At 62.4% G+C, this 57,671-nt stretch carries 51 protein-coding genes and 1 pseudogene (2 of these 52 cut by a window edge); 28 read left to right on the top strand and 24 right to left on the bottom strand.

Features of this window, described 5'->3' with window-relative positions; all coding sequences use genetic code 11:
* Positions 1–597: the start of an amino acid aminotransferase gene (locus tag C0Z19_RS19060; RefSeq protein WP_102611395.1), read on the bottom strand. It extends 597 nt beyond the left edge of the window; 597 of the gene's 1,194 nt are visible here — the first part of the coding sequence; its start codon is at positions 595–597; its stop codon lies beyond the left edge, outside the window.
* Between the two features lie 331 nt (positions 598–928).
* Between C0Z19_RS19060 and C0Z19_RS19065 the strand changes: the two genes are divergently transcribed.
* Positions 929–1,168: a hypothetical protein gene (locus C0Z19_RS19065; RefSeq protein WP_102611396.1), complete on the top strand. Its 240-nt coding sequence runs from the start codon at positions 929–931 to the stop codon at positions 1,166–1,168.
* 24 nt (positions 1,169–1,192) lie between these two features.
* Here C0Z19_RS19065 and C0Z19_RS19070 read toward each other — a convergent pair whose 3' ends face one another.
* The 4 genes from C0Z19_RS19070 to C0Z19_RS19085 all read right to left on the bottom strand — a co-directional run bounded on the left by C0Z19_RS19070 (position 1,193) and on the right by C0Z19_RS19085 (position 4,823).
* Positions 1,193–1,831, bottom strand: coding sequence for a cyclic nucleotide-binding domain-containing protein (locus tag C0Z19_RS19070; protein WP_233196203.1), 639 nt, complete (start codon positions 1,829–1,831; stop codon positions 1,193–1,195).
* Between the two features lie 319 nt (positions 1,832–2,150).
* A complete protein-coding gene (locus C0Z19_RS19075; RefSeq protein ID WP_321186858.1) occupies positions 2,151–3,497 on the bottom strand; it encodes a sensor histidine kinase in 1,347 nt (448 codons plus the stop codon).
* Entirely contained in the window at positions 3,494–4,234 is a 741-nt protein-coding gene (locus tag C0Z19_RS19080; protein WP_102611398.1) for a response regulator, read from the bottom strand. Before C0Z19_RS19080 ends, C0Z19_RS19075 begins: the two co-directional genes overlap by 4 nt.
* Positions 4,235–4,241: 7 nt before the next feature.
* Complete coding sequence (locus C0Z19_RS19085; protein WP_102611399.1) at positions 4,242–4,823, bottom strand: redoxin family protein; 582 nt, start codon at positions 4,821–4,823, stop codon at positions 4,242–4,244.
* A gap of 319 nt (positions 4,824–5,142) precedes the next feature.
* Here C0Z19_RS19085 and C0Z19_RS19090 point away from each other — a divergent pair, with 319 nt between their 5' ends.
* Both C0Z19_RS19090 and C0Z19_RS19095 read left to right on the top strand, forming a co-directional pair.
* Positions 5,143–5,550, top strand: coding sequence for an organic hydroperoxide resistance protein (locus tag C0Z19_RS19090; protein WP_102611400.1), 408 nt, complete (start codon positions 5,143–5,145; stop codon positions 5,548–5,550).
* Positions 5,551–5,612: 62 nt separating this feature from the next.
* Positions 5,613–6,633: pseudogene (locus C0Z19_RS19095) on the top strand (alpha/beta fold hydrolase).
* A 70-nt stretch (positions 6,634–6,703) separates the two neighbouring features.
* Here the strand turns inward: C0Z19_RS19095 and C0Z19_RS19100 are convergent.
* Positions 6,704–7,225, bottom strand: a complete 522-nt coding sequence (locus C0Z19_RS19100) for a metal-dependent hydrolase (protein ID WP_102611401.1) — start codon at positions 7,223–7,225, stop codon at positions 6,704–6,706.
* A gap of 409 nt (positions 7,226–7,634) precedes the next feature.
* Between C0Z19_RS19100 and C0Z19_RS19105 the strand changes: the two genes are divergently transcribed.
* Both C0Z19_RS19105 and C0Z19_RS19110 read left to right on the top strand, forming a co-directional pair.
* Positions 7,635–8,843: a cytochrome C gene (locus tag C0Z19_RS19105; protein WP_102611462.1), complete on the top strand. Its 1,209-nt coding sequence runs from the start codon at positions 7,635–7,637 to the stop codon at positions 8,841–8,843.
* Positions 8,844–8,869: 26 nt separating this feature from the next.
* The gene (locus C0Z19_RS19110) at positions 8,870–9,511 is read left to right on the top strand and encodes a c-type cytochrome (protein ID WP_102611402.1); all 642 of its coding nucleotides are present in this window, start codon (positions 8,870–8,872) and stop codon (positions 9,509–9,511) included.
* A 29-nt stretch (positions 9,512–9,540) separates the two neighbouring features.
* On the opposite strand, the gene C0Z19_RS19115 is transcribed toward C0Z19_RS19110, so the two are convergent.
* From C0Z19_RS19115 to C0Z19_RS19130, 4 genes are read right to left on the bottom strand one after another with little or no spacing between them, the layout of a single operon-like run.
* Entirely contained in the window at positions 9,541–9,837 is a 297-nt protein-coding gene (locus tag C0Z19_RS19115; RefSeq protein WP_102611403.1) for an ArsR/SmtB family transcription factor, read from the bottom strand.
* Positions 9,838–9,863: 26 nt separating this feature from the next.
* Entirely contained in the window at positions 9,864–11,729 is a 1,866-nt protein-coding gene (gene ilvB / locus C0Z19_RS19120) for a biosynthetic-type acetolactate synthase large subunit (RefSeq protein WP_175083976.1), read from the bottom strand.
* 43 nt (positions 11,730–11,772) lie between these two features.
* Positions 11,773–12,342, bottom strand: coding sequence for an AraC family transcriptional regulator (locus C0Z19_RS19125; RefSeq protein WP_233196205.1), 570 nt, complete (start codon positions 12,340–12,342; stop codon positions 11,773–11,775).
* An 18-nt stretch (positions 12,343–12,360) separates the two neighbouring features.
* Positions 12,361–15,192, bottom strand: coding sequence for a 2-oxoglutarate dehydrogenase E1 component (locus C0Z19_RS19130; RefSeq protein WP_102611405.1), 2,832 nt, complete (start codon positions 15,190–15,192; stop codon positions 12,361–12,363).
* A gap of 474 nt (positions 15,193–15,666) precedes the next feature.
* On the opposite strand from C0Z19_RS19130, the gene C0Z19_RS19135 reads away from it, so the two are divergent.
* The gene (locus tag C0Z19_RS19135) at positions 15,667–16,692 is read left to right on the top strand and encodes a GlxA family transcriptional regulator (protein ID WP_102611406.1); all 1,026 of its coding nucleotides are present in this window, start codon (positions 15,667–15,669) and stop codon (positions 16,690–16,692) included.
* 18 nt (positions 16,693–16,710) lie between these two features.
* On the opposite strand, the gene C0Z19_RS19140 is transcribed toward C0Z19_RS19135, so the two are convergent.
* Positions 16,711–17,643 carry a LysR family transcriptional regulator gene (locus C0Z19_RS19140; RefSeq protein WP_102611407.1) on the bottom strand — a complete coding sequence of 311 codons (933 nt, stop codon included), beginning with the start codon at positions 17,641–17,643 and terminating at the stop codon, positions 16,711–16,713.
* 424 nt (positions 17,644–18,067) lie between these two features.
* Between C0Z19_RS19140 and C0Z19_RS19145 the strand changes: the two genes are divergently transcribed.
* From C0Z19_RS19145 to C0Z19_RS19165, 5 genes are all read left to right on the top strand, one after another.
* The gene (locus tag C0Z19_RS19145; RefSeq protein WP_102611408.1) at positions 18,068–18,751 is read left to right on the top strand and encodes an antibiotic biosynthesis monooxygenase family protein; all 684 of its coding nucleotides are present in this window, start codon (positions 18,068–18,070) and stop codon (positions 18,749–18,751) included.
* 65 nt (positions 18,752–18,816) lie between these two features.
* Positions 18,817–20,370, top strand: coding sequence for an MFS transporter (locus C0Z19_RS19150; RefSeq protein ID WP_233196210.1), 1,554 nt, complete (start codon positions 18,817–18,819; stop codon positions 20,368–20,370).
* 11 nt (positions 20,371–20,381) lie between these two features.
* The gene (locus C0Z19_RS19155) at positions 20,382–21,458 is read left to right on the top strand and encodes an HlyD family secretion protein (RefSeq protein ID WP_102611410.1); all 1,077 of its coding nucleotides are present in this window, start codon (positions 20,382–20,384) and stop codon (positions 21,456–21,458) included.
* A complete protein-coding gene (locus tag C0Z19_RS19160) occupies positions 21,455–22,987 on the top strand; it encodes an efflux transporter outer membrane subunit (RefSeq protein ID WP_102611411.1) in 1,533 nt (510 codons plus the stop codon). The genes C0Z19_RS19155 and C0Z19_RS19160 overlap by 4 nt, the downstream gene beginning before the upstream one ends.
* A 191-nt stretch (positions 22,988–23,178) precedes the next feature.
* Positions 23,179–23,733, top strand: coding sequence for an outer membrane lipoprotein (locus C0Z19_RS19165; RefSeq protein WP_102611412.1), 555 nt, complete (start codon positions 23,179–23,181; stop codon positions 23,731–23,733).
* Between the two features lie 56 nt (positions 23,734–23,789).
* On the opposite strand, the gene C0Z19_RS19170 is transcribed toward C0Z19_RS19165, so the two are convergent.
* From C0Z19_RS19170 to C0Z19_RS19180, 3 genes are all read right to left on the bottom strand, one after another.
* A complete protein-coding gene (locus C0Z19_RS19170; RefSeq protein WP_102611413.1) occupies positions 23,790–24,989 on the bottom strand; it encodes a porin in 1,200 nt (399 codons plus the stop codon).
* A 117-nt stretch (positions 24,990–25,106) separates the two neighbouring features.
* A complete protein-coding gene (locus tag C0Z19_RS19175) occupies positions 25,107–26,429 on the bottom strand; it encodes an MFS transporter (RefSeq protein WP_102611414.1) in 1,323 nt (440 codons plus the stop codon).
* A gap of 11 nt (positions 26,430–26,440) precedes the next feature.
* On the bottom strand, positions 26,441–27,079 hold the full coding sequence (locus tag C0Z19_RS19180; RefSeq protein ID WP_102611415.1) for a gluconokinase: 639 nt from the start codon (positions 27,077–27,079) through the stop codon (positions 26,441–26,443).
* A gap of 149 nt (positions 27,080–27,228) precedes the next feature.
* On the opposite strand from C0Z19_RS19180, the gene gntR reads away from it, so the two are divergent.
* Positions 27,229–28,257, top strand: coding sequence for an HTH-type transcriptional regulator GntR (gene gntR / locus C0Z19_RS19185; RefSeq protein WP_102611416.1), 1,029 nt, complete (start codon positions 27,229–27,231; stop codon positions 28,255–28,257).
* A gap of 69 nt (positions 28,258–28,326) precedes the next feature.
* On the opposite strand, the gene aptA is transcribed toward gntR, so the two are convergent.
* Complete coding sequence (aptA, locus tag C0Z19_RS19190) at positions 28,327–29,655, bottom strand: omega-aminotransferase AptA (protein ID WP_102611417.1); 1,329 nt, start codon at positions 29,653–29,655, stop codon at positions 28,327–28,329.
* A 116-nt stretch (positions 29,656–29,771) separates the two neighbouring features.
* Between aptA and C0Z19_RS19195 the strand changes: the two genes are divergently transcribed.
* From C0Z19_RS19195 to C0Z19_RS19240, 10 genes are all read left to right on the top strand, one after another.
* Positions 29,772–31,187, top strand: coding sequence for an aminotransferase-like domain-containing protein (locus C0Z19_RS19195; protein ID WP_102611418.1), 1,416 nt, complete (start codon positions 29,772–29,774; stop codon positions 31,185–31,187).
* A gap of 232 nt (positions 31,188–31,419) precedes the next feature.
* Positions 31,420–31,623: a cold-shock protein gene (locus tag C0Z19_RS19200; RefSeq protein WP_102611419.1), complete on the top strand. Its 204-nt coding sequence runs from the start codon at positions 31,420–31,422 to the stop codon at positions 31,621–31,623.
* 210 nt (positions 31,624–31,833) lie between these two features.
* Entirely contained in the window at positions 31,834–32,100 is a 267-nt protein-coding gene (gene infA, locus C0Z19_RS19205; RefSeq protein WP_102611420.1) for a translation initiation factor IF-1, read from the top strand.
* Positions 32,101–32,512: 412 nt separating this feature from the next.
* Positions 32,513–35,245 carry a putative bifunctional diguanylate cyclase/phosphodiesterase gene (locus tag C0Z19_RS19210; protein WP_233196206.1) on the top strand — a complete coding sequence of 911 codons (2,733 nt, stop codon included), beginning with the start codon at positions 32,513–32,515 and terminating at the stop codon, positions 35,243–35,245.
* A gap of 181 nt (positions 35,246–35,426) precedes the next feature.
* On the top strand, positions 35,427–36,161 hold the full coding sequence (locus C0Z19_RS19215) for a DUF3348 domain-containing protein (protein WP_102611422.1): 735 nt from the start codon (positions 35,427–35,429) through the stop codon (positions 36,159–36,161).
* Positions 36,162–36,171: 10 nt separating this feature from the next.
* Positions 36,172–38,268, top strand: coding sequence for a DUF802 domain-containing protein (locus tag C0Z19_RS19220; protein ID WP_102611423.1), 2,097 nt, complete (start codon positions 36,172–36,174; stop codon positions 38,266–38,268).
* Complete coding sequence (locus tag C0Z19_RS19225) at positions 38,268–38,912, top strand: OmpA family protein (protein ID WP_102611464.1); 645 nt, start codon at positions 38,268–38,270, stop codon at positions 38,910–38,912. The genes C0Z19_RS19220 and C0Z19_RS19225 overlap by 1 nt, the downstream gene beginning before the upstream one ends.
* Positions 38,905–39,633 carry a DUF2894 domain-containing protein gene (locus C0Z19_RS19230; RefSeq protein ID WP_102611424.1) on the top strand — a complete coding sequence of 243 codons (729 nt, stop codon included), beginning with the start codon at positions 38,905–38,907 and terminating at the stop codon, positions 39,631–39,633. The genes C0Z19_RS19225 and C0Z19_RS19230 overlap by 8 nt, the downstream gene beginning before the upstream one ends.
* Positions 39,634–39,856: 223 nt before the next feature.
* Entirely contained in the window at positions 39,857–41,089 is a 1,233-nt protein-coding gene (locus tag C0Z19_RS19235) for a molybdopterin-dependent oxidoreductase (RefSeq protein WP_102611425.1), read from the top strand.
* A 10-nt stretch (positions 41,090–41,099) separates the two neighbouring features.
* Entirely contained in the window at positions 41,100–41,471 is a 372-nt protein-coding gene (locus C0Z19_RS19240) for a c-type cytochrome (protein ID WP_233196207.1), read from the top strand.
* Here C0Z19_RS19240 and C0Z19_RS19245 read toward each other — a convergent pair.
* Positions 41,455–43,557, bottom strand: a complete 2,103-nt coding sequence (locus tag C0Z19_RS19245) for an ATP-binding protein (protein ID WP_102611426.1) — start codon at positions 43,555–43,557, stop codon at positions 41,455–41,457. The genes C0Z19_RS19240 and C0Z19_RS19245 overlap by 17 nt on opposite strands.
* Positions 43,554–44,696: a substrate-binding domain-containing protein gene (locus C0Z19_RS19250; protein WP_102611466.1), complete on the bottom strand. Its 1,143-nt coding sequence runs from the start codon at positions 44,694–44,696 to the stop codon at positions 43,554–43,556. The genes C0Z19_RS19245 and C0Z19_RS19250 overlap by 4 nt, the downstream gene beginning before the upstream one ends.
* Before the next feature lie 346 nt (positions 44,697–45,042).
* Here C0Z19_RS19250 and C0Z19_RS19255 point away from each other — a divergent pair, with 346 nt between their 5' ends.
* On the top strand, positions 45,043–45,741 hold the full coding sequence (locus tag C0Z19_RS19255; protein WP_102611427.1) for a response regulator transcription factor: 699 nt from the start codon (positions 45,043–45,045) through the stop codon (positions 45,739–45,741).
* On the opposite strand, the gene C0Z19_RS19260 is transcribed toward C0Z19_RS19255, so the two are convergent.
* A complete protein-coding gene (locus C0Z19_RS19260; protein ID WP_102611467.1) occupies positions 45,716–46,087 on the bottom strand; it encodes a response regulator transcription factor in 372 nt (123 codons plus the stop codon). The two genes, C0Z19_RS19255 and C0Z19_RS19260, sit on opposite strands and share 26 nt — an antisense overlap.
* An 842-nt stretch (positions 46,088–46,929) precedes the next feature.
* A complete protein-coding gene (locus C0Z19_RS19270; protein WP_102611429.1) occupies positions 46,930–49,047 on the bottom strand; it encodes a serine/threonine protein kinase in 2,118 nt (705 codons plus the stop codon).
* A gap of 408 nt (positions 49,048–49,455) precedes the next feature.
* Between C0Z19_RS19270 and C0Z19_RS19280 the strand changes: the two genes are divergently transcribed.
* From C0Z19_RS19280 to C0Z19_RS19290, 3 genes are all read left to right on the top strand, one after another.
* Positions 49,456–49,725 carry a hypothetical protein gene (locus C0Z19_RS19280; protein WP_102611431.1) on the top strand — a complete coding sequence of 90 codons (270 nt, stop codon included), beginning with the start codon at positions 49,456–49,458 and terminating at the stop codon, positions 49,723–49,725.
* A 76-nt stretch (positions 49,726–49,801) separates the two neighbouring features.
* Complete coding sequence (locus tag C0Z19_RS19285) at positions 49,802–50,074, top strand: hypothetical protein (RefSeq protein ID WP_102611432.1); 273 nt, start codon at positions 49,802–49,804, stop codon at positions 50,072–50,074.
* A gap of 256 nt (positions 50,075–50,330) precedes the next feature.
* Positions 50,331–50,549, top strand: a complete 219-nt coding sequence (locus C0Z19_RS19290) for a hypothetical protein (RefSeq protein ID WP_146012105.1) — start codon at positions 50,331–50,333, stop codon at positions 50,547–50,549.
* 20 nt (positions 50,550–50,569) lie between these two features.
* On the opposite strand, the gene C0Z19_RS19295 is transcribed toward C0Z19_RS19290, so the two are convergent.
* Positions 50,570–50,824, bottom strand: a complete 255-nt coding sequence (locus C0Z19_RS19295) for a hypothetical protein (protein ID WP_102611434.1) — start codon at positions 50,822–50,824, stop codon at positions 50,570–50,572.
* A gap of 42 nt (positions 50,825–50,866) precedes the next feature.
* The gene (locus C0Z19_RS19300) at positions 50,867–51,373 is read right to left on the bottom strand and encodes a lecithin retinol acyltransferase family protein (RefSeq protein WP_233196208.1); all 507 of its coding nucleotides are present in this window, start codon (positions 51,371–51,373) and stop codon (positions 50,867–50,869) included.
* 401 nt (positions 51,374–51,774) lie between these two features.
* Here C0Z19_RS19300 and C0Z19_RS19305 point away from each other — a divergent pair, with 401 nt between their 5' ends.
* Together C0Z19_RS19305 and C0Z19_RS19310 are read left to right on the top strand one after the other, a co-directional pair.
* On the top strand, positions 51,775–52,059 hold the full coding sequence (locus C0Z19_RS19305; RefSeq protein WP_102611436.1) for a hypothetical protein: 285 nt from the start codon (positions 51,775–51,777) through the stop codon (positions 52,057–52,059).
* Between the two features lie 22 nt (positions 52,060–52,081).
* The gene (locus tag C0Z19_RS19310; RefSeq protein WP_102611437.1) at positions 52,082–52,858 is read left to right on the top strand and encodes a PP2C family protein-serine/threonine phosphatase; all 777 of its coding nucleotides are present in this window, start codon (positions 52,082–52,084) and stop codon (positions 52,856–52,858) included.
* Positions 52,859–52,909: 51 nt separating this feature from the next.
* Here the strand turns inward: C0Z19_RS19310 and C0Z19_RS19315 are convergent, their stop codons facing one another.
* The 3 genes in view from C0Z19_RS19315 to C0Z19_RS19325 are tightly spaced (at most 23 nt apart) and all read right to left on the bottom strand, a layout consistent with a single transcriptional unit that may run on beyond the window.
* Positions 52,910–54,229 carry a sigma-54 interaction domain-containing protein gene (locus tag C0Z19_RS19315; RefSeq protein ID WP_102611438.1) on the bottom strand — a complete coding sequence of 440 codons (1,320 nt, stop codon included), beginning with the start codon at positions 54,227–54,229 and terminating at the stop codon, positions 52,910–52,912.
* Between the two features lie 7 nt (positions 54,230–54,236).
* Positions 54,237–57,311: a peptidase domain-containing ABC transporter gene (locus C0Z19_RS19320; RefSeq protein WP_102611439.1), complete on the bottom strand. Its 3,075-nt coding sequence runs from the start codon at positions 57,309–57,311 to the stop codon at positions 54,237–54,239.
* A gap of 23 nt (positions 57,312–57,334) precedes the next feature.
* Positions 57,335–57,671, bottom strand: partial view of a peptidylprolyl isomerase gene (locus C0Z19_RS19325; RefSeq protein ID WP_102611440.1) — the final stretch only. It continues 416 nt past the right edge of the window; 337 of the gene's 753 nt are visible here — the last part of the coding sequence; the start codon falls outside the window, past its right edge; it ends in the stop codon at positions 57,335–57,337.

Genomic DNA, 57,671 nt, shown 5'->3' on the forward strand with positions numbered 1-57,671 from the left:
GTCGATCAACTGTTCCCATTGCGCGTTGCTCAGATCGACGCCGGTCGGGTTGTGACAGCAGGCGTGCAACACGACAATGCTCCGCGGCGCCAACGCATCGATTGCCGCCAACATGGCGTCGAACCTGAGGCCGCCCGTTGCATCGTCGTAGTACGGATACGTGTTGACCGTGAAGCCGGCGCGCTCGAAGATGAAGCGGTGGTTTTCCCAGGTCGGGTCGCTGACCCATACCTGCGCCTGTGGGAAATAGCGCTTCAGGAAATCGGCGCCGACCTTCAACGCGCCCGAACCCCCGAGCGTTTGCACCGTTGCAATGCGCTTTTCAGCGCGAGCGGCGCATTGTTCGCCGAATACGAGCGCCTGCACAACGTCGCGATAAGGCGCGAAGCCCGACATCGGCAGATATGGCTTGGGCCCGAGGTCGTTCAGCATCGACGCTTCGGCTTCGCGTACAGCCTTCATGACCGGCAGCCGCCCGTCATCGTCGAAATAGATGCCGATACTGAGGTTGATCTTGTCCTGTCGCGGGTCTTTCTGGAAATTCTCGTTCAGCGTCAGGATAGGGTCGCCGGGGTACGCGTCAACGTGTTCGAACATGATCAATGTCGCTTGATAGGAAGAAGACCGATAGTAACGCCAGGAGGACAGGACGCAGTTGGAGCTGGGGCTGCCGTCTGCGCGCGAGGGCGAGCACAGTGTACGTTCGAACGCGGGAAATAAAATTTCGCAATCGGTGCGGGGAAACACCGATTTCGAGGCAGAAATTGCGCGACGCGGCCTATTGGCATGCGCAAGTGCGCGTCTCATGGGAGGCGCTACGGCAAACCGACGTGGTCCGGATCTGAGCCAGATCAAGGCACAGCAATCCTAAAGTGGCAACATGCCGTGAAGACGAACACGATCCCTACGCGCTAAAAGGAAGGCCGTCATGCACGCAGATCCGAACCTTCAACACGACCTCATGCAAATCAGGGCAGCGATCTCATTGCTCGAACAAACGCGGGCGTATCTGTCGCTGCCCATGCCCAACAGCGACCCTGCCTATTGGAAGGCCCGGCTCAAAACCGCCCTAGACACGAGATCGCATGACGCACTGGCAGACCAGCTGGCCGCGGAATTGTGCCGACGGATCGACCGCATGGAGCACGCCGCGTCGATCAAGCATTAAGCGCGCCGCGAAACGGCCCACATCTCAAAGCAGGATAAGGCTCGGCAAGTCGAGGATATGGATTTCGCTCGTATGCACGTCGAGGATCCCTCGTCGATGCATACTCTGCAGCACGCGGCTGACGGTTTCCGTTTTGAGGCCCAGGTAGCAGCCGATTTCGCTACGCGTCATCTTCAGCACGAATTCGACAGCCGAATATCCACGCCCGCGCCATCGGTCCGACAGATCAAGCAGAAACGCGGCGACACGCTGTTCCGCCGTCATCGATCCGAGCATCACCAGCGCCCCGCCACCGCGCACAATGGCGGCGCTCAACATCCGATGCCAATGCCGGCCCATGCTCCGGACTCGCTCGCTTAGCGATTCAAGCACGCTGGAAGGGACGACGCAGACCGCGCTGTCTTCGAGGGCAATGGCGTCGGATGAATGAGCCCCGCCGTGCATGGCAGACAGCGCCATGGCGTCGCCGGGAAAATAGAACCCCGTGATCTGTTCGCGCCCGTCGGCGAGCACCATCGACTTTTTGAACGAGCCGCTGCGAACCACATAGAGGCTGGTGAAGCGGTCGCCCGCACGAAATAGCGTTTCGCCTTTTTTCACGCGATGATGCGCGAGTTCCAGCGCGGCGAGATGCTCGCGCTTGGCGGGACGTTCCGATTGCATGGCACAAGCGCGCCGGATCGCGCAATCGCGACAGGATTGACTCGGCTTGGCAGCCGGCTTGGTTTCTATGGCAGTGGCCGGGGTCGAGACCGTCGGCTCTGCGAAAAGCGTCTCTGCGCAGGACATGATTGCCTCCTTTGTCGCAAGGACAACTTTCCGTTCAGCGCCAACCGCTCAACAGCCCCCGCGTCTTTCTGTGATGCCATCATGAATGGGCGCCGCAAGGTGCGCTATCGGCGTCAGACGATCCTCTTGTAGGAATCGGGAGCCTGCCATCGGAGAATTCCGACGAAAGACACCGCAGCGGCGCCGCAATCGCTCAAAGCGCAGGGCCGGGAGCAGATCGAATCAAGGCGATCGTCGCCACCAGCCCCCCACCCTCCCGATTGGCAAGCTCAAGGCTGCCGCCGATCGCCCGCGTCAACTGCGCAGCGATAGCGAGCCCCAGACCCGCGCCGCCCGTGTCGCGGTTGCGCGAACTTTCCAATCGATAAAACGGCTGCAGAACCTGCTCGAGTTGATCCTCGGGGATGCCGGGGCCGCGATCGCGCACAGCCACACTGAGCTCGCCCTGCTCGTTACGCCACGCGCCGACCTCGGCGCCGCCGCCATACTTGATCGCGTTGTCGATCAGATTGCCGAGCACCCGCCGAAGCGCCTGCCTGCGAACCATTGCCGCCCCGCTGACAGATTCAGCCAACGTCACAGGCTTGCCCATATCCTGGTAGTCGAAGACAAGGCTTTCCAAAAACGCGCCGATATCCATGCGCACGGGGGCTTCCGATCCGCCATGCGCGCTGCGCGCATAAGCGACGCCTTCACGCACCAAGTGCTCCATCTCATGTAAATCACCGAGTAGCTTCTCCCTATCTTCGCTTTCCTCCAACGCTTCGGCACGCAAGCGCATGCGTGTGATCGGCGTCTGCAGATCGTGCGAAATCGATGCAAGGATATGCAGGCGTTCTTTCACGTGGCGGCCGATACGCTCTTGCATCGTATTGAACGCCGTCGCGGCTTGCTTCACTTCCACGGGGCCTTCTTCGCTCATGCGGGGGCCATCGGCCGTCGGCGTCATCGCTTCCGCCGCCCGTGCGAGTTGCGTCAACGGGCGCGTCGTCAAACGCACCGCCAACCACGTGCAGAACAGGAGCAGCAGCAGTTGCGAGAGCAGCACGATCGGCAACCATCGCGCGATCGGCGGCACACCGCGCGGCAAGACCTCCAGCGTAAGCGGCGCGCCGTCATGCAACGTGAAATGCACTTGATAGCGCTCCGGATGCATTGAAATCGTGTCGCCCTGCACGCGATAGCCGGGACCTACCTCTCTTTGAATCCGGTGCACCACTTCGCGCGAGCGCTGCGTGACGAGCGGCGTGCCCGGCTGACCGGGGCCCAGCAGAAACCGGTAATTGTCGCGTTGCAAACGGCCGATCCAATCGGCCCGCTCTGCAGCCGGCAAGCGATCGAGTACTGCAACCGACGTGCCCACTTCATGCTCCACCGAATCGAGCATCACCGTGGTGGCGCTTTCCTCGCGCTCGTAAAACATCAGCGCGAACGACAGCCCCTGCGCCAGCATCAAGCCCGCAAAAATAATGACGTACACGCGCGAGGCCATGCTGCGCGGCAGCCAGCGCTTGAAACCCACCGGGGCTATCGCGTTCACGCCCCTTCCCCATGCACGGTAACCGGCATGCTGAAGACATAGCCCTCGCTGCGCACGGTTTTGATATACGACTGCTCCCTGGCATCGTCTTCAAGGCGGCTACGAAGGCGACTGACCAGCAAATCGATGGAACGATCGAAATGCTCAGCGTCCCTGCCCTGCGTCAGATTGAGCAACTGGTCGCGCGACAACACCCGCTGAGGATGATCCAAAAACACGCGCAACAAGCGAAACTCCGCACCGCTTAGCGCAACGATCGTATTTTGCTCGTCGATCAGATGACGGGCAGTGGTGTCGAGCCGCCAACGTCCGAACGAAAGCGTGTCGGTCGTTTCGGTAATGCGCAAATTCGGCGGCAGCATGCGTGCCCGGCGTATCACCGCTTTGATACGCGCCAGCAATTCGCGCGGAGAAAACGGCTTCACCACGTAATCGTCGGCGCCCATTTCGAGGCCGACGATGCGATCGGTTTCGTCGTCGCGCGCCGTGAGCAGCAAGATCGGTGTGGCTTTGTGCTTGCCGCTGCGCAAGGTGCGACATAGCACGAGACCGTCGTCGCCCGGCATCATGATGTCGAGCACGATCAAGTCGAAGGCCGAGGTATCGAGCTGCGCGAACATCTCGCGGCCATTCACGGCAGCGCTCGCGCGCAGCCCGTTCTTGCGCAGGTATTCGACGACGCCGGTTCGAATTTCACGGTCGTCGTCAACGACGAGAATATGGTCGATATGTTCCATCGCGTTCTTACATCGTTGTGATCCGTAGTGTCATCCGAATCGCGCCGTATGCTTTGCCGAGCAACTCGACAATGCGTCGTTCGGTCTGCTCGTAGTCGCCCTCGCCATAGTGGCGATACACCACGCGGCCATTCCGGTCGATCAGATAAACCGCTGGCCAATAGCGATTGCCGTAGGCGTTCCAGATACGGGACTCATTATCCACCGCAACGGGCCACATGATCCCATAGCGGCGCAGCGCGTCCTGCAATGCCGCCGCGTCGCGCTCTTCCGCGTATTCCGGCGTATGCACGCCGATCACCTGAAGGCCGCGCTTCGAATACGTGTCATAGAGCGCTTTGGTATGCGGCAGCACATGAATGCAATTGATGCATTCGCGCGTCCAGAACTCGACAAGCACCACCTTGCCGCGCAGCGCATCGAGCGTAAGCGGTGCCGAGTTGTACCAGCCATCGGCCCCGGCGAAGTCGGGCGCAATCGTGTCGGTCGATGTTTGCTGCGCGGGTGCAGCGGACCAAGGGCCGGTCCATAGCGCCAGCGACGCTGCGCACGATATGGCCAGTCCGGCCGCAAGACGCGGATAAGTCATGAGTTGCCTCATCGATGTGGTTGGCGTTGATCGTCGGCTACGCGCTACGCGCCGCCATCAGCACTATTGAAATCCCGCTTCTTATCGCGCGCGTATCCGCTTTCCCATCGTTTTGTATCCGTTTGTACAAGTCCGCCGCCGCCCACTGCGCGGTGGCCAGCCGGGTTTTGTATCGGAATGTATCCGGGACGGCCCGCGACACATTCCGATTCTCTTTTGACCCTGCCGCGATACAAGCGCGATACGCCGCAGCGGTTTCATATGCACACCGGCCGACCCTTCCCGAGAGGCCTCCACTTAACCCACAAGGAAACCGATCATGTCCATTCTCTACACCGCCAAGACCTACACGACGGGCGGCCGCAATGGCCAATCGCGCAGCGACGACGGCCGCCTCGACATTGTGTTGTCCGCTCCGGGCTCCAACGGCGCGGGCACCAACCCGGAGCAACTGTTCGCCGCGGGCTGGTCGGCCTGTTTCATCGGCGCGATGACGCGCGCGGCCAAAGAGATCGGCCTCGCATTGCCCGCCGATGTGTCGGTCGCAGCCGAAGTCGATCTGGGCTCCGATGCCGAACAAGGCTATTTCCTGCAGGCGCGCCTGAACGTCACGCTGCCTGGGCTCGAGCGTGCGGCGGCGCAGGCCATCGTCGATCGCGCCCACCAGCTTTGCCCCTATTCGAAGGCGACGCGCGGAAACATCAACGCAGTCGTTACCGCACTCTAAATTCTTTCACTTTTATTTCTTACTTCTTTCATTTTTCCTTATACGTCTTGAAGGAGATCACCATGAAACGCACCTATGCGGCGCTGGCCGCCTCGCTGGCCCTGGGCCTTGCCTGCTCGTTCTCGAGCGCGCAGGCCGACGAGCAATCGGCTCAGCCGTCGGCGTCGGCCGCCAGTTCTCAGGATCCCTGGGGACCGCTGAAACATGTTCATGCCGGCGTGCTCGATGTCGCCTATGCCGAAATGGGGCCGGCCGACGGGCCCGCCGTGATCCTTCTGCACGGCTGGGCCGTACGACATTCACAGCTACGAAGCAGTGGCCCCGGCGCTGGCGGCGAAAGGCTATCGCGTCCTCGTGCCGTACGCTCGCGGTTACGGCGAGACGCGCTTTCTCTCCGATCGCACCGAGCGTAACGCCGAACCCGCCGCCCTCGCGCAAGACGTGATCGACTTCATGGATGCGCTTCATATTCAGAAGGCCGTATTCGGCGGCTTCGACTGGGGCGCGCGCTCGGCCGATATCGTCGCCACCCTCTGGCCCGAACGCGTCAAAGCATTGGTGACTGTCAGCGGTTACCTGATCGGCAGCCAGGAAGCCGGCAAGGTGCCGTTGCCGCCCGCGGCCGAATTGCAATGGTGGTACCAGTATTACTTCGCCACCGAGCGCGGCCGCATTGGCTATGGAAAATATCGTCACGATTTCGCCAAACTGATCTGGCAATTGGCGTCGCCGAAATGGAAGTTCGACGAAGCGACTTTCGACCGCAGCGCAGCCGCACTGAATAACCCGGACCAGGTGGCCATTGCCGCACATAACTACCGTTGGCGACTCGACCTCGCCAATGGTGAAGCAAAATACGCTGCCCAGGAAAAACGCCTCGCACAATTCCCGCCCATCACCGTGCCGACAATTGCGTTGGAAGGCGATGCGAACGGCGCACCGCATCCGCAGCCGGAAGCTTATGCCAAGCGCTTCGCAGGCAAGTATCAGTTCCGTCTGGTGACCGGCGGGATTGGTCATAACCTGCCTGAAGAAGCCCCGCAAGCTTTCACGCAGGCGATTATCGACGCCGATCATCTTTGATCGAATCGATCCGAAAGTTTGAGAAGGCCGCCGCGGCTCAGTAAGCGTGTGGTGTTTTAGCCGCTGATGCTCAGCGCATGAAAAGGTGCAACCCGTGCGTCAGCGGTGCAACATGCGGCACCCAGAGCGGCCGGGCAAACCAGCCCGCCGCCGCCCACCCCAGCGCGACGACGATCAAATCGCAGTGACCGCTCTTCCATAGATTCAACGAATGCCGCTTCCAGATCCACGGCACGCCGAGCGGATTCGGCCAATCGGCGAATAGATGCGTGAGGCCGCCACACGCGAAGCCGAACAATGTTGCCGCGGCGTAAGGATGGGCGTGGCCCAGCGAGTGGTAAGCGAAGACAAGGGCCGCCACCCACCCGATTCCCCAATGCGTCACCGTGCGGTGCGTGATCCAAAGCCGTCGGGCGCGGCTCCACCAGGCCACTTCCAACCAATCGGGCGCCGTGCCTCCGGCAACGCCGGCTGCGCAAGCGACGAAGGCACCCGCGTGCCATGGCCCGGCCGCGCCTGCGGCGGCGACAAGCGCGGCCGCCATGATTCCTGCCGCCCAGCCGAGAGCGTGATGTGCGCCGTGAGATGCCATACCGTCGATGTGCGCGCGATACCAATGACAAAGGGACGGTATTGTCGCAGAGCGACACCGTCTCGCGCCACTACTGAGGTCTTACCCCATACAGAACGCGCGCTTGAGCTACATCAAACTCATCGCCCCACCGGGCAGTAGGGTATGCATATGGATCGAATGCGGTGCGAAAACATGTGTCGCTTCGAACATATACGCACGCGGGCCACGAAAAACCCACGCGATATGTTCTATAAACCAGGAAACGATAAAAGTTCGGGGGTACGCCATGGGTACGTGGCTCAAACGCGTCGTTCGCGGGCAATACGCAGTGCTTTTCGCCGCGGCGCTGCTTAGCGTCATCACCGACAACGCCGAGGCGGTGCCGGCCTTCGCAAGGCAAACCGGCTTGGCGTGCGTCGCCTGCCATGTGAGCTTTCCCGAGCTGACTCCGTTCGGCCGGTTCTTCAAGTTGACCGGCTACACGTTGACGAACAATAAAACGATTCCGCTCGCGGCCATGCTGCAGTTCTCCAACACGAATACGCGGACGATCGACAACAACAACTACGATTTCGTGCGCAATAACGACCCGACGTTGCAACAGGCGAGCATCTTCTACGGCGGCCGAATCGCCGGGCCTGTAGGCGCTTTCGTGCAATGGACTTACGACGGCATCGAACACCACAGCGGCATCGACAACACCGATATCCGCGCCGCCGGCCACTTCACCCAAGGCGATATCGATTTCATCTACGGCATGACGCTGAACAACAATCCGACCGTATCGGATGTCTGGAACAGCACGCCGGCGTTCGGATACCCGTACGCGTCGAGCAGTGTCTCGCTGACGCCGATGGCCAGCACGCTGATCGACGGCGGGCTAGCGCAACAAGTGGCCGGCGTCACGGCTTACGCGTTCTGGCAACGCAGCATCTATGCGGAGTTCGGCCTTTATCGCACGGCGGACAAGATGTTCTCGTTCCTGCGTGCAGGACAAGACACCGCGAGCCCCGGTGGCGTCGCGCGCCTGTCGGGCAGCAATCCCTACTGGCGGCTGGCCTACAACGCCGAGTGGGGGCCGCACTCACTCATGCTGGGTACGTATGGCCTGATCGCCGACAAGTACCCCGACAACACGATTCCCGTATCGCCCACCGATCGCTTCACCGATATCGCCTTCGATACGCAATACCAATACCTGACCTACACGCATTCGATTACCGCGCAAGCTACGTGGATTCACGAGAAGCAAAGTTGGGATGCGAGTTTCTCCAGCGGCGGCATCGGCGAGGGGCCGACGCCGTCGAATTCGACGGATACGCTCAACACGTTCAAAGCCAAAGCGTCGTACTACTTCCACCGAAAGTATGGCGCCACGGTCGCTTACTTCCAGACGACGGGCAGCACCGATGCAGGGCTCTACGGATCGGCGCCTGTCACAGGCAGCGCAAACGGAACGCCGAATTCCAACGGCATCACCCTCGAAGCCGATTACTTACCGATACCCCAGGTCAAGCTATCGGTGCAGTACACATGGTTCCTGAAGTTCAACGGAGCCCGCTACAACTATGACGGCAACGGGCGCAATGCGAGCGACAACAATACGTTGTATCTGCTTGCATGGCTGGTGTTCTAGTCAAAACCATCAAACGGCCGCACACCATGAAACGACTGCTCCGTTACTCATCGACCGCCCTGCGCGTATCCGCTCTGTTGCAGGTCGCCGCTGCCACACTGGCATTCTGGTCCGCTCCTTCGGCGCATGCGCAAGACGGCGCACGCCTCGCACAGCAATTGTGCGCGGCGTGCCATGGCATACATGGAGACAGCAAATCGCCGATGTTTCCCAAGCTCAACGGACAAACGCACGACTATCTCGTCGCTCAATTGAAGGGCTTCGGGCAACATCAGCGCGGGGAGTCCGACGCGCGATCGTATATGTGGGCGATCGCCTCGCAACTCGACGATCCGACCATTGCTTCGTTGGCCGACTATTTCTCGCAGCAGGCGCCGACTGCCGGCGGCGGCACTGCGGATGCCGCACTCGTCGCGCAAGGCCAAATGATCTTCGAACAAGGGCTGCCCGATAAAGGGGTGCCGGCCTGCGCGTCGTGTCACGGCGCGCAGGGCCAGGGAAACGCGCAATTCCCTCGGCTCGCGGGCCAGCATGCCGACTACCTGATGCGCCAGATCGAGGTCTTTCAGAACGGCACCCGAGCGAACGCGCCGGTAATGTCGGCCGTGGCGCATACGCTTGGCAAAGACGACGCGAAAGCCGTGACGGCATTTCTTCAATCGCGATAAGGCTGTACGCGCCGAGTCGTTATGTGATGTCACAGGCGTAAACATATCTGCTCGGCAAATGCGCGGATCACGTCTTCATTTCTGGTCAAAAACGTCCACTGCCCCATTCTCGTGGAAACGACAAGTTGCGCCTCGACCAACCTCGCGAGATGCGCCGACACGGTCGATTGCGACAAGCCACTGCGCTCGCCAATCAGATGCGCCGGTACACCATGGCGGAAATCGAAATGCCCCTGCACGAACACCTCGTTGGGCGTGCGCAGCCATGCCAGGACATCTCGTCGAAAAGGGCTCGCGAGAGCCTTATGAATCAGATTCGCATTCATTGTGATGGCGCCAATGCCCCGTGTCGTCAGAACATGTCTGCGATCTGGCCGGACTCCACTTCTCGAGCGGCGTCGCCCTGACTGAGCCGCGCCGGGATGAACGGTCCCGTGATCATGCCCGCGTAGCTTTGGCCCGGCCCCACCATAGGAAAGACGTCCGCATTTTCGTCGATCATCACTTCGAGGAAAGCGGGCCCGTCAAATTCGATAAACGCTCGAAGCTGGGCCTCGAGGTCATCGACCGCGTCCACGCGACAAGCAAATTCGAAGCCATCGGCTACGGCCGCCATCACAAAATCCTTGCGATGAAGCGCCTTGTCGCTCACAAACATCCGGCCGTCGAAGAAAAGACGCTGCCACTGACGGATCATCCCGTCACCTCGGTTGTTGAGCAGCAGTACCTTCACGGGAATGCCATACGTGCATGCGGTTTCCAGTTCGCCGATATTCATGCGAATGCTGCCGTCACCGTCGATGTCGATGACCATGGCATCGGGCCGCGCCAATTGAGCACCGATTGCGGCAGGCAGGCCGAAGCCCATTGTTCCCATGCTGCCCGAGGTCAGAAAGCTGCGCGGCTCGACGAAGTCGAAGAACTGTGCCGCCCACATCTGATGCTGCCCGACACCCGTGCTGACAATCGCGCGCCCGCCCGTCATCTCGCTGAGTTGCTCTATGACGCGCTGCGGCTGGATCGAAGCCGAGCGGCGGTCATAGTTCATGCCGAAACGACGCTTGAACCCGACCGCTCGTTTGCGCCAATCGGAGGGTGGCCTCACGAACACGTCGTGCTCCATCAGCGAAATCAAGGCGTCCCTCGCGTTGCCCACGTGGCTCCACTGAGCCCGCTTTACCTTGTTGATCTCCGCTTCGTCGATGTCGATGTGCGCTACGTACCGCGCAGCCGGTGCGAACCTCTCGGGGTGTCCACCGACGACCCGGTCGTCGAATCGGGCTCCCACCGCGATCAGGAAGTCGCAATCTTCGACGGCGTAGTTTGCGCAGGCAGCACCATGCATGCCGAGCATGCCGAGCCAAAGTTCGTGCTTGGAAGGGAGCGCGCCAAGCCCCATGAGCGTCGTGACGACAGGGATGCCGTAGCGCTCCGAAAATTGCCGTAGTTCGATCGTGGCGCCCGCGGCGATGACGCCCCCGCCTACGTACAATAGCGGCCGCTCGCTGCGCCCGAGCAACTCGAAAAATTCGCTGCGCTTGCGCTCGTCCAGATAAGCGCCCTTTGCCACCATTCGAAGGCGATCGGTGTATCCTCGAAACTGCAACGTGCCTTGTCCAAGATACGGCCCGGTCCAGTTTTGGACGTCCTTGGGCACGTCCACAACGACCGGCCCGGGGCGGCCCGTGCGCGCGATGTCGAACGCGCTTCGCAGCGTCTGCTCCAGTTTCCGCGGATCGGTAACGAGAAACACCTGCTTCGCGCAGGCGGACATGATGTTGAAGACGGGCGCTTCCTGAAACGCATCCGTGCCGATCATGGCGCGCGGAACCTGTCCGCATATCAACACGACCGGCACCGAATCGCCATTGCAGTCGGCAATCGGCGTCACGGCGTTGGTCGCCCCAGGGCCGGACGTCACCATGAACACGCCGACCTTGCCGCTGGCCCGCGCGTATCCGGCCGCCATGAAGCCAGCCGCCTGTTCATTGGCCGGCACGATGAACCTGATCTGGCGTTCCGGGTTTGCCTTGTGCATTTCATTGAAGCGAAACACGGCGTCGTACGTCGGCAGAATCGCGCCGCCGCTGTATCCGAACAGCGTATCGACGCCTTGCTCCGCAAGCACCTGCAGGATAATGTCGGCGCCGGACATCAAGTCGCCGGCAGGCACGGGGGCCGGGCGGACCGGCGCAGTGACGGTTGGTCTTTGGGTCATGGCTGAATCGCAAGGAAGGCGGTGCCGAAAGCCGGCTCCGAAATTAAAACGGTCGCTGATTCGACAGCGATTGAGCAATACGCCCGACGAAGCTTTCGCCAAGATCCTCCCTCACCAAAGACAAGGCCAAATGAATACCGGCGCTCACCCCGCCCGCCGAATAAAGATTGCCGTCTTTCAAGCAATTGGGATGGGTCATGACATGCACGCGCGGATGCTCGCTTGCGAGACGTTGTGCATCACACCAACGCGTGGTCAACCAACGATGATCGGCAAGACCGGCGCGCGCGAGCAAAAAGGCGCCATTGGACACAGATGCGATCTTTTGCGCACGGCGCCCGTTTTCATTGAGCCAATGCACCAATTCCCGATGCTCGCCCTCCGCGCCCACGACCGGGGATCCTGGTATCACGACAATGTCGAACGAGGTGCGCGCATCCGCCAGACACGCTGTCGTCCCCACCGCCGTTCCGTTCGAGCAAACGACGGGGCCGGGCGAAGGCCCGACGAGATGTTGCTCATAGAACTTCCCGCCGCACAGACGGTTTGCCTGCTGAAACACATCCATCGGGCCGCTGACCTCCAGCAGCCGAAACCCGGCATATAGCATCATCGCGACACGCATTCGGCATTACTCCGCAAACGCAGCGGCGAGGACGGCCGACTGTCTTGCCGAGTGCGCCGATTGGCTCCCGGGCGCCGTGGAAGCCCCTGCTTCGGGGCCCGCATACATCAGCGCGATCCCGGGCGGCATGACCTCGCGCAACCGCGGTTCCACGAAACTCCATGCGCCCTGATTGCGCGATTCCTCCTGACACCACACCACCGATTTCAGGTTCGGATACCGCGCCAGTTCCGCGGCGAGCTGCGTGGAGGGAAACGGATACAACTGCTCGACGCGAACGATCGGTGTGGCGGCCATGCCGGCCGTACGGCGATATTCGAGCAACTCGTAGTAGACCTTGCCTGATGTCAGGATGATGCGCTCGACCATGGAAGCCGAAATCGTCTCACTGAGCGCGCCCTCGGTCAGAATTTCGTGGAACGCACCGTGCGCTAGCTCGTCGAGTGCGCTCACCGCTGCCGGATGCCGCAGCAGCGACTTCGGTGTCATGACGATCAAAGGCCGTCGATCGAAGACGAGCCCCTGCATCCTCAGCATGTGGAAGAGCTGCGCGGGCGTGGTGGGTTGAATCACACGCATGTTGTCTTGCGCGCTAAGTTGCAGATACCGTTCGAGCCTCGCCGATGCATGTTCCGGGCCCTGCCCTTCCTGCCCATGAGGCAGGAACAATGTCAACGCGCTGCGCTGCCCCCACTTCGCTGCGCCGGCCGCGATGAACTGGTCGATGACGACCTGCGCGCCATTGGCGAAGTCGCCGAACTGGGCCTCCCACATCACCAGTGCGTTGCGGTGTACCGTCGAGTAGCCATATTCGAAGGCCAGCACCGCGGCCTCGGAGAGCACCGAGTTCGTTACGGTGAACCGGCCTTGCATCTCCCCGACGTGCGCGAGCGGAATGAATACGCCGTCCGCCCGGCTCGTTCGTCTTTGGTTGTGCAGAACCGCGTGACGCTGATTGAAGGTACCTCGTTCGCTATCCTGCCCGCTCAGTCGAACGTCGACTCCCGCACCAAGCAACGAGGCAAACGCCAGTTGCTCGGCCATCGCCCAATCGACAGGCTTCGTTCCAGCCGCCATCTCGCGACGGGCGGCCACCATCCTGGCTACGAGCGGATGAAGCTCATACTCTTGCGGAACGCTCGATATCCGCTGCGCGAGGCTCCGCACTTGCTCGGCCGACAGCGCAACGTCGCTCGACGGTCGGGATTGCGCTTCAATGGACGGCGACCGCACGGCGGCCTCATGCGTCGAAGCCGATTGCGGCGCGGCCGTGTCGCGCGCCCGCTCGAGACTATCGCGATGTCGCTGAACATAGCCCTCGACTTCGGCAGACGTCACCGTGCCCTGCTCGACAAGCTTGCGGGCGTATAGCGTCTTCACGCCAGGATGGGCTGCGATGGCCCGATACATCAGTGGCTGGGTGATGCCCGGCGTGTCCTGCTCCTGATGGCCGTGCTTGCGAAAGCAGACCAGATCGATCACGACGCTGCGCTTGAACTGCGTACGGTAGTCGAGCGCGAGACGTACCGCCATGACCACCGCCTCCGGATCATCACCGTTCACGTGCAGCACCGGCGCCTCGATCATCTTGGCAATGTCGGTCGAGTAGAACGACGAGCGCGTGTCGCGCGGGTCGGAAGTCGTGAAACCGATCTGGTTGTTGACGACCACATGGACGGTCCCGCCCGTGCCATGTCCGCGGGTATAGGACAGGCTCAACGTTTCCATCACGACGCCCTGCCCGGATATCGCCGCATCGCCGTGAATCTCAATCGGCAAAATATGGCTTGCATCCGCACCATCCAACGTTTCCGCCTTCGCACGCGCCATTCCCTGCACCACCGGGTTGACGATTTCCAGATGGGAGGGATTGAATGCCAGCACGACTTCGACCGGCCCTGCTTCGGTTTGCGCGACGCCGCTAAAGCCCTTGTGATACTTGACGTCGTCGGCCTGAAGCGTGCCGGCACCCTTACCTTCGAATTCGTCGAACAACGCATGGTGAGGCTTGCCCACAATGTTGACCAGCACGTTCAAGCGCCCGCGGTGCGCCATGCCCATGACCACCGAGCGCACCTTCTTCGAGGCCCCGTACCGGACGAGTTCGTCAAGCAAGACGATCAGCGATTCGCCTCCTTCCAGGGAAAATCGCTTTTGCCCGGCATAGCGTGTATGCAAGAACTTCTCGATGCCTTCGGCCGCCACGAGTCGTTCGAGAATCCGACGCTTTTCATCGACCGACAACGAAGGTTTGGCGCGCGTCGATTCGAGCCTCAGTTGCCACCAACGCTGCTCGTTCGCATCCGTTATATGCGTGAATTCGGCGCCGAGCGTGCCCGTATAAGTGTCCTCGAGCGCAGCCACGATTTTCCGAAGGGCTACATCCTCCTCGAAAAGAAACGTATCGGCCGTGCTGAATTGAGTGGACATATCCGCGGCGGTCAAACCGTAATACGCGGGTGTGAGTTCGGCCAAAGCTCGCGGCGGCGTCCATTGCAGCGGGTCCAGGTTTGCCGTGCGCGTGCCCACCGTTCTGAACGCGGTGATGAGCGACTGCACCGCCACCTGCTTTCTGGCGAGCGCCAAGCCACTGTCCGCCGGCGCGGCAGCACGGTGCGGCCGTTTGGCCATCTCGATGAAGCTGGATACGACCGGCCCATGCGGCTCGTCATCGCGATCGCTGCCGTCGATGGCCGGCGTTTCGCGCAATGCGTCGAAATAGGCGCGCCACTCGTGCGTCACCGATGCCGGGTCGGCCAAATAGAGTTCGTACTGCTCTTCGACATAAGGGGCGTTGCCCCCGAACAAGAATGAGGTTTGACGTTCGCGAAGCAACATGATCAGTCCGTCCCGAAGTGGCACGCGGTTTCGACTTCCGCCGCAATTGCAATGTGGCGACCGTGACGCTGCACCCCGGCCAATCGAATGTCCAACCAGGCTCCGCACGATCTTGCGTCACGTCCGGCCTTATCGCCGGCCGGCCGTGTACTCGAGACCAAGTCTAGTGAGTGGTCGCCACAGCGCAAACCCGTACGTGGCGCTGTCACAGGCCAACTACAGTGCAATTTTGGCCATCTCGCGCGGGCGGCCTCATTGGCCATCGGGCCGGCCGACGAGGCGGGAATAACCGGTCGCTTTGTTACGCAGACGCAAAAGTCATTTACCGGACGCGGTGGCCCCGCCTTTCGGCCGTTGCGGTAAGCTTGCGCAACGCTCGTGATTGCGAGCTATTGCGCCGATTCGAACGTCGCCCGCAAGCTTCGCCCCGTGGTGTAGAAACGAAGCATCCCCCACATTTGTGAAAGGTCTCGCATGGAAGTCGCCATTGTCGTATTCGATGGTGTGCAGGCGCTGGATGTTGCCGGCCCGCTGGACGTATTCGCGGAAGCCAACACCTACCTCCCGGAGCATGAAAAATATGAGGTATCCCTCGTGGCTCACCGGGCCGGCCCGGTGACCTGCTCCAACGGGATGCAACTGTCCGCCCGTTTCGGTTTCGCGGATCGCGACGTTCAATATGACCTGATTCTCGTCGCCGGAGGGCCGCAACTGCCGGACTCGCCGCCATCCAGCGAGTTGATTCTGTGGCTGCAACAGCAGGCGCAAGGCGCCGCGCGCTTCGGCTCCGTATGCAACGGCACGTTTCTGCTCGGACGTGCGGGTCTGATCGACGGGAGAGAGGTCACGACCCACTGGGCGGTAGCGGCGCGGCTGGCCGCCGAGTTCCCGTCGGCTCGCGTTCAGCCCGACAGGATCTTCATTCGCGATGGCCGATTGTTCACTTCCGCCGGCGTCACCGCGGGTATTGATCTGTGCCTGTCGTTCCTGTCGGAAGATTGGGGACACGAAATGTCGGTGCGGGTTGCGAAGCAATTGGTTGTCTACATCCAGCGCGAAGGCGGGCAATCGCAATACAGCCCATTCGTGTCGGCGAGCAAGGACGAGGATCCGATCATCGGCAAAGTCCATCAATATGTGACTGAGCACATCACCGATATGCTGTCGATCGAGGAGCTGGCGAGCGCCGTATCGGTAAGCCGCCGGACGTTCTCCAGGCTGTTCGCGAAGTATGCGAAGGTGACGCCATCCGCATTCGTCGAGCAGATTCGCGTCGACACAGCCAGGAAGCTGCTGGAAAGTTCGGATGCACCGCTCAAGACCGTTGCCTTTCAATGCGGCTTTCGCAGCGCCACGCACATGCGGATGACTTTCTCGCGCCGGCTCAACGTAACGCCCGCGCAATACCGACAACGATTCCGGGGTCCCGCCGGCTCCCCGCAGCCGACCCGCACCGGCGCCGCGGAGCAGATCGGTGCGCACGGCCTCGCGCATTCCTGAACGTCGGTGCGCATCGACCTATGGCGAACTACGCACGCCCGTCGCATCCACATCTTGCAGGTGCGCATTATTGCGAAGCGCCTCGGTGACGAATTCCACGAAGGCGCGAACCTTTCCGCTGGCGCCCCGCCGCTCCACATGAAGCAGGTTCACCGGCGTGGGCTCGGGCTCGAACGCTGTCAGCACGGGCTGCAGGCTGCCGTCGCGCACCTCGGGAGCCGCCTGATACGACAACAACTGCGTGAGTCCGACGCAGTCGACCGCCGCAGACACGGCAGCCGGCACCAGATCGACGATCATCCTCGGCCGAAGGCGGACGGGGAGCCTCACTCCGCTATCGTTGAATACCCACTCGAGCGGAAGCGATACGCCCGTGCATGACACGCAACTGTGATCGATCAGGTCTCGGGGATGCATGGGTTCCCCGTGTGCAGCGAGGTAAGCGGGGGCCGCGTAGGTTCGTCGGCGCACAAACCCCAACGGCACGGCGAATATCGACGAGTCGCCCAGGTGTCCGATTCGAATCGCGATGTCGACCCCCTCTTCGAGCAGCCTCGTGGTGCGATCGACATACACGGCATTGACGCGAACCTCCGGATAACGCAACGCAAAAGCGTTCACGAGCGGCGCAACGAACCGCTGGCCGAATAGCACGGGGGCGGAAAGCGTCAGCGTGCCCACAGGGTTCCGATGATCGATCGCAAGATTCGCTTCAACGTCCGTGATCGCGTCCAACACCTTCCGGCACGCCTCGACGTACGTCGTGCCCGCATCGGTCGCCCGGACGGTGCGCGTGGTGCGTGCAAGCAGTTGGGCGCCGACGCGTTCTTCCAGTGAATTGATCGCCCGCGAAACCGCCGCGGTCGACAAGCCGAGCTTGTCCGACGCGCTGGTAAAGCTACCTTGATCGACGACGGCGACCAGCACCTCCATCTCACGTAATCTGTCCATTCCAATCCCCAATTCCGTTGCCGGAGGTCACATAGGCCCATTGTAGGTAGCGCATGCGTGTCTGATCCCCCCAAAACGTCGAATGGCTCGAAATAGACGAAGAATGGCCAACGACAGTCCGCTTCGAAATGTCATGAAGCCGCTGCTCATGCTGCGGCCCGACTGCCGCATTCATCATTTCCGCCAGCCGGAAAAAGACTCTTTCGATAAACAACGTCTGTAGGAGTGCGTGCCGCTGCCCTGGCACATTTCGCTCACTCATTGGCCCAAAACTTCACGCGCTTTGGCTTTGGGAAATTGGGCACATCTTCGACAATCAATCCCGTCACCACGCGGCCGCACAGGCCAAACACCCCGTTCGCTTCGGCTGCGCCGGTTCATTCCCCGCAGCGCGTCGGGACGACCTAGCGAGAGAGAACCCGTCATGTTTTCAGCCATGCTTGAAGTCAAACCGGTCCCCGAGCAATTCGATGCCTACCTCGGTATGGCGAAGATGCTTCGACCTGAGCTCGAACAGATCGATGGGTTCGTCGACAACACGCGTTATGCAAGCCTGACACGGGACGGGTGGCTGCTCTCGTTGTCGAGCTGGCGCGATGAGAAGTCGCTCGTGCGTTGGCGCACCACGACGAAGCACCACAAGGTGCAGCAAGCCGCGCGTGACCGCGTGTTTGAGGATTACCACCTGCGCATCGGTCAGCTGATCGCCGATACACAAACACCCCCGGGGCAGGTCTTGCAGGAACAGCGTTTGGACGTCACCGAGGTCGGCGCGGGCAAAGCCGTGATGCTGCTCGATGCGAAGCGCGCGCCCGAATGGCCCAAGCAGGTCGGAGCGCAAGCCGTTGCCGCATCGTTCGGACTCGTGGCGGATGCACCCGGCCTCGTTGCGTGGGACGCTTTCGATGCGCTGATGGCGCCCGGCGAAGCGATCGTCGTGGCAACGTGGATCGATCAATCCGCTGCGGAGGCCTTCGAACGCGCGGCGCAACTGCCACACGACGTGCGCCTTCGGCATATCCGGGTGATTCGCGAGTACGGGATGTTCGATCGTCGAGAAGCACCACAGTACTTTGAAGACGTTCGTCCCGCGGCCCAACCCCGATGAACACATCCGCCCCCTCGCTCACTGCAACGGAGCCGACAATGGCATCGACGGCAGCGCTCGTTCCCATGCGAGAGCCAGAGACCCCCGCACCTCCGGGCGTCAAACAAGCCACGTTATCGCTGCGCGTCGCTGTCGGCCTTATCGGGATGCTGCTCGCATCGCTGCTGGCGATACTGAACGAACAGGTGACCGCTCAAGCGATGGTCGATATCCAAGGCGCGCTTTCGATCGGACATGACGACGGCACCTGGCTGACTGCCCTGTTCGAGGCAACCAACGTCGCGACGATGGTCTTTGCCCCTTGGTTCGGCATCACCTTCACGTTGAAGCGATTCACGATCGGCGCCGTGCTCGCCACGCTGCTCTTCGGCGTACTGTGCGCGTTCGCACCGAATCTGCCTGCGCTTTATGTGCTGCGTGTCCTGCAAGGGATCGCGGGCGGTTGCCTCCCGCCGATGTTGATCATCGTGGCCCTGCGCTATCTCCCCCCCAAGGTCAAGCTTTACGGACTCGCCGGGTACGCACTGACTGCGACGGTCGGACCGGCTCTCGGGACGCCGCTCGCGGCGTTGTGGACGGAGTATGTCAATTGGCGCATGGCATTTCTTCAAGTCGTGCCGCTCGGCATGGTGAGCTGCATCGCGATCCAATGGGGGCTGCCTTCGGACCCGCTCAAGCTCGAGCGATTCCGCTCGTTCGACTGGGCCGGCTTTCTCACGGGGTTTCCGGCCGTGGCCATGCTCGTAACGGGCTTGCTGCAGGGCGAGCGTCTCGACTGGCTCGGTTCCGAATTCATTCGCGCGATGTTCCTTGGAGGCACGCTGCTGTTCGCCACGTTCCTCGTCAACGAATGGTTTCACCCGCTGCCCTTTTTCAAGCTTCAAATGCTGTCTCGCCGTAACTTCACGCATGGACTCCTGACACTCGGCGGCGCAGTCGTGTTATTGGTCGGCGTCGCTGCGATACCGGGACACTATCTCGCCGCGGTGCACGGTTACCGACCCTTGCAAACGACCCCTCTGTCGTTGCTCGTGGCAATGCCGCTCCTGATCACGCTTCCATTGACGGCGGCTGTGCTCAACCTTCGGCAGGTCGACGTGCGATGGATCCTGTCCATAGGGCTTGCACTGATGCTGGCGACATGCCTGATGGGGAGCTTCATGACCTCGGAATGGACCCGCGACAACTTCTACTGGCTTCAATCCTTGCAGATCGTGGCGCAGCCCATGGTGATCATGTCGATCCTGATGGGCGTCACGACGGGCCTGCCGCCCACTGACGGCCCGTTCGCCTCGGCCATGTTCAACTCCCTCAAGACGTTCTCCGCAGCGGCGGCAACGGCGCTTATCGAAGGGTTGGGCACCCGCCGCGAGCGTTTCCATTCCAACGTGCTCGTCGATAGTCTGGGCAACCACATGCTCGTCACGAGCCAAAGCCTGGATGCCGCGCATCGCCTGCCCGAACTTGCGCACCGCATCCATAGCCAGGCACTGGTCCTGACATCGGCAGATCTCTATCGCGTCATGGCGGGAGTCGCCGTTGCCCTGCTTCTGCTCGTGCCGGTATTGCCGGTCCGAATCTACCCCCCGTGGAGCACTACGCCGCCCCGTTCCCATTAAGAGACGATGTCATGTCACCTGTTACCCATTCTCCTCTCAAGACTTTCGGCATTGCTGCATCGATTGCGGTGCTCGGCGCTGCCGCGTGGGGCAGCACGAAGCTGTTGTCGGCGCCCGATACCGAATCCACGAACGATGCCTACGTCCAGGCAGACTTTACGCTCGTGGCGCCGCGCGTTGCGGGTCAGATTGCCGATGTGCTGGTCGATGACAACCAATCAGTGAGCGCGGGCCAATTGCTGATCCGCATCGACGATCGCGATTTCCGCGTGGCGTTGCAAAGTGCTCAGGCGGACGTGGCGGCCGCCCAGGCGTCCGTTGCGAACTATGACGCCGAGATTGCACGGCAGCCCTCGCTCGTTGCACAGGCACGCGCAACCCTTAGCGCCGACGAGGCCAGCGTCGGGTTCGCACGCGCCAATGCGGCCCGTTACGAGAGCCTTTCGCGAGCCGGTGCGGGCACGACGCAGGAGCAGCAGCACACCGCGAGCGCACTGGCCGGGCAACTCGCGCAGCAGGCCCACGATCAAGCGGCTTTGGCGACGGCCCAGCAGAACCTCGATGTCCTGCGTGCGGGACGAGACAAGGCGGCAGGTGCTTTGGCGCGAGCCGAAGCGGCGCTCGCGCAGGCCAAATTGAATTTGTCGTACACCGAGATCCGCGCGCCGTTCGACGGCAAAGTCGGACGACGCTCGGCGCGTGCGGGCGCGTTCGTTACACCCGGCACGGCAGTGCTTGCGATCGTCCCGCTTTCGCAGGCGTACGTCGTCGCCAACTTTCAGGAAAATCAACTCGCCCGCATCCGCCCCGGAGAAAGCGTCACCATCAAGGTCGACAGCCTGCCCGGCGTCCTGATCCGAGGCCATGTCGATGGGTTGGCACCGGCAACCGGGGTGAGCTTCTCAGCCATCGCGCCTGACAACGCAACCGGCAACTTCACGAAAATCGTACAACGCGTACCCGTCAAGATCACGATCGACAGCGGGCAGCAGGCGGCGTCTGCGTTGAGCGTTGGGCTTTCTGTCGAAACGCAGGTGGCTGTCGGCCGGCAAAACGACGCGGCGGCACCGCAACGGAGCCGGATATGAGTACGCCCGCATTGTCCCTGCGCGATACGTTGCTGACGATATTGGCATGCCTCGTCATCACCGGCTGTACCTTGGGCCCGGACTTCGAACGTCCGGCCGCGACGACGCCCGATGTCTTCAGCCGCACGGCGCAGGCCCAGGCACCGAGCAAGCCCGTGCAATCCCGATTCAATCCGGATTGGTGGACCTTGTTCGACGATCCCGTGTTGAACTTGCTCGAAAAGCAATTGGCGGATGCGAACCTCGACGTCGCTGCGGCGTCGGCGCGTTTGCGCCAAAGCCGGGCGGAACGACGCGTCGCCGGTGCAGCGCAATATCCGACGCTGGACGTCGCCGCATCGTATGAGCGCGAGCGCGGCAGCGAGAACGGCATCCTGTCGTTGCTCGGCGTCACGCCAACGCAAACGCAGTCGGCTTCGGGCACCGCGCCGCTCGGGGTAACGGCGGTGCCGGGATCGAAGGGCTCGCCAGCGTACGACTTGTACCAGACGGGCTTTGATGCATCGTGGGAAATCGACATCTGGGGTCGCGTTCGACGCAGCGTCGAAGCCGCGACCGCGATGTCGGACGCGTCCTTTGAGGATCGAAACGCGGTGCTATTGTCTGCCCGTGCCGAACTCGCGCGAGATTACATCGAGTTGCGAGACACCCAATCATTGCTCAGGATTGCAAAAGAGAACCTCGATATTGCTCGCGATACGGTCAAGCTCACTCAGGTTCGCATGCGCGAAGGGGTCGCGACGGATCTGGATCTGGCCAACGCCTCCGCACAGGTCGAGTCGATTCAAAGTCAGATTCCAGTGCTTGAATCGAAGTGCGAGACGCAGATCAACGCGATCGGGATATTGCTTGGACAAGAACCGGGCGCCCTGAAGCAAAGCCTGAGCGATCCTCGCAAAGTTCCGGAGCTTCCCGTGCAGGTGCCGATCGGCTTTGCGTCAGAGCTCGTGCAGCGCCGGCCCGATATCCGAAAGGCCGAGGCTCAGTTGCATGCCGCTACTGCATCGATCGGCATGGCGAAGGCCGACTTCTATCCGCGCATTTCATTGAACGGCAGTGCGGGGTTCCAGAGTCTTCAGCTCACGAACCTGGCTGGTTGGGCATCGGGCCAGTTCATCGTGGGTCCTTCCATTACGCTGCCAATCTTCGAAGGCGGGCGTCTGCGAGGCGTGCTCCAACTGCGCAAGGCGCAACAGCAAGAAGCGGCGATCAACTATAAGCACACCGTGCTGGAAGCGTGGCGGGAGGTCGACGACGCATTGGTCCAGTACGACGCCGAGCAGCGCCGGCGCGATAGGTTGATCGCGGTGGTCGGGTTGAACCAGCGCGCGCTCGCCGTTGCGCAGCAGCGATACAAGGCCGGCGCAGTCGACTATCTGAACGTGCTCAATGTGCAGAAGCAACTGCTGGAAGCGCAAAGCGGCCTTGAGCGGAGCGAGGCGAGCGCCGACACCAATCTCGTTACGCTTTGCAAGGCACTCGGTGGCGGGTGGGAGTCCGTATACCCCGGCCAACAGGCTGCTCGTTGATGCTCGTCAAGATGGCGTGAAGTCCCGCGGATAGAAACGGTGCGGGGCAACACCGACAATCAGCGGGCGCGGCAACAGACTTTACACACTGTTACCCGGCGCCCGCGTACAGGCGATTGGGCTTTCCCTATACTCCGAAGCACAAAGAATCATTTGCGCTCCTCGGCGCTCAATCGACACCGACAATTCCAATGAAACACCTCACGCAACGCAAAACCGTCCTGCTCGCTTCGCTCGTCGCCGTCTCCGCTGTGTCGCTGTCCGGATGCATCGCAACGAGTCCGTACGGGGCCTATGGTTCGCAGCCGCAATACGCGCAACCGGCCTACGCTCAGCCGAGCTACGCGCAACCCACGTATACGCCGCCGCCCCCGCCGCCTGAAGGCTACTACGCTCAACCGGGCGGGTATGGCGAACAGTACGGCACCGTGGCGGGTATTCGTCCCATCGGTGGACCGACGAGCCCTTCGGGCGTTGCCGGGACGCTCGTCGGCGCAGTCGTGGGAGGCGTCCTGGGCAATCAGATCGGCCGCGGACACGGTCGCGACGCGGCCACGGTCATCGGTGCGCTCGGCGGTGCGGTGGCCGGCAATCAGATCGGACAAAACATGGGGCAACCGTCGGGCTACCGTGTCGACATCCAATTGAACGACGGCACGATGCGCTCGTTCGATATGCAAACGCCGGGCGATCTGCGGCCTGGCGATCGCGTCCGCGTCGACGGCAATCAAATCTCGCGCTATTGACGACACCGGACCGGCACAGCGCGGCCGGTCCGACCCTCTACCTCGGAACGTCCCACTCAGAACCGATGAACCAAGCCGACGCCAACGCCGATCTGGCTGCGCGTCGATGACGGATTGCCGCTGAAGCCGTCGCCGATCGATGCGGTCGCGTCGACCACCGCCCCGTTGTTCAACGTCTGCCCGCTCGCGTGCTGGTACGCTTGCGCCGCATACAGGCCCGTGCGCTTGGACAGCGCGTAGTACTGCGTCAGCGTGAACTGTTGATACCGGGCGCCGTTCGTCGCTCCGTTCGCCTTCGTCGCGCGCGTGTACGCATAGCCCGCACCGAAATCCCACGCGGCCGCCGGCTTGAAGTGCAGCACTGCGCCCAACGTGTTGAAGATCGCCGTATCGCGGAACGTCGAGTTTGCGCCCGGAATGTACTGCACGTTCGAATACGATGCGGTCACTTCCCACGCTGGCGAGAACTTGTAGCCCGCCGTTACCGCGACGCGCTGCTGCGCCTGCGCCGTGACGTAGCCGTTGTTGATCGCGGACACTGCCGTTTGCGCGCCGCCGTTCGAGGTGGTCGAGTACGCGCCCCACGCACCGCCGCCCGAGGTGGAATTGTTGATGCGCTGGAACGCCGCGCCGATTCCGAACGGCCCGCTCAAATACTGCAGGCCCGCGCTCCATGTCGAGCCCGCATTGAGGCTCCCCGGTTCGCCGCCGAACGCATACGAGGCGCCGAACGTCAGGCCGTGAAATGACGGCGACAGATAGACCAATGAGTTATTGACGCGATAGAGCGAGTCGAGCGAATCGATATCGCCCGGGTGCGCGCCGAAGTACCCCGTGAGCCACGTGGTCGGACTGTACGGGGCAAGCAGCGTGTAGTACGCCGTATATTGTCGGCCCGCAGTGAGCGTGCCGTACGCCGCGTTGGTCACACCGACCCACGCCTGCCGCGTAAAAAGCCCACCCGTGTATTGCGACGCGCCGTTCGTGCCGGCGAAGCCCGACTCGAGCGTGAAGATCGCTTTCGAACCGCCGCCCAAATCTTCCGAGCCCTTGAGCCCGAAACGGTCGCCCAACCAAACGCCCGTCGACATCTTCACGAGCGAGTGTCCCTGCGCCGAGGAACCCAGTGTCGTGCCGTTGTTTTGATACGCAAGGCCATTGTCGACGACGCCGTACAGCGTGACGCTGTTCTGTGCGCTTGCGACATGGGCCACCAACCCCGTTACGGCCACGATGGCCACCGTTGTTTTTCTCATCGTTTCTCCTTTGTTTTACTTAGTAGTACTAATTAAATTATCGATGCCAAAAAAAGCATGCAGAACCCGCGCAGCGGGTGCGGGCCAAAGCGGCGCCGCACCCGCCAACGCGAAGTGTCAGGCCATCGAGGTCCGGCCTTGTTTCACAGGCTCGCCCGGTTCGGCGATCGGTTCGATGCGCCCCATCACGAACACGAAGGAGACGATGCCGATCACGAGAATGACGCCTGCAATCAGGAACGCGTTGGTGAACGAGTTGGTTGCACCAACGATGAAGCCCGTCACGACGGGAGCGGCGCCCCCCATCAGATTGTTGACGAAGTTCATGATGCCGCCGACCGTGCCGACGCCGCCCCGCGGCGCGATCAGCGACGGCAGCGACCAGCCGACAGGCGCCGCCGCGGCGAGTCCGCCCAACGCGATCGAAATCCAGACGATCGCCCACATCGGATTGGTCGTGAGCGTCGCACCGAATACGGCGAGACCCAACACCATGCCGCAGACGAGCACGGCCTTACGCACACGCGTTTCGTCGTGACCGCGTGCGATGAGGTGATCGATCAGCCAGCCGCCGACGATGAGATCGGACAGCGTCGCGACCGCCCACGGAATCGCAGCGAAGCCGGCGGATTTGAGGATGCTCATGTGCATCGTCTGCACCAGGTATCCCGGCAACCACGTAAGGAACAGATAGAACGAGTACCCGTAGGCGGCAAAGCCGATCGTGAGGCCCCACACTTTCGACTTCTTCAGCAGATAGCCGAGCATGGAGAACGCGCTCGCGCTGGCCGCACCTTCAGGCGTTGCGCCGCCTTCTACGATGTAGCGGTGCTCGGCCTCCGAGAGCTTCGCATCCTGGCTGGGATCGCGATAGATGAAGAAGAACGCGACGAAGTACGCGAAGCTCAGCAATGCCGTCACGCCGAAACCCCAGCGCCAGCCCATGCCGACCACGACCACGGCGACGAGCGGCACCCCGATCACATTGGAAAACTTCGCGGCGGCATCGAACACGGCCGTGGCGAGCGCGCGTTCCTTGCGAGGGAACCAATAGCCCGTTGCCTTGGAACTGACGGGAAAACCCGGCGCTTCCGCAATGCCGAGCATCGCACGCGCGGCGAAAATGCCGCCGAAGCCGCTCGCAAATGCAGTAACTGCCGACGCCGCCGCCCAGAGGAACGAGCCCCACCGACCGAGACGCGTCACGCCAAAGCGGTCGAGAACGATGCCCGCCGGCACTTGCAGCAGCGCATAAGGCCAGAAAAAGGCGCTGAACAGCAGGCCCATTTCGGCGGGAGAAAGATTGAACGCTGCCTTGAGTTGCGGCGCCGCGACCGACAGGTTGATGCGGTCGAAGTAGTTGATGAGCACACCTACGCCCAGCAACACGCCCATTACCCAACGTCGCTTGGCGATGCGTTGCCCTGCTGTCGATGCCATTGTCGTCTCCTCTAGTAGGTCGAATTGGTTTGATGAATCTGCGAAACGCGATGGTTCGCACCAGCCCCTAAGACAGCGCTATCTTTCGTGAACGAGCGACATTGGCCCAAGTCCGCCGCCACAGCCGGAACCGCAACCGGGCCCTGCATGTGCCAATCGATCGCCTCTTCGACGATCGCATCGAGCGGCCGCGTCGCATCGACCCTCAGGGTTCTGGCCTCCGCCAGCGGCGCTTCGAGATCGGCGAATTGACTCGCAACGAGCGAGTTCGGCATGAAGTGGCCGCTGCGTTGGCCGACCCGCTTCACCGCTTCGTCCGGAGGCAAATCGAGGAAGACGAAAACGGTCGTCGAACAGCCGCCCCGCAGCCGGTCGCGGTAGCGCCGTTTGAGCGCCGAGCACGCGAGCACGACACGTTCGCCCCGCTCTTGTGCGTCCTTCAACTCGGCCGCGAGGCGGTCGAGCCAGCTCCATCGATCGGCGTCGACGAGCCCGATGCCGCGCCGCATCTTGTCCACGTTGGCCGCGCAATGAAACGCGTCCCCCTCGACGAACCGCGCGCCAAGACGCGCAGCCACGGCGTGCGCGACACTCGATTTCCCGCAACCCGCAACGCCCATCACGACGATAGGCGATCCTGTCTCGTCCATCGATTCGGTTCCCTTTCCTTGAGATAGCGCTATCTTTGCATCTTCAAATAAAGACGGTCGTGGACCGCCTGCGTGTCTCATCCGCCCCCGATTCACATACAATACCGAAGTTTGCCCGACGGCCGAGACAGCGCTATCCTAGTTCAGTTATGACGACCCCGACACCCAGGAAAACCCGCGGCACCGGCCGTCCGACGCTCGAAGAGGTCGCTCGGCGCGCCGGTGTGAGCACGATCACGGCTTCGCGCGCGCTGCGCGGCCTGAGTTCGGTGGGGCCCGAGTACGTCGATCGGGTTCGGGCGGCCGCGCGGGAGTTGAATTACGTGGCCAATGCGGCCGCGCGCGCACTTGCCCGCGCGCAAAGCGACACCGTGGCCGTGCTCGTCCCGTCGCTGACGAACAACGTGTTCACTGATGTCGTGGAAGCGATCCATACCGTGCTGCGGCCGCACGGCATCGAGATCCTGATCGGCAACTCGCATTACCTGCGCGACGAGGAGGAAGACCTCATTCGTCACTACCTCGCGTCGCCGCCCATGGGGATGATCGTCACGGGCTTCGATCGAACCGAAGCTGCGCGCCGTCTCATCGATGCGAGCGGCGTGCCGTGCGTGCATATGATGGAGCTCGCCAATGCGCAGAACGTCTATTGCGTGGGCTTCTCGCAAGAGGACGCCGGCGACGCCGTTGCCAGGCATCTGATCGAACGGGGCTGCCGCCACAACGCGTTCGTCGCGGCCCAGCTCGATACGCGGATGCTGCAGCGGGGCGAAGGCTATCGCCGCGCGCTGCAACGCGCCGGCATGCATGAATCCGATCTCGAGATTCTGACGCCCGCGCCGTCGTCGGTCGGCCTGGGGTGCGAGTTGTTCCGGCAGCTCATGACGCGCCGCCCCGATGTCGACGGCATCTTCCTCGGTAACGACGACCTCGCACAGGGTGCGCTGTTCGAAGCGCGGCGCATGAATATCCGCGTACCGGAAGATGTCGCGATTGTCGGCTTCAACGATCTGGCCGGCGCCGCCGATTGCGTGCCACGGCTCACGACCGTGCGCACGCCACGCGCCGAAATGGGCCGCACGGCTGCGCACCTGCTGCTGTCGCTGATTCGACAAGAGACGGTGACGTCCACGATGATCGATCTCGGGTTCGAACTCGTGATCCGCGAAAGCGCTTAAGCGCCTGAACGCCCAGGCACCCAGGCGCGAACCGCTTCGATCGAATCGTCGCGCAATCGCCGCCCGATATCAGGCGACGCTGCGCAGCGCGTCGCGCACCGTTGAAAAGATCTGTTCGATCTGGCGCTCTTCGATGATCAGCGGCGGCGAAAACGCGAGGATGTCGCCCGTGTACCGCACGAGGACGCCTGCCTCGAAGCACTTGAGGAACACGTCATAGGCACGCGCCCCCGGCGCACCGGCGCGCAACTCGAGCTCGACGCCGGCCACCAGCCCCAGGTTTCGAATGTCCTTCACATGCGCAGCGCCACGCAACTCATGCACGGCATCCTCGAACGCACCGGACAACTCCTTGGCGCGCTCGAACAGACGGTCGCGTTTGTAGATATCCAGCGTGGCGATGGCCGCGGCCGCCGCAGCGGGGTGCGCCGTGTAGGTGTAACCGTGGAAGAACTCGATCGCGTTCGCCGCGCCGGCGTTGATCACCGCGTCATGCACCGCGCGGCTGGCCGCGACGGCGCCCATCGGCACGGCCGCATTGTTGATGGCTTTCGCCATGGTCAGGAGGTCCGGCGTCACGCCGAAATACGCGCTTGCCGTGGGTGCGCCCAGGCGCCCGAAGCCCGTGATGACTTCGTCGAAAATCAACAGAATGCCGTGTTTCGTGCAAAGCTCGCGTAGCCGTTCGAGGTAGCCCTTCGGCGGAACGAGGACGCCTGTCGATCCAGCCAGCGGTTCGACGATCACCGCGGCGATAGTCGAAGCATCGTGCAGCGCGACGAGCCGTTCGAGTTCATCCGCGAGGTGCGCCCCCCAGGTGGGCTGACCGCGTGTGAACCCCGCTTCGGCGATGTTCAGCGTATGAGGCAGATGGTCCACGTGCGGCATCAGATTGCCGGAAAACGTCTTGCGGTTCGCGGCAATGCCGCCGACCGAAATGCCGCCGAAGCCCACGCCGTGATAACCGCGCTCGCGGCCGATAAAGCGCGTGCGCTGCCCTTCGCCGCGCGCACGATGATAGGCCAGCGCGATCTTCAAGGCCGTATCGACCGATTCCGAGCCCGAATTCGTGAAGAAGATCCGGTCGAGACCCGCAGGCATGAGCTCGGCCACCTTCGTCGCCGCTTCGAATGCAAGCGGATGGCCCATTTGGAACGTCGGCGCGAAATCCATCGTGTCGAGTTGCTCCGCCACGGCCTTCGTGATTTCCGAACGGCCGTGACCGGCGTTCACGCACCAAAGCCCCGCTGTCGCATCCAAAACAGTACGGTCGTCGACCGTCGTGTAATACATGCCCTTGGCGGCCTTGAACATGCGCGGGGCGGCCTTGAATTGCCGGTTCGCCGTAAACGGCATCCAGAAGTTCGAGAGATCGGGGCTGGCGGGTGGCATGCTCATGAGTTGACTCTCCTTGAATATGGCGCCAACTGTATCGGTTTCGCACGCTACAATCACTGGACAGCCTGAAGCAAACGGGCAAACCGTGCTGATATTTTCTTCCCCACTGTATTGAAATGTTCACGCTGAAGCTCTCTCGTTCTCGCAAGTACGAGGGCACGCTGGTCGATCAGATCGTCTCGTCGATCCAGGAAGAATTGCGGCACGGCACCTATCCAGCCGGAACGGCGTTGCCGTCGATCCGTGCGTTTGCAAAAGCGCATAGCCTCAGCACCTACACCGTATCGGAGGCGTATCAGCGCCTGGTTTCGCTGGGGCTGCTGATCGCACGCGCCGGGGCGGGCTACCGCGTCGCCACGCCGCCGGCCCAGGCGCCCGTTGCGCCCGGTCGGAGCGCCCCAAGCCTGAACGCGGCATGGCTCTTATCGGATGTATTCGCCGATCAGACGGTACCCATCAAGGCAGGTTGCGGATGGATTCCGAACGATTGGGTCAACGAGAGCGGCATTCAGCACGCGCTGCGCGTGGTCAGCCGGGTGCCGGGCTCGCGCATCGGCGGATATGGCCATCCCTACGGGTTCGGGGCGTTGCGAGAGCTCATTGCCGATGCACTGCGCAAATATGGACTCTCGGTCGGCACGGCCGAAGTGCTCATGACGCAGGGCGTCACGCAGGCATTGGATCTCGTGGTTCGCACCTTGCTGGCGCCGGGCGATACCGTCCTCGTCGAAGATCCCTGCTACTGCAACCTGCTTCAAATCCTGAAGGTTGCATTCGTCAAGGTCGTCAGCGTGCGTCGCACGCGCGAAGGAATCGACAACGAGCAGCTCGAAGAACTCGTCAAGCGGCACCGGCCCAAGGGCATTTTCATCAATACGGTGCTGCAGAATCCGTCGGGCGCATCGTTTGGTGCGCAGTCGGCATTTCGCCTGTTGCAGATTGCCGATCGCGAAGGGTTGTGGGTGGTCGAAGACGATATCTCGCGCGCCCTCGCCCCCGCAGGCGCGCCGTGCCTCGCAGCAATGGAAGGGCTGCGCAGGGTCATTTATCTTTCGGGCTTTTCAAAGACGATCACGCCGGCGATGCGCGTAGGGTATATCGCGGCCAGCCGCGACTTGATTTCCCGTTTTGCGCTGACCAAGATGGCCGTGGGCCTCACTTCCTCGGAGATCACCGAACGGGCTGTCGCAAACATCCTGATCGACGGCCACTACGACCGCCACGCCGCTCATATCCGGGAGCGGCTGTTCAATGCGCACAGCCGCGTGACGCAAGCCATGACCGACGCCGGTCTCGAGCTGTTTCACACGCCGAACGCCGGGCTGTTCCTATGGGCGAAGCTGCCGATCGCGCCCGCAGACAGCATTGCCGTGGCGAACGATGCGCTGAGCAAGGGAATCTGGCTTGCGCCGGGCTCCTACTTCCGCCCGGACGAAAAAGCGTCGGAATGGTTCAGATTCAACGCAGCGACATCGGACGTTCCGGCCCTATGGACGTTTATGAAGGGGCTCGCGCGCCGCGGCGTTCGCTAGTCGTCGTCAGCCTTTTTCTTTTGCGGCAAAAAGAATTGCCCCTTGCCTGAGAAATCGCTTGACCGATCCTTCCGTACCACGTAAAGTTCGCTTCACTAGTCTTCAAGAAGCGCGATTGCTGCTCATCATTAACCGCAAAGTGCGGTATTCGTTGTCCTCTCCCTCCTTGATTATTTTCGTGTCCGCTCACGTAGTGGCGCATTTTCTTATTTCTGCTCATTGAAGGATTTTCATGGATACCGGTATCGTCAAGTGGTTCAACGACAGCAAGGGTTTTGGTTTCATTTCGCCGGACAACGGCAAGGATGACCTGTTCGCACATTTCTCCGAAATTCGCGCAGACGGCTTCCGCACCCTCGTCGAGGGTCAACGCGTAAGCTTCGAAACGAAGCAAGGCCCGAAGGGTCTGCAAGCGTCCAACATCCAGCCCCTCTGATTCCCCTCAGATACTCTCTGCTGCGACAAAGACAATCCGCTGCAACGCGTCAATCGTCTTTGTCCCGGCGGCGCATTTTCGCGTCGCCGGACTATCTGCACGCATTTCCCCCGATTTATCGCACACTGCCGGGCAGGACGGTCGCTGACCGTCCTGCCCGGCCGTGCGCGCATCTCATCGCTCATTCGACTCAGTCATTGGAGAATCATTTTGGCTAAAGAAGAATTACTGGAACTGGACGGCGTGGTCGACGAGGTTTTGCCCGACAGCCGCTATCGCGTCACGCTGGAGAACGGCGCCATCGTCGCCGCGTATGCGTCCGGCCGCTTGCGGAAGAACCATATCCGCATTCTCGCGGGCGATCGCGTCCGACTCGAATTGTCGCTTTACGATTTGACGAAAGGCCGCATCAACTACCGGCACAAGGACGAGCGAGCCACGGCTTCCGCCTCCCGGTCGCATTTTCATCGGCGCTGATTCTCAGTCCGTCCGCGTGTATCCGGTCAGCGATCGGCGGACGGCGCATCACTCACGCCGCGCTGCAAAGTTGGCAGCCGCCGGCAGGCCGCATCGAACACGGCCCCAAACCATCCGCCAGCCTCCTCCGGCCAACCCCATCGAATCCCTACGCGCGACCTGCCCGTGCCGAACGCGCACGCCAGACGGCGCAACCCCGGTCTAAAGGTCTCACGCATTTTGCCGATATTTCAATGAGGGGATATCAGCGCGGCCGCATCGCCCGGGACCTTACAACAGCATCGCGCCGCCCACTCGCGCCCTTTGTCGGGGGTATGCCGGCTCTCGCTCGTTCGCGCATTTTTACCGTTCAATGTCATTCAGCCTGCCCTTCGATGTTCTGCGCTCCGCGGCGCGGTGGTGGCGGCGTGCCGTGCGTACGGACCGCCGGCTGCCCGTCACCGTGCTGCTCGTGCTCGCGGGCCTCGCCATGTTCGCGTTCGGCGTCGGGTATACGCTGACCTGGCGCGAGCATTGGGATGAGGCCACAGCGCGCGCCCTCGCCACGCGCAATGACATAGACACCCTGCAAACGCTGTATTTGCGAGCCAACGCCGACTTCCTTCAGGGCCTCGGCACAGCGCGCCGCGCGTCGTTCGCCTGGCCGGTAGCGCGCGTCGGCTCGGCGGTCGCGTGCTTTCGCAGGCTCGAAGCGAGCTACGCGCGCGACGCAAGCAACGCCGCCAGCGCTGAAATGGTCCTGCAGCTGCGCAAAGAAACCGCTCAGTGGGAGTGGCTGCTGGCCGATATTGCCGTCAACGCTCGCATGGCCGATGGCCGCGCATCCGTCGACAGCGCGCAGCTATTGGAAGCAAATCGCTTACTCGCGAACATCGCCGCACAGCTGGGTGCGCTGCGCGACGCTCAAACGAAAATCCTGCGTTCGGGGTCCGATCAAAACAGTCGGAACATCGAAATCGAAGGCATCGGCCTGGCGCTTACGGCCCTCGTCGCCTGCGCCCTGCTGAGCTATGCGTTCGTCGCGCACTATCGCGCCGGACTCGCCCGGCAGCGCGTGCGGCTCCTTGCCGCCGAAAACGAAGATCGATTTCGCAAGTACTTCGATTATCACGCGCTTCCCATGCTGATCTTCGATGTCGATTCACTCGACATCATCACGGCAAATCGTGCGGCCGGCGTGCAGTACGGACATACGCACGATGAACTGTGTGCGCTCAACATGTCGTCGCTGTATGCGCCCGCCGACATGTCCGCGTTTTTGCAAGAGCTGCGCACGGTGCAGGCGACGGGCACCTGTAGCGGGAATGCCGGGGTATGCCGGCACCTGCATCGCGATGGCAGCCCCCTTTACGTGGAGCTGTCGTATCACTTCCTGACCTATGCGAAGCGTGATGCGTGCTTCATCACGGCGGTCGATGTCACCGCGAGAAAGAATGCGGAATTTGCGCTGACGCTGCGCAGCCGGGCACTTGCCGCAATCGGCAACGGCGTCCTGATCTCTCGCGCCACCGAACGGGGACACGTCATCGAGTATGTCAATCCCGCTTTCGAGAAGATCACCGGCTATACGCGCGCGCAGGTCCTCGGCCATGACTACGCCCGCCTGAGCCAGGACAGCGTGAACCGGAAACTGTTCAAGCAGATACATGACGCGTTGGCCAATCGCCGTGAAACGAACACGTTGCTGCAAAGCCGACGCGCCGACGGCACGTCGTTCTGGGGTCAGCTTCATATCGCGCAGGTGCGAGACGAACGCGACGCGCTGACATACCACATCTGCGTGGTCAGCGACCTCACGGAGCTCGTCGATTCCCGCGATCGCCTGATCAAACTCGCGCGCCGCGACGCGCTGACCGGGCTGCCGAATCGAGTCACGCTGCGCGAACTGATGGAACAGGCCATCGAAGAAGAGAGCGCGTTCGCGTTGCTGTTCATGGACCTCGATCGCTTCAAAGACATCAACGACAGCCTGGGCCACGGCGCCGGCGATCGATTGCTGCGCGAGGCGGCTCAACGGATCTCTGCGTGCCTGGGCGAGGACGGCGTCGCGACGCGTTATGGCGGCGACGAGTTCGTTGCCATGCTCGCGCGCCCGTACGAGCATGGGCGATTGGCCATGTTGCTGGAGCGCGTGGCGCGTGCCTTCGACATGCCCTTCCAGATCGACGACGTCCAACTGCGTGTGGAGATGAGCATCGGCTTGGCCTGCTACCCCGGCGATGGCGCCGACGCCGAGACGTTGCTCAAGCATGCAGACCTCGCGATGTATCACGCCAAAGCATGCGGCCGGAACAACGTCGAACGCTTTCAGCCCACTTTGGCGCAGGCTGCAGATCGACGCATCGCGCTCTCGCGCTTGCTGCACGACGCGCTCGAACAAAACAGCTTCGAACTGGCCTATCAACCGCAGGTCGACCTGCGCACGCAGCGCGTGACGGGCGTCGAAGCGCTGATACGCTGGCACGATCCGGCCATCGGCACAGTCAGCCCCGCCACTTTCATCCCGCTCGCGGAAGAGATCGGCCTGATCGGCGCCATCGGCGAATGGGTGTTGCTGACGGCTTGCACCCAGGCCAGGCAATGGGAGCATGCGCTGCCCGATTTGCGGATGTCCGTCAATGTCTCGCCGCGTCAGCTCGCACGCGGCGATTTCTGCGACGTGGTCGCACGCGTGCTCGCGTCGACGGGGCTTGCCGCACATCGGCTCGAACTGGAGATAACGGAGGGTGCGCTCGTCGCGCCCGGCGCGCTGCCGACGTTGCGTGCGCTCAGCGAAATGGGTCTATCGATTGCGATCGACGATTTCGGAACGGGATACTCGAGCCTGTCCTATCTCCGGTCGTTCCATGCAGACCGGTTGAAGATCGACCTGTCGTTTGTCCGTGGCATCGGTACGAGCAGTGCGGATGAAGCGATTATCCGGGCAATCCTCGCCCTTGCCGACAGTCTCGGCTTCGAGACCGTCGCCGAAGGCGTCGAGCAGACCGCGCAATTGGCGTTCCTGGTCGATCACGGCTGCGCCGTCGTGCAGGGCTATCATTTTTCAGCGGCGTTGCCAGCCGATGAGATCCCCGCCTGTATCGAGCGACTATCGGCGCAATGGCCGAGCGCGCAGCCGGCCTGCGCTCCGGTGCCGTTGCGCTAACCCGCCAGCGTCAGGAACGACGCCTGATGCGTGTTGCAGCGAACGCGTTCGGCGTTCGGCTATCCACAGCCATCCCTTCGCGTCGAAGCAAGCACCGCGGGTCCGCCGCAGCCTCGAACCTCATCTACGCCGACCTCTGCCCCGCCAACGTGTAAACTGCGACTCTTTGACTTTTCGTCGTATGGAGCACGCACCTCAGCGCACTGCCTTCAGCGGTCCGGCCCTGATCCGCTTACTGGCGCGTCTGACCGACGCCGAGGTTTCCGACCCCAAACAGTCGCTCGCGGACCGTCTGAGCCAATGGCTCGCCTGGACCGACGCGATCAAGCTGTCCTCCGCACTGAACGGCAATCCGCCCGCGACGGCCGCCGGGGCGCCAGCCAACCTCGGCGCCGCGGAGAAGGAATGCGCGCGCGTTCGCAGCGCGTTGGCCAATGCGATCGCCAACGACAGCACGTTCGCGGCCATCAGGCCGCGCGGGGCAGCCATGGAGCCATCCGCGGCGGACGACCCGGTCGATTCCTCAGTGCTGCGTCAGCGCTATCTCTTCCTGCAGCGCGAGATGGAAACGGCCATCGGCCACTTGCGCGAGCGGCTGCGCGTCACCTTGGCCGCCCAAACGCCTGGCATGGCGAAGCTGGCCATGGTGGACGCCGTCATGGAGCGTGCGCTGGCCCCGCGCGAGCAGAGTCTGCTGGCGGCCCTGCCCAGGCTCATGACGACGCACTTCGAGCGTTTGCGTCGACAAGCTCAGCAAGCGCCGGGCGACGCGCAGGCGACGGAAGTCACGGCGAAGCATGCGCCCTGCCCCTGGCTGGACACGTTCCGCAAGGATATGCAAAGCGTGCTGCTTGCCGAAATGGAAGTTCGTTTTCAACCGGTCGAAGGATTGCTCGCCGCCCTTCGCACTAGCTAACCGGGACACTATGTCCAGACATTTGAACAACGTATTGGTTTTCGTGGCGGGTCTTGCCGCCGTGTGCTGGGTCGGCGTGGGTTACGTCGGCTCCAATCCGCTCGCGCTGCTCGTCACGATGTTGATTGCCGCCTGCTACCTCGCAGGCGCCCTCGAACTGCAGTGCTACAGTCAGGCCACATCGAGCTTGACGCGCATGATCAACGGTCTCGCGAGCCCGCCGCGCAACCTGCCCGACTGCCTCGACCCGCTGCATCCGAGCTTGCGCAACGCGGTGCGCCTTCGCATCGAGGGCGAACGCGTGGCGCTGCCGGGGCCCGCGCTGACACCGTATCTCGTCGGCCTGCTCGTGCTGCTCGGTATGCTCGGCACGCTGCTCGGCATGGCAGCCACTTTGCGCGGCACCGGGCTCGCGCTCGAAAGCGCAACGGACATCGATGCGATCCGCGCGTCGCTATCCGCGCCGGTCAAGGGGCTGGGCTTTGCGTTCGGCACGTCGATCGCGGGCGTGGCGACATCCGCCATGCTCGGCCTGCTTTCGACGTTGTGCAAACGTGAACGGATTCAAGCCGCGCAACAGCTCGACGTGAAGATCGCCACCACATTGCGCACGTATTCGCGAACGTATCAGCGGGAGGAAACCTTCAAACTCCTGCAACGGCAGGCGGAAACGATGCCCGCGCTCGTCGATCGATTGCAAGCGATGATGGCGACGATCGAGCAGCAGAGCCTCACCTCGGGGGAACGGCAACTCGCACGTCAGGACGCGTTTCATCGCGAAGTCGAGACCGCTTACACGCGGCTCGCCGCATCTGTCGAGCAGTCGTTGAAACGTACCGTCACCGACAGCGCGCGGGCAGCCGGCGCGGCGCTGCAGCCCGTCATGGAAGCGACAATGGCGGGACTCTCGCGCGAAACAGCCACGTTGCATAGTGCAGTGACGCAGGCTGTCGAGCGGCAGCTCGATGCACTATCGGCCGGTTTCGAGGCGACGACGCACACGGTGGCGGACGTCTGGCGCGAGGCACTCGCGCAACAAGGCAGGTCGAGCGAGGCGCTCACCCAACGCCTCGATACATCGCTCGCCCGCTTCACCGAAACGTTCGAACAACGCTCGTCGACCCTGCTGCAAGAGATCGCCACGCGTCTGGCAGCGACGTCGGGCAGCATGTCGGCCGCGTGGGCCGAGGCGCTGTCGCGGCAAGATCGCGTGAATGAAACGCTGGCCGATCGCAATCGAGACGCGCTGGCGGCGGCCGCCGCGACATTCGAACAACATGCCAATGCACTGCTGCACAGCGTCGGCGAATCGCACGCGCAGTTGCAGGCGCGATTGTCGTCGCACGATGAGCAGCGGCTGGCCACCTGGAACGAAACGCTCGCTTCGATCGTCGCCAGGTTGAGCAACGAGTGGGAACAGGCCGGGATGCGCACGAGCAGCCGGCAGCAAGAGATCTGCGACACGCTCGCGCAGACAGCGCGCGAGATATCGGCCGATACGCAAGCGCGCACGAGCGAAACGATCGCCGAGATCGGCCGACTCGTGGATGCCGCTGCGCAAGCGCCGCGGGCTGCCGCCGAAGTCGTTGCCGAACTGCGTCAGAAACTTTCCGACAGCATGGTGCGCGATACGGCGATGCTCGAAGAACGCAGCCGCCTGCTCGCCACGCTCGAAACCTTGCTCGACGCAGTCAACCATGCCAGCACCGAGCAACGAACGGCAGTCGATGCATTGGTCGCGACTTCGGCGAATCTGCTCGATCGCGTCGGCACGCAATTCGCCGAGAAGGTCGAAGGCGAAACGTCGAAGCTCACGGCCGTTGCGGCCCAAGTCACGGGCAGCTCCATCGAAGTCGCGAGCCTGGGCGAAGCATTCGGGCTGGCCGTACAGCTGTTCGGCGAATCCAACCGGGAATTGATGGCCCATTTGCAGCGCATCGAAGCCGCGCTCGACAAATCGCTTGCGCGCAGCGACGAACAACTTGCCTACTACGTGGCTCAGGCGAAAGAAGTCATCGACCTCAGCATGCTGTCGCAGAAGCAGGTCATTGAAGATCTGCAACAGCTCGCCGGGCAGCGGCAGTCAGCCGGAGCCCAGGCAGCATGATGAGCGAGGAAATCGACGGCGCACTCGACGATGCGGCGCCGGTATGGCCCGCCTTCGGCGATCTGATGTCGGTACTGCTTGGCGCCTTCATGCTGATCCTGGTGGGCGTGATTGGCGCGCAGTTGGATCTGTCGACCAAGCTTGCGAAAGAGGTCAGGCAACGACAAATGGAGACGCAGCGCCGTCAGGCGTTGGAGCATGCGCTCGCAGGTCCGCTGGCGGCCGGTCGCGTGACGCTCGTGAACGGACGCATCGGCATTCGAGGCAGCGTGTTGTTCGCGCTGAATTCCGATCAGCTTCAGCCCGAAGGTCGGGAGGTATTGAAGAGCCTGGCCGGCCCGCTATCGAGCTATCTCGGCGCTCGCGATGAGATTCTGATGGTGAGCGGCTTTACCGACGACCGGCAGGTACGCGGCGGCAACCGCAGCTTCGCGGACAACTGGGAGCTGTCGGCGCAACGGGCATTGACCGTCACGCGCGCGCTGATCGATGCCGGGGTGCCCGCCTCGTCCGTGTTTGCGGCCGCGTTCGGCTCGCAGCAACCTGTCAGCTCGAATACCGACGAGGAAGGACGCGCGAAAAATCGGCGGGTCGAAATCGCGCCCGTTCCACGGCCCTCGTCCGCCACGGCATCCCATGAGTAACGAAGCAAGCCGCGCGCATGCAATGCTCGACGCCTGGCGCGAGCAAGGCGCCGATCGCGTAGATCCGGTCCGCTTTCGCTTTATCGAAGCGATGGCGCGGCGCGCCGTTGGCCACAACGGCGAAGTGCAACGGGTTTTGGAAAACAAGCTGTCCGAACTGATCCGGCTCTACAGCGACGCCGTTGCAAACGCCGAGCCGAAAGCCGGCGAAAGCGCAAATGCAAATGCAAATGCAAATGCAAATGCAAATGCAAACGCAAATGCAAACGCAAATGCAAACGAAACGCTTCGACACAAGCCGCCTCGCAGTTCGCTTGGCGCGCTGACCGATTACATTGCAAGTCATGCGCGAGCGGCGTGCGGCGACAGTCATGGAACGAAGCGAATTACGCCTCAACCTTCGGCCTATCCTGAACTGCCGGTGCTCGACGACTTCAGAGAGATCTGGTCCAGGCTCAGCACTCAGCGACAGCTTCGACAGTCGCTTGCACAAGTGCCTGGCAATGCAGGCCCGCTCAATTCGAGCAGCCTCGTGCATCGTTCGCTGTCGCTGATGCAGGCGGTCTCGCCCGGGTATCTGCAGCAGTTCCTATCGTATGTCGACGCGTTGTCGTGGATGGAGCAAATGCATGCAATCCTACCGGCGGACAAACCGTCGGCGCGCCCCGGCAAGAGCGGTGACGTTTCGAAGAAAGCGCGCCGCGGCCCGGCAACCAAATGAAGTCGGTACAGCCACGCGTGGCGCCGCGATCGTGTTGATTGCTCTCAACGATTAATCGAGTGCGTGGGTGAACGCACGATGCCGGTCCCCTTGTCGGGTATTCCCGATACAGCGTTAAGTCCGCCCATCCTATAGTCAGAAGTACCCGAGTCATGAGCACTCGACCTAGGGGCCGGCAACTTCATCAGCAGTGCGATCCTCGTTGCCCGGTGAGGAGACCGGAATGAACGAGCAAAACTACGCGATGCGTCGGCGCGTGCTGAGATCGCTGGCGGCGGGCGGAATGGCGGCCGTTGCGGGCGCATGGTCGCATGTAGCGCGCGCCGCCGATGTGGTGACGCTGCCGTTCGAGAATGGCCTGCGTCCGCTGACGAACGCATTCCCGCAAAAGGGCGAAATGCTGCTCCTGCGCAGCCGCCCGCCGTTGCTCGAAACGCCATTCGAGGTATTCGACGAAGGCGTGTTCACGCCGAACGACCGCTTCTTCGTGCGCTGGCATCTGGCCGACATTCCCACGCAAATCGACGCGCGCACCTTTCGGGTAAGGGTACGCGGCGCCGTCGATCGCGAACTCGACCTCGGGCTTCGCGAAATCATGCATGACTTCGAGCGCGTCGAACTGGCCGCCGTCAACCAATGCGCCGGGAATTCACGAGGTTTTTTCAAACCGCGCGTGGCGGGAGGCGAATGGGGAAACGGCGCCATGGGCAATGCGCTCTGGACCGGCGTGCGCCTCAAGGATATTTTGAATCGAGCGGGCGTCAAGGCCGGCGCACTCGAGGTCCGATTCAACGGTCTCGATGCGGGCGTCGTGTCGGCCACGCCCGATTTCATCAAGACGCTGAGCGTCGATCATGCGCGCGACGGCGAAGTCATGGTCGCGTTCGGTATGAATGGCCAACCTCTACCGCTACTGAACGGCTTCCCGCTACGTCTTGTCGTGCCCGGCTGGTATTCGACGTATTGGATGAAGATGCTCAATGACATCGAAGTCATCGAAACATCCGATCGAAACTTCTGGATGGCCAAGGCCTATCAGATCCCCGACACGCCGCATGCGAGCGTATCGCCGCAAGAGAAGGCATTCAAAACCGTCGCCATCAACCGGATGGTGCCGAGATCGTTCTTCACGAACCTCAGCAATGGGTCGGTCGTCGACGTCGCCGCTCGTCGCATCGTGCGCGGCATCGCCTTCGGCGGAGATAAAGGCGTGCGCGAGGTTCGCTTTTCCTCTGACAACGGCGCAACGTGGACCACGGCGCAACTGGGCCGCGACGTTGGCACGTATGGTTTTCGTCGCTGGGAAGCGCCCTTTGTACCTCGCCAAGCCGGCCAACATACGCTGAAGGTCATGGCGATCAATACCGACGGCGTCGCCCAGCCGACTACGCCAAACTGGAATCCGGGCGGCTATATGCGCAACGAAGTGGAAGCCATCACGGTCGTCGCGGCGTGAGGAGAGCGTTGTGAAACCTTCATCGTCAGCCGTCATCTTGCATGCGGGCTTGATCAGTCTCGTTGCCTCTTGTGTTGGTGCGATCGGTCCGGCGCTAGCCGCAGGCCCAGCCAAGCCCACGTCCCAGGCAGTCATGCACACGGTACAGGTTGCGATGCCCCCGGGCGCAACGGCATTTGCACCGGGCCCCGGTTCCGATCTCGCCAATCGGCATTGCGTGACATGCCATTCGACCGGCATGGTGCTGCGCCAGCCACCGCTTTCGTTCGACGAATGGAAGGCGGAAGTCGCGAAGATGCGCGCCGTCTACGGCGCGCCGCTTCCCGCGGACGACATCGAGGCCATTGCGCGATACCTGACCGCGATCAACGGCAGACAGTGACGCGCCCGGCATCGACAGCCGGGACGACGAACTGAAATACAGCGCCAGAAGGCGCATTGGCGCTGGCCCGGAGCCATCCTCCGTGGGCCTCGACGATCGAACGGCAAATCGACAATCCCATCCCCATGCCGCCGCTCTTGGACGTGTAGAACGGCTCGAACAGGCGCTCGAAGTCGTCGACCGCCAAGCCCAAGCCCGGCCCCGAATCGGACACCGTGACGAGCACGCCACCCGCGTCATCGCTGGAGGTGCTGACGGTCAATTCTCTCGGCCTGTTCGCAACCGCGCTCATGGCCTCCACGGCATTCATGATCAGGTTCAGCATCACTTGTTGGAGTGCGACGCGATCGCCTGCCACGACAGGCACGTCCTCTGCGAACTGCGTCCGCGCGCAGATGCCGTGCTTCACGATCTCCCCGCGCATGAGCGTGATGACCTCGTCGATCGCCTCGTTGATGGACAGGCTCTCCATCGACGGCGGGGCTTTCTTGACGAGGCCGTGAATCCGGTTCGTCACTTCGCTCGCGCGCTTCATGTCCTTGTTGATGCGATCGAACGCTTGCCGTACCTCTTCCAGATTGGGTGGTTGAGCGCGCAACCACAGCAGCCCGGCTTGAGCATTGGTGGCCGTCGCCGCGATCGGCTGCTTGATCTCATGGCTGATGGAAGCCGTGAGCTGCCCCATCGTCGTGACGCGGTTCGCATGCGCCAGCGCCATTTGAACCTCGCGGTAACGCCGCTCGCTCTCGCGCAGCTCGGCTTCGGCACGCTTTTGTTCCGTGATGTCGCGCGAGATGCCAAGCAGGAACCGCGGCTCGCCGCGCATATCGACAATCGGGATCTTCATCGTGTGGACCACGCGCGGCCCGTGACGCGTATGAACCGGCTCCTCTGGAATATTGACCATCTGTCGGGACTCGAGCACGTCGCGATCGTTCAGGTCGAAGAATTCAGCTTCCCGCGCCGGAAAAAGGTCGTGGACAGACCTGCCGATCAGCTCCTCGCGCGGATAGCCGAGCAGTTGCTCGCCGGCCTTGTTCAAGCGCACGAAGCGCAGGCTCTGCGCATCCTTGACGAATATCATGTCTGGGATATTTTCGACGATGCTGTCCAGGAAGTGCTCGCTCGCCCGCGCGGCTTCCTCGGCATGCTGTCGCTCGACGATTTCGGCCTTCAGGCCAGAAAGTGCCGACCTCAGCTCGGCCGTGCGCTGCGCAACGCGGGCCTCCAATTCGACGTTGAGTTCCTTCAACGCATCCTCGGCCTGCCTGCGCTGGCGTCGATCTTCCAGGAATTGCTCGACTGCCCGCGCCATATCGGCAATCTCATCGCGGCCGCGCACCGGCACGCCGGCTTGCAGGGGGTCGGCATCGCCGTGGCGCAGCGAGCGACTGACGCTGCGCAGCCGCCCCACAACGTGGCGCCCCAGGAACACGTGGGCGATCAACCAGGCCAGCAGCAGGCTCACGGCAACTTCGCCGATAATCCATTCGCGCGTGTGATCTGTCTCGTCGGCCAACTGCTCGACCGCGCGGCGATATTCGCGTGTGAAATTATCCGACTGCTCTCGCGCCGCGGCAGCCAGAACGATGGCTTGGCGGCTTAAATCCGGGGCCAGGCTGCCCAGCGACGCGGCCTGATGCGTTGCGGCGCCCGCGGTCAGCGCAGCTTCCCGCACTTGCGCCTCGATGTTCACCGTATTGCGAAAGCGCTGGCTCGACCGGTGCAGCGCCAGCGCGTCGACGCCGACTTCACCGCTGGCCGAAGGTGCCGACGCCAAGCGGTCGACGAGGCCATCGAAGAGCGCCAGGTGGGCGATCAGTTTGCGTTGCGTCTCGCGCACGGCGTCGACGGTTTCGTCGCGCGACAATTGAAGCGACATGCGTTCGATCGCCATCGTTTGCTGCGCCAGATCCTGTGCGTCCTGCAAGCGCGCCAGCCGGACTTCCGCCAATTGGCGCAGCGCATGGGTCGATCGGCTCAACGAGTAGAGGGTGGTCGCGCCGACCGCGATCACCAGGGCAACCAGACACGAGGCAACGAGCGCGAATTGGGCGGCGAGCGACTGCGGAAGCGGTAATTTCACGGGCCTTGCCAGATGCGGCGGTAAATGTCGCGATAACCGTTGGCGGGATCGTAGCGCAACTGCGCGCCGCCGTCCGTGGCGAGGTTCGCCGCCGTCACGAGATGCACCGGAAAAACGTAGTCCGTCACGCGCTGCCTCGCCAAGAGCCGGTTCATCTCGTCGATCAACTGCCAACCGTGCAAGTTGAGCGGCTCGGCCACCGTGGCGGTCTGAAACGTGCCCGCCCGAATCCGCAGAAAGGCGGACTCGCTGCCGTCGCCCGCGGAAAGCATGGTCATCGCTGCGTTTGGCATCGCGGCCTCGGTCAAGACCGGGACGGCGTAGTCGAAGTAAATGTCGTTGATGGCGAGCGCATAGGTCCAACGCTTTCCATAGCGCTCGAGCAACGCGCTGGTCTCGCCCGGCATCAGTTCTTCGCAGCGCGAGATCGCGATGTCCCGTACTTCAAGCAACGTGCAGGCGCCGCATTTGCGCACGACGGCAGCCATTTCATCCGACTTGTCCCGCGCGACCTGAAAATTGGAGTCGGTGAAGATGACGACGCCGGCGTGACCGCCGGATTGTACGATGGCCGCGAGCGCAGTGACGCGCGCCACTTCGAGCGGGTCCGTCGACACGTTCATCGCCACGGGTGTGCCCGGCACCGCACCCGCCCGCGAGGCGACGTGCCAGCCGACGATCGGAATGCCGCGTTCGGCGAACGGTTGCAGCCCGGCCGTCAGCGCGTGGGCGTCGCCGCCGACGAGAACCAACCCGTCAGGACGGCTCGCCAGCGCATTCGAAAGCATTTTCAATCTGAGGTCCGGCGCGCCCGCGGCGTCGAATATCGTCGCGCTCCAGCCGATGATCTTGGCTGCCTCGACCAGGCCGTCGATGACGCCAAGAATGCCGCCGTTGCGCAAGTCCTCGGCGACGACGGCGATGCGTTTTCCCGATTGGGCGCGCGGTCCGTCGCGTGGCCCGCTCCAGGCGATGGCCGATCGCTCCGCGGCGGCGACGACGCGCCTCGCCTCAGCCAGATAGCGCTCGTTGTCGGCAACGGGCACGCCCGCGAGCGAAACTTCCGACGAAGCTTGTGCGGCGGCAACCGAAAGCGCGCACGCGAGCACCGATACCCAACCCAGAAGCAAACCTCTCATACCGCGCCTCACCGCCCCGGCGGAAACGATCGACCATGATTGACGAGGGCGCTCGAATGCGGCGTGCAGCATAACGACGCGAACGATGCACCACCGCCCATCATGGCGCCTGTCAGCCGCCTACCGTGAGGAGGACTTACCCTGACGACAGCGCCGCGAATCCGGCCGTGAAAACGTCATGATAAGCGATGGGCCGTGCGGCGCTACGCGGTGAACCCCGCATTTCATGCGTCCGAAGAACCTGCCCCAGCGCACTGCGCGGGCGTAAAATGGCCTTCGGCACCAATCGCGTGCATCCTCAAACATCAGATGAAAGCACCGACACTCCCACCGGGAGAGTGATGGGATGAACCTCGATTCCAATCAAACAGGGGCGGCCGACGCGACCGGAGACAAGCTGCCGGTCGTCTACATCCTGGACGACGACGAAGGGATGCGGCTCGCGCTCAGCAGCCTCTTTCGCTCGATCGGGTTGCGCGTCGAAATGTTCGAAACGTCGCAGGCGTTCCTTGCATTCCCGAAACACGACGCGCCGAGTTGCCTCGTGCTCGACGTAAGATTGCGCGGCGAGAGCGGCCTCTCGTTTCAGGACCAGTTGGCGAGAGACGGGCTGCGCATGCCGATCGTGTTCATGACAGGCCATGGCGACATTGCGATGTCGGTGAAAGCGATGAAAGCGGGTGCCGTCAATTTCTTCGCCAAGCCGTTTCGTGAGCAGGACATGCTGGATGCCGTCGCCGATGCGTTGGCGCGCGACAGCGAGCGTCTCGCCGCCGAGCGATCGATCGCCACGCTGCGCGAGTCCTATGCCTCGCTGACGCCGCGCGAACGCGAAGTCATGGGGTTTGTCGTAACGGGCATGCTGAACAAGCAGATCGCCTCGGCCATGAACCTCAGCGAAATCACCGTCAAGATTCATCGCGGGCAAGTCATGAAAAAGATGGGCGCCCGCTCGGTGGCCGACCTCGTCAGAAAGGCGGAAGCGCTGCAGGTCAAACCCCAACCGCCCGCCCCGAACGTCACATCAGGCTCAGCGCGACCTTGAGCCAATGCTCCATCGCCTGCGCATCGAGCGGTTTTTCGACAACGGCGAGCACACCGTTCGCGCCGACCTTCGCGCACAACCCGGGCGTCGGAAACGCCGTAACGAAAATGGTCGGGATCGTATAGCCGAGTTGCACCAGACGATCGTTCATCGCCGCCCCTGACATACCCGACATGCGTTCGTCGGAGATCACGCAGATCGTATCGGCCAGATCCGCGCACGCCAGGAATTCCTCGGCCGACGCGAATACGCGTGCCTGCCAGCCTATTGAGCGAACCAGGCTCGCGACGGCCAAGCGGACGGCCTCGTCGTCGTCGACGATGGAAATGGTTCGGCCGATACTCATGCGGCTCTCCTCGCTGCGTCGCCCGACTTCGGACATTCGGAGAGACATCCAGCGCGCGTTCATGAAGGCAGTCTAGGCCGCTACCGGCGAAACAGACACTATACGAACGTATCCCCCCCGCACCCTATACGAAAGGATGATCGGGTAGCACCATCATCCGAGGCAGACCACCTGATTGCAGATTTGAGCGTTACACAACGGTCATATATCGTGGATACATCACCGCTTGTGTGTGCGGCAGGGCCCGGAAATGAAGAGGTCAAGACCGAAATCCGGCATCCGATCGTTTGTTCCAGGGAGTGCCGCTGTGTTTTGTCGTTTCTTTCATCGAAGGGTGCCCATGTCGACTCAACCCAGGCGAGGCCGCGCTCGCCACTCAAGCAGCCACCGGCGGCATCGCTCGATCGTCATGCTGCGTGGTCGCGCTAGACCGGCTTTGCGAAGCAAGTTGCGAAGCCCCGCCGATTGGGTACCGCTCATGTGCGTGCTCTCCAATGGCCGTGCGGCCGATCGCATTTCGGTGCCCAAATGCTGACACTCGGATATACGTGCATGCCCGGCGTGTCGCGAAGTGATTCCTCGGATTCCTCGGCCAAGCGCGCGGCCGATTGCACGGTAAACGCCATACAGGACGTCGTGAGTCACTGGATTCATATTTCCACGCACGCTTACGATGAATACACGTTCGTGCCCTGGCTGAACAGAAGCGTATTCAGAAGGACCGTCGATCTGAGTCAGATCTGCATTCAATAACGGTGCCCATGCGCCCTTGCGCCCATAGCATCCCAACTGCCCCGCAAGCGCGGCGGTTGAAAGCGACGGGTGCGCAGCGAAGGGCATCGTCAACGCTGCGCCGGACTGCTCGTGATCGTCGCAATATCCACACCGATCCGTCCCGCGCCGCCCCGCCCGGCAAGCTGCTTCAAGCGTCCCTCGAGCGCGGCCAGATAGGCTGCGTGCGGTTCGATGTCAGGGCGCACCGTATCGAATAGCGGCTCGGACGTGACGACGAGCACGACCATCTCCGTCCCGAACGGTTTGCCGATGAGCCACTCCCCCCTGTCGCCGAGCGTCGCGGCATAGTGTGGAGGTGCCTGATTGTCTTTCTGGCGATGACTCGGCACGAGATGCACCACGTTCCCGTCGAGCGCGTAGTAGTCGACGTTGACGTACGAGTCAAAGCCCGGCGTGGTGAGATTGACGACCAGCGCACTTCCCTCGATCAACTTTCCATCCGGCGCCCGGGTTCTTATCGACGTGCCCGTCGCGAGGCTCCCCGCCTGATGCGTCGCGAGCCAGTAAGGCGCGAATGCGGACACCACATCGCAATTGATCGCGCTGACCGGTTGAAGGTCAAGGTTCAACGCGCGAGCCCCCGCGCCGACGACAGGCGCCAGTGCGGTACGTAGACGCCCGACACCCACGCCTTGCTCGACATAGCCGTTCAGCCGCAACGTAGCACCGTCGCGCGTCGCGGCGATCGCCGAGCACGGCTGCGCCGCAAGCACCGGCAAAACGGCCGGCAGCGACAGCGGCGCCGGCGACGTGCCCGCCCTCCATTCGCGATACCCAAAGCCAACGGCCATGAACGCAACGAGCGCGATGAGCACACCGGCCGCGACGCCTGCGCGCTTTGACAAATTGGCACCCGCCAAGACGCGGCCAGGCTCAGGCTGATCCGGCCGACTCGGCTGATCTGTCTGATTCGGCTTGGCCTGCCGCACGGGCTGCGTTTCCTGCGCGGGCTTCGACGCACGCGCAGGTGCGATGGGCTTCGCTGCACGAGGCGTCGCCGGTGTCGGCGGCGGCGCCGCCGGCGCGTGCAACGGCACGCCCATGCCTTCCAAAAACCGTGCAACGTCAGGCGTGCGCGTTGCACGATCGAGCGCCAGCGCCCCGCAAAGCGCCTTCCATTGCCGTCGGTCGAGCGCCTGCGGCCGCTCCGGTTGCCTGCGCGCAGCGCGTGCGTCGATGGAAGGCATGCGGTCGTAAGGATGGCGCCCCGTCAACAACTCATAGGTCACGCAGCCAAGCGCGTACACGTCGTCGCTAGGATCCGGTGCGCGATGCTCGAACATTTCGGGGCTCGCGTAAGCAGGCGTGATGCCGCCGAGCGTCGCCGGATCGAACACGGTCAGGTCGGCCTCTTCATCCGCACGTGTCAGCGCGCGCGCGATGCCGAAGTCGATCACCTTCACCTCGCCCGAATCGGTCAGGAACACGTTGGCCGGCTTGAAGTCGCAATGAACGAAGCCGCGCTCATGCGCGTAAGCCAGCGCCCGCCCCATCCCCGCGATGATCGGCCGCGCCTTCTCGTGAGGCATACCCGTGAAGCCGGGCTCGCGCAGCAACCTGCTCAGCGGCCGGCCCGCCAGGTACTCCATCGTGATGTAGACGTTCGGTCCGTCACGATCGAAATCGTAGACGGTCACGATATTGCGATGCGCGAGCGTCTGCGCCTTACGCGCTTCGCGTTGCAACGCGATGAGCGAGGTCGGCTGGCCGCGGAACTGCACGTTCAGTACTTTGATCGCAATGTAGGGCATGCGATCGGCCGCTTCGAGCTTGCGCAGATCGAGCGCCTTGTAGACCGTGCCCATACCGCCTACGCCGAGGCATTCCTCGAGCACGAAGCGTCCATTGAGCGTATCGCCGACGCCCTTCACCTGGGCCTGTGGATCGTCAGCCGCAGCGCGCATGGGCGGCACGGGCGTGGCCTGCACGCGCGTTTCGTCACTGAAGCGCTCAGGCGTGCCGCGGCATCGTTCGATGCGGCGCATGAGTTCGGCATAGACGGCCTCCGGCAGCGGGCATTTCGTCTGCGTTTCGTCCAACGTTTCGCGCAGCCGCTCGCAGTTGGAGCCGTCGATCGCAAGGGCGTGGTCGATCTGCGCGAAGAACGCCTCGTGCGAAAGCACACCTTTTTGGAAGGTCTGAATCAGTTCGGCAAGGCTCGTCATACGTGCGCCCCTGCGGCTCCGAACAACGCGCTTGCAGCGACGTGGCGCAAGCGCTTCGGCCATGGTTTTGTGCGCGAGCAAGCCCGCGTTGCGATCGATACTAGTCTGCGCAGACGCCCTTCGCAATCGGTGCTGTACGCGCCATGCGAGCCAGCGCGCATGTGTTTGCGCGAACCCGACAACGCGTTGCGTGGTGTTGGCCGCGCCCCGGCAGCCAGCCGTTCCCAGTGGCCGCGTATTTCGTATCGCCGGCGTGCATGGATGCCCGGCCAGCCTTGCCACACGGCGGTTTCGCTCGAAACGCCGTCTTTTTGCATTCGCCTGGCACAGCCTATGCCTTATATGGCTCGAGCCCGCAACACTTGCAGCTCACCCACCCCTCACTGCTCATGTTTCTGGAGAACTGTCATGACCTCGCTCAAGATCGAAAACCTCGACCTCGCCAAAGACCTCGATAGCCGCGCCATGTCCGGCGTACGTGGCGGTACGTTGGGTTATTACCCGCTGCTGCCGTTCTCGCCCGTCCATATCAGCGACACGACCAACTTCAGCGCACAGCAACTGATCGGCCAGACCAACAACATCGTCAGCAACAACGGTAACAACGTGGCTTTCGCATCGGGCCTGTCGACGAAGATCAATCCCACGCAAACCGCCACGAACACGATCAATTTCTGAGCACGCGGCCAACGGATGCGAGGCCGCGAGGCCTCGCGTCGCACGCACGCACCAACACCTTCTATCGGAGACGCCCATGTCATCGATCATCGTTTATGAACTGTCGCCCGGTACGGACCTCGACCGCAAGGTCATGTCCCGCACTCGCGGCGGCGCCAATTCCTGGCTCGCCGGTCTCGGCCCCCTCGCCAACGTCAATGTCAGCGTGGGCGTGGCCCAGAACATCGAACAGAACCAGGCCGTGGTTGTCAATGCGTTGAACAATAACGGCGTGATCGGCGCCGGCTTCGGCCCGCTCAAACTCGATGTCAGCCCGGCGCAATTCGCCAGCACCGGCTTCGCGCTGTAGGCCGCGAACCGTCCTTCAGGCAATTGAGGCTTCACGGCTTCATTTGCCTTCTCGTTCGGCGGCACGGTTTATACGCCACGTCCTCTCTCTTAGAGCGACTATCGAGCCTCCTCTTATGGTTCATTCGCCGCGCGATGGATCACGCAAAAGCACAAGCCACGTTTCAGCCTCCTATACTGAATCGAACGTCAGCCAGCTCGGGGCGCGGTGCGTCATGCGCCTCTTTCCTCATTTCTTTCCGTTGTGCGGGGTAGGTATGGCCACGCTAGTCATTCACGATCTGCCTGAAAGCGTCGAACTCGATCGGCAAGCGATGTCCGCCGTGACAGGCGGCTCGATGGTTCAAACCAGGCAAACGCTTTTTGTGCGCCGTCATGCGCTGACCGGTCTGCCACGAACGGTCTTCGCCGGCCTTCACGATCCCGCGCTGTCCGAGCAGCCCGACAAGCCTGTGCTTAAGACGCTGCTGCGCTAATCGCCGCAATGCAGGGACGACTACGCGGCCAGGGGCGACATCGCAGGGCGCGTGGCCGCAGGAGGAAAGACGCGCCAAGCGCCATCGTCGTGCCGGAAGAAGAAGATCGCGAGCGTGCCGGTGTGATGGTTCGCTTCCACGCAGACGTAGCGATGCCGATCATGAAGCATGCGGCCGACGTGCGTGACGCGCGCAGGAACTGCCGCGGTGGGTGCCAGCCATTTGTCGACGAGTTGACGAAGCGACGACGTTGCGCGGAAATGATCGAGGCTCATGTTCGTCTCCCGTACGGCGGATGGGTTGGATGAAAGTGCGGGTTACGCAACGCACGCATTGCAAGGTGTCTCGCCACGCGCGCGCCGCGCACAGGCGGCACGCAGTGTCCTCTTCGCGGATGCCGCGATGAGGGCCCGACACATGCCGGTGATCGCGCGCATTGCGATAGTGGGATGCTTCATACAAGCGCGCACTTGCTCGCTGCGCCCGACGCCGTCGAGGCACCACGTGCAAAAGTGTTCGCAGTTGTTGGTGAGCAGCCGATAGCGGTTTTCGCCGATGCGCGAACGGGCGCGTTGCACAGCTTCGCGGCCGACGTAGCGGGCATTCGTCTCGTCGGACACAACAACCGGATGAGCCCCGGCGAAGCGAGCGAGTGAGACTTCTTCGACCGGGCCGCGACGCAGCGTCGTGCAGAACCCCGAATAGTGGATGACCCGGCCGTTGCCGACGTAGATGCCGTGGTGGCTGTAGCCGGCGCGATGCGTGACGAGATGAGCGCCGAGTGGGGGAAGCTCGATTTCGTTTGCATGGAGTTCGGCGTTCATGGCATTCATCCGTCTGGCTATGTCCGGCAAACCACCTGTCATATCGGTTTGCCTCGTGCCGATTACTCTGCACCGTCCATGCCAGCTTCCCTGCGGCCTGGAGCCACAAGGGTCTGCGCGGATAACGTCGAACGATGGAGGCCAAATCGTTGGGCTGGCACAGACACGCGAGCGGTGCTTGTGTCGGCGCCGAAGCACCAGTGCGAGCTCTGAATCAAGTGGACCGCGGGGCAGCCCATGAGCCGATCCTTCGCGTGCCTTGCTTGACGAGGTTTACGCAGATGGCACGTGCCCGGATGCATCGCGCGGACGAACGCCGCACGCTCATGGCATGGGCTTTGCCTTGTTCAGTGGGCCGCGAGGCGCACACCACCGTTACTGCTCATTGAAGGAGACATCTCATGACCGCCATTACGATCGTCGATCTACGCATGACGCGCGACATGCCGCGCCAATCGATGTGCTCGATCTCCGGTGCCGGCGCGCCGTGGGTGTTCGGCTGGATCCAGCCGTTTGCTCCGCCCGTCCAGAGCATGGGTGCCGTCATCAACCTGTACGAGACGAACAACACATTCGTCGCGAATCAGATGGTCAATCAATTCCAATCGATCAACGTCGCCAATGGCGGGGCGAACTCCAATCTCACCGTCGTCGCCGGCGAAAACGGCAAGAACGGCCTCGGTTGATCGCGTTGAGGACGGACGGCTCATGGCAACCCCGCTCTCCTGGTCCTCGGCTGCCGCCAGCGATGTCGGCCGCGTGCGCACCGTCAACGAAGACGCCTGCCTCGACGTGCCGCAACAGGGCATCTGGGCCGTCGCCGACGGCATGGGCGGCCACGATGCCGGAGACTTCGCCAGCCGCATGATCGTAGACGCGCTCGCGTCGCTCGACGCGCGTTCCGGCCTCGCTCCACGTGTCGCCGCGGCCCGGGCCGCGCTGCAAACGGTCAACCGCCGTCTGCGCGAAGAAGCCGCGTTACGTCATGTGCGCACCATCGGGTCCACGGTCGCAGCCTGTCTGGCAAGCGACCGCCGTTGCGCGCTGCTGTGGGCCGGCGACAGCCGCGTCTATCTGTACCGCGACGCGCGGCTGCGCCAGATCACGCACGACCATACGCAGGTTGAGGTGTTAAGGGAACAGGGGTATCTGAGCGCGGAAGAAGCCCGCCAACATCCGGCGCATCACTTGATTACGCGCGCGGTGGGCGCCGCACCCTGGCTGGAGATCGACGAAACGCGCATCGACGTTGGCGACGGCGATCTCCTCCTGATTTGCAGCGACGGACTGACGAATGAAGTCGACGATGCGAGCATCGCGCTCGCGCTGACGCAGGCGGCCGGCGATTGCGACGAAGCCGCGCGCGTCCTGATCGACCTCGCGCTGAGTCGGGGCGCACGCGACAACGTGTCGGTCGTCGTCCTGCGCGCGAGCGATCCCAGCGCCGACGACCGGACGCTCTTCAATCCGTCGCTCACGCTCTGAACGGGCGTCGGGGGATTTTGGACTTGCGGACTTGCGAGCCCGATCGATCGCTCAGCTTTTTTCGCGAAGCGCCCCGTCTTGTGCGCGGCGACGAAAATCCTTCGAGTGAATGCCGTGCTTCTTGAGCAGCATTTGCAGATGCGAGCGATTCATGTCGCACCGGCGTGCAAGCTCGGCCACAGTGCCGCCCGTTTCCTGCAGCCCCCGTTCGAGAAATGCCCGTTCGGCTTCATCGCTGGCGGCGCGCTTCGCTTCGGCCAACGAGTTCGGCACCGCTGACAAGCCCGCCGTGCTTTGCGCACCGAATGCTTCGACCAACGTTGGCATGTCGCGCTGCGGTCGAATATCTTCCGGCAGATGATCGACGTCGGCGACATCGCCGGCGAGACACGATAGACGGTAGATGAGGTTGCGCAGCTCGCGAATGTTGCCGGGATAGCCGTAGCTGAGCAAAAACTCGCGCAGCTTCGGCGTCATCTTGACGGGCCGTCTCCTGAGTGCTTCGGCCGCCTCGTCGCCGAAATACGAAAACAGCAGTGGAATTTCATCGCGCCGCTCGCGCAGTGCCGGTAGCGACACGTGTATGACGCTCAACCGATAAAACAAGTCCTCGCGAAAATGCCCCTGTTCGCTCATCTGACGCAGATTGCGATTGGTGGCGGCCACGATGCGCGTATCGACGGCAATGGTTTCGTCCGATCCCACACGCTGGATCTCGTGCGCTTCGAGCACGCGCAATAACTTCACCTGGCCGGTCAGCGGCAATTCGCCGATCTCATCGAGAAAAATCGTCCCTGTATGCGCACTTTCGAACTTCCCCTTGCGATCGCTCGACGCCCCTGTAAATGCGCCCTTCCTGTGCCCGAACAATTCGGATTCGAGCAGATTGTCGGGAATCGCACCGCAGTTCACCGAAATATACGGCTTGTCGGCGCGCGAGCCGTTCGCGTGGATCACCTTCGCCATCAACTCCTTGCCCGTGCCGCTCTCGCCGTCGATCAGCACGGGCAGATCGGTGGGCGCGGCCTTCTCGGCCACTTCGAGCGCCGCGAGCAGTTTCGGATTGTCGCCGAAGGTGCCCTCGAAAACGAAGCTGCGGTCGATCAGCGCCTGCCTGCGTTGGCCTGCGGTGAGATCGGCCGCATCGGGCGCTTGCGGTTCGAGCGCGGCGGCTTCGATGAAGCGCTCCTTCCGTGAGAGCTGCATGACCTCGTCGCGCAACGTATTGGCCTGATTGAGCAGTTTTTCGATCTCCGCTCGCTCCAGCTTCGGCGCCCAACGCAGCGTCGAGCGGACGATCTCGATCTTCTCGAGCAGGCCCGCATAAGAGACGGTCGTACTGCCTGGTCCGAGTGGGTCGAAGAGTTTCATGGCGAACTCAACTTTGCGTGCTCAACTGCTTCTGCACGAGTTCGTAGTACATCCCTTTGCGCGCGACGAGCTCCTCGTGGCGACCTTCCTCGACGATCGCGCCATCGTAGAGCACGAGAATCTTGTCGGCACGCATGATCGTGCTGAGCCGATGCGCGATGATGACGGCCGTGCGCCCCTTCAGGATCTCCTGCATGTTCGCGAGAATGTTGCTTTCCGATTGGGTGTCGAGCGATGACGTCGCTTCGTCGAACACGATCAGGCGCGGATCGTGATAGAGAGCTCGCGCGATGCACAGCCGCTGGATCTGCCCGCCGGAAAGGCCGACGCCGCGCTCGCCGACGATCTGCTCATAACCGAGTGGCATTTTGCTGATGAAGGCGTGGGCATCGGCCATCTTGGCGACTTCCTCCATTCGGCGCCGGTCCGGGCTCGTATCGCCGCAGGCGATGTTCTCGGCGATCGTGCCCGAGAAGACGAGGTTCGTCTGCATCACATAGCCGATTTGCGCGCGGTAGTAAGCCTGATCGACGACGCTCATGTCGTCGCCGTCGACCACGATCTTGCCATCGGTCGGCGGATAGAAGCCGACCAGAAGCTTGGCGAGCGTCGTCTTCCCCGAGCCGCTTCTGCCGACGATCGCGACCATCTCGCCGGGTTTGATGTCGAAGCTGATATTTTCAAGGACATAAGGCGTTTCGCTGCCGCCGTAGCGAAAGTACACCCCGGCGAACCGGATGTCCCCCTGCAGATCGGGCAGCAGCACACGGGCGGCCGCGTCGGCCGCCTTTTGCTCAGGTTCGATGTCGAGCACATCGCCAAGGCGTTCCATCGCCACCGCCGCATCGTTCATGAGGCTCCACAGGCCGACGAGGCCCATCAACGGCGCAAGGACGCTGCCCATGAATGCGTTGAACGCGATCAACTGTCCAATGGACAGCTCCTGCGCCAGCACGAGCCTTGCACCGGCCCACAGGATCACGATCGTCGTGGCCGCATTGAGCACCTGACTGCCGAACGCAACGATGATATGAAACGATTGCGCGCGGTACTGCACGTCGAGCGCTTTTGCATACTTGCGCTCCCATTTAAGCCGCACGGGCCGTTCGATGCCCATGCCCTTCACGGTCTCGATGCCGCCCAGCGTCTCCATCAGGAACGACTTCGCCTCCGTCGAAGAGGCGAATACGTCGCGCGCCAAGCGTTTGATCCGCGGCGTCGAGATCGCCGTCAACGCCAGGATCGGCACGACGAACGCGATCAGCAGCAGGGTCAGCTTCACGTTGTAAAGAAACATGACCGTAAAGTAGATGACGATCATGAGCACGTTGAGCCCCGTCGTCACCGTCGATTCCGTCAGAAACGCACGGATCGTCTGGTTCTCCTGGAAACGGGCGAAGATATCGCCGGTTTTTCGCTTCGCAAAGAAGCCAAGCGGCAGCGACATCGTGTGCTTGAAGAACTGCGACATCATCGAGAAGTCGAGCCCGCGCACCAGAAAATTGGCCAGATACGCGCGGATTGTCGTCATCAGTTGAGTAAACAAATTGGAGATGACGAGGCCGACGATCAAAAGGTTGAGCAGGCTCACGTTCTGATGAACGACAACGCCATCCAAAATATTTTGAATGATAAGCGGCGGCACGATGCCGAGTAATTGAATCACGAAGGTGGCCAACACCACGTACCCGAGAATCTTTTTGTACGGCTTCAGATAACCGACGAAACGTAGCCAAGGTGAGCGCATCGCATCTTTCTGCAGATTGGCATCGGCCGCCGCCAGCAGCAGACAGGTGCCACTCCAACCGCGCTCGAATTCCTCGACGCTGAGCTTGCGAAAGCCGAGCGCCGGGTCGGCGATGCGCACCCAACGCTTCGACATGCCGTAGACGACGACGTAGTGATAACCCTCCCAATGCACGATGAACGGCAATTCGAAATCGAGCATTGCATCGAACGTACATTGCACGCCGCGCGCCGTAAAACCGAGCGATTCGCCGGCGCGGGCGAGGCTATCGAGCGTCGCGCCCTCTGCCGTGACATTGGCCAGATCACGCAGCTTACCGAGCGTCATCGGAATGCCGTGGTGGCGGCAAATCATCGCAAGGCACGCCGCGCCGCAATCCATTTCCTCGGCTTGCTCGACGAGTGCGAACCGCTTGACGAGCTTGGCACCGATCTCGTCGCGTGCACCGAGATCGAGCGTGACGGGGCGCTTGCGCCGCTCGGCGAGCAGCTTGTGCCGCTGCAACTCGCGATCCATGAAGCGGATGCGCTCTTCGAGCACTTCGCGCAGTTTCGGATTGCGCGCAAGCATGAAATGCAATGTCTTCTCGGGGATCACGAGCAGACGCACTTCGGTCACGGCGGTGACGGTCGCCTGCTGTTCGTGCCGCAGCACGCAGGCGCGCTCGCCGAAGATCGCACCGGCTCCCAACGTGGCGAGCGCGAACTCATCGCCGTCTGCGCGATATGTCACGCGCACCTCCCCGTGGCGCACGACATAAAGCCGCATATCCGTACGCGTGCCTTGCTTCAGTATCTCTTTGCCGGCTGCGACCCGCTTCACGCCCACGCTGGAGACGTATTCCTCGAGTTCGGCAGGTGTAAGCCTGCCGCGCAAGTCGAAGAGCCTCGCCACGAAGCCCCCGGCCGATCGGATCGCCACGTAGCTCGTCACGAACGCGCGCGCCGCTTCGTTGCCGGCGAGCTCGCTCTCGATTGCCGCACGGGGGATGAAGATCAGCTCCGCTTTCGACGATGCCCGGACAGACGCCTCGCTCCAGTGCTCGCGCAACATCGCTATTTCCGAAAACGCCTCACCGGCCTTTCGCACGCCGAGACTGGTCTCCTTACCGCTCTCTTCCGTAAACAGGCGCACGCTGCCCACGCGTACCACGAAGAGCCCCTCGCTGCGCTCCCCGCTACGGCATATCGTTTCGCCGAAACCGAACGAATGCCGCTCGGCAGCGCTTGCGAGCCGTTCGAGCTCCTCGCGCGTAAAGAGCGACAACGGCTCGACCGTGGAAAGAAAGTCAACCAATGATTGAACGTCGGCCGGCGCCGGTGCTTGCGCATCCATGGTGTTTTCCTGGCGCGCGCCGCTCAGCGCGCTTCGATGATATGTTCCTGCGCACGCGCGGCGAGCCACTCCTCACGCAGAATGCGCCGCACCTCCGACGCCACCTCCGCATCGAGCGTCGCCGGGCATTTCGCCGTAACCGAAAATATTTCGTAGAACGAACCATCAGGCGCAGCGAACGGGCCGATCAAATCGCCTGCCTTCGCATTGAAAATCTTCGCTTCGATTTCCGACTTCAGCGATCCGCGCAGCACCTTTCCGATCACACCGCCACGCTCGCGCGTATCGGCAATCGAATGCTCGCGCGCCATCTCGGCGAAGCTGTCGGGATCGTCGGCGAGAATCGACATCACCTCCCTC

The sequence above is a fragment of the Trinickia soli genome (assembly GCF_002879855.1).
GTDB lineage: Bacteria > Pseudomonadota > Gammaproteobacteria > Burkholderiales > Burkholderiaceae > Trinickia > Trinickia soli.

Coding starts and splice junctions, on each gene's coding strand:
- C0Z19_RS19065 (WP_102611396.1), top strand. CDS start 929: ATGCACGCAGATCCGAACCTTCAACACGACCTCATGCAAATCAGGGCA.
- C0Z19_RS19070 (WP_233196203.1), bottom strand. CDS start 1,831: ATGCAATCGGAACGTCCCGCCAAGCGCGAGCATCTCGCCGCGCTGGAA.
- C0Z19_RS19080 (WP_102611398.1), bottom strand. CDS start 4,234: ATGGAACATATCGACCATATTCTCGTCGTTGACGACGACCGTGAAATT.
- C0Z19_RS19085 (WP_102611399.1), bottom strand. CDS start 4,823: ATGACTTATCCGCGTCTTGCGGCCGGACTGGCCATATCGTGCGCAGCG.
- C0Z19_RS19090 (WP_102611400.1), top strand. CDS start 5,143: ATGTCCATTCTCTACACCGCCAAGACCTACACGACGGGCGGCCGCAAT.
- C0Z19_RS19100 (WP_102611401.1), bottom strand. CDS start 7,225: ATGGCATCTCACGGCGCACATCACGCTCTCGGCTGGGCGGCAGGAATC.
- C0Z19_RS19110 (WP_102611402.1), top strand. CDS start 8,870: ATGAAACGACTGCTCCGTTACTCATCGACCGCCCTGCGCGTATCCGCT.
- C0Z19_RS19115 (WP_102611403.1), bottom strand. CDS start 9,837: ATGAATGCGAATCTGATTCATAAGGCTCTCGCGAGCCCTTTTCGACGA.
- ilvB (WP_175083976.1), bottom strand. CDS start 11,729: ATGACCCAAAGACCAACCGTCACTGCGCCGGTCCGCCCGGCCCCCGTG.
- C0Z19_RS19125 (WP_233196205.1), bottom strand. CDS start 12,342: ATGATGCTATATGCCGGGTTTCGGCTGCTGGAGGTCAGCGGCCCGATG.
- C0Z19_RS19130 (WP_102611405.1), bottom strand. CDS start 15,192: ATGTTGCTTCGCGAACGTCAAACCTCATTCTTGTTCGGGGGCAACGCC.
- C0Z19_RS19135 (WP_102611406.1), top strand. CDS start 15,667: ATGGAAGTCGCCATTGTCGTATTCGATGGTGTGCAGGCGCTGGATGTT.
- C0Z19_RS19140 (WP_102611407.1), bottom strand. CDS start 17,643: ATGGACAGATTACGTGAGATGGAGGTGCTGGTCGCCGTCGTCGATCAA.
- C0Z19_RS19145 (WP_102611408.1), top strand. CDS start 18,068: ATGTTTTCAGCCATGCTTGAAGTCAAACCGGTCCCCGAGCAATTCGAT.
- C0Z19_RS19150 (WP_233196210.1), top strand. CDS start 18,817: ATGCGAGAGCCAGAGACCCCCGCACCTCCGGGCGTCAAACAAGCCACG.
- C0Z19_RS19155 (WP_102611410.1), top strand. CDS start 20,382: ATGTCACCTGTTACCCATTCTCCTCTCAAGACTTTCGGCATTGCTGCA.
- C0Z19_RS19160 (WP_102611411.1), top strand. CDS start 21,455: ATGAGTACGCCCGCATTGTCCCTGCGCGATACGTTGCTGACGATATTG.
- C0Z19_RS19165 (WP_102611412.1), top strand. CDS start 23,179: ATGAAACACCTCACGCAACGCAAAACCGTCCTGCTCGCTTCGCTCGTC.
- C0Z19_RS19170 (WP_102611413.1), bottom strand. CDS start 24,989: ATGAGAAAAACAACGGTGGCCATCGTGGCCGTAACGGGGTTGGTGGCC.
- C0Z19_RS19175 (WP_102611414.1), bottom strand. CDS start 26,429: ATGGCATCGACAGCAGGGCAACGCATCGCCAAGCGACGTTGGGTAATG.
- C0Z19_RS19180 (WP_102611415.1), bottom strand. CDS start 27,079: ATGGACGAGACAGGATCGCCTATCGTCGTGATGGGCGTTGCGGGTTGC.
- gntR (WP_102611416.1), top strand. CDS start 27,229: ATGACGACCCCGACACCCAGGAAAACCCGCGGCACCGGCCGTCCGACG.
- aptA (WP_102611417.1), bottom strand. CDS start 29,655: ATGAGCATGCCACCCGCCAGCCCCGATCTCTCGAACTTCTGGATGCCG.
- C0Z19_RS19195 (WP_102611418.1), top strand. CDS start 29,772: ATGTTCACGCTGAAGCTCTCTCGTTCTCGCAAGTACGAGGGCACGCTG.
- C0Z19_RS19200 (WP_102611419.1), top strand. CDS start 31,420: ATGGATACCGGTATCGTCAAGTGGTTCAACGACAGCAAGGGTTTTGGT.
- C0Z19_RS19215 (WP_102611422.1), top strand. CDS start 35,427: ATGGAGCACGCACCTCAGCGCACTGCCTTCAGCGGTCCGGCCCTGATC.
- C0Z19_RS19220 (WP_102611423.1), top strand. CDS start 36,172: ATGTCCAGACATTTGAACAACGTATTGGTTTTCGTGGCGGGTCTTGCC.
- C0Z19_RS19225 (WP_102611464.1), top strand. CDS start 38,268: ATGAGCGAGGAAATCGACGGCGCACTCGACGATGCGGCGCCGGTATGG.
- C0Z19_RS19230 (WP_102611424.1), top strand. CDS start 38,905: ATGAGTAACGAAGCAAGCCGCGCGCATGCAATGCTCGACGCCTGGCGC.
- C0Z19_RS19235 (WP_102611425.1), top strand. CDS start 39,857: ATGAACGAGCAAAACTACGCGATGCGTCGGCGCGTGCTGAGATCGCTG.
- C0Z19_RS19250 (WP_102611466.1), bottom strand. CDS start 44,696: ATGAGAGGTTTGCTTCTGGGTTGGGTATCGGTGCTCGCGTGCGCGCTT.
- C0Z19_RS19255 (WP_102611427.1), top strand. CDS start 45,043: ATGAACCTCGATTCCAATCAAACAGGGGCGGCCGACGCGACCGGAGAC.
- C0Z19_RS19260 (WP_102611467.1), bottom strand. CDS start 46,087: ATGAGTATCGGCCGAACCATTTCCATCGTCGACGACGACGAGGCCGTC.
- C0Z19_RS19270 (WP_102611429.1), bottom strand. CDS start 49,047: ATGACGAGCCTTGCCGAACTGATTCAGACCTTCCAAAAAGGTGTGCTT.
- C0Z19_RS19280 (WP_102611431.1), top strand. CDS start 49,456: ATGACCTCGCTCAAGATCGAAAACCTCGACCTCGCCAAAGACCTCGAT.
- C0Z19_RS19285 (WP_102611432.1), top strand. CDS start 49,802: ATGTCATCGATCATCGTTTATGAACTGTCGCCCGGTACGGACCTCGAC.
- C0Z19_RS19290 (WP_146012105.1), top strand. CDS start 50,331: ATGGCCACGCTAGTCATTCACGATCTGCCTGAAAGCGTCGAACTCGAT.
- C0Z19_RS19295 (WP_102611434.1), bottom strand. CDS start 50,824: ATGAGCCTCGATCATTTCCGCGCAACGTCGTCGCTTCGTCAACTCGTC.
- C0Z19_RS19300 (WP_233196208.1), bottom strand. CDS start 51,373: ATGAACGCCGAACTCCATGCAAACGAAATCGAGCTTCCCCCACTCGGC.
- C0Z19_RS19305 (WP_102611436.1), top strand. CDS start 51,775: ATGACCGCCATTACGATCGTCGATCTACGCATGACGCGCGACATGCCG.
- C0Z19_RS19310 (WP_102611437.1), top strand. CDS start 52,082: ATGGCAACCCCGCTCTCCTGGTCCTCGGCTGCCGCCAGCGATGTCGGC.
- C0Z19_RS19315 (WP_102611438.1), bottom strand. CDS start 54,229: ATGAAACTCTTCGACCCACTCGGACCAGGCAGTACGACCGTCTCTTAT.
- C0Z19_RS19320 (WP_102611439.1), bottom strand. CDS start 57,311: ATGGATGCGCAAGCACCGGCGCCGGCCGACGTTCAATCATTGGTTGAC.